Here is a 57,671-nt window from a genome sequence, read left to right as displayed (position 1 = left end):
CCGTCGACCTCTGCCACGCCACGTCGGGCGCCGCCGCGGCCCTGCCCGGACTGCTCGCCGGGCACTTCTCCGGCATTCCCCTGCTGGTCACCGAGTACGGCGTACGGCTGCGGGCGCACTACCTGGGAGCGACGGACGAGACGCGCCCGGTGCGTGCGCTGCTCGCCTCCTTCCAACGCCGGCTGGCCGCAGAGGTGTACCGGCGGGCCGCCTGCGTGACACCCGGCAACGCCCACGCCCGGCGCTGGCAGGAGCGGTGCGGCGCAGACCGCGCCAAGGTCCGCACGGTCTACCCCGGCATGGAGGCGTCCCGCTTCACGGACGTGGGCGAGGCCGCCGACCGCGCGGACCCCTACACCCTGGTCTGGGTCGGCCGCGTGGAACCCGCCAAGGACCTGGTCTGCCTGCTGCACGCCTTCGCGGAGATCCGCAAGGCGGAGCCGAAGGCCAGGCTGCGCGTGGTCGGGACCCCGGCGGGCGCCGAAGGCGCGGAGTACCTCGGACAGTGCAGGGCTCTGGCCGCGCAACTGTTCCCGGACGAGGCGGAGGGCGTGCACGTCGTCGGCGACAACCCGGTGTCCTTCGAGGAGATCGGCGGTCCGGAAGTGCCCGACCTGGCGGAGGCCTACGCGGCCGGGGCGGTCGTGGTCCTGTCGAGCGTCGTGGAGGGATTTCCGATCAGCCTGGTGGAGGCCATGTTCTGCGGTCGCGCGACGGTGTCCACGGATGTGGGCGCGGTGGTGGAGGTCATCGGCGGCACGGGCCTCGTGGTTCCGCCGCGCAACCCGCGCGCGCTCGCAGAGGCGTGCCTGGCACTGCTGCGCGACCCCGCGCGCCGTGAGCGCCTCGGCGCGGCCGCCCGCGCGCGAGCCCTCGAACTGTTCACCGTCGAGCAGAACGTGGCGGCATTTCACGGCATTTACCTGGAGATCGTCTCCCACGCGCCGGTACGGCGGGTCGTGCTGGACGATGCGGGCGACCCGCTGCCCTTCGGAGCGCCCGCGGAGGCCCATCTGCCCGGCCGCTGGACCGAGCCCCGGCTCCCCGGCGCCCGACCCCGCTGGGCGTGCGTGCAGGACGCCGCGCCGACCCCCGTACGCGCCGACGTCCCGCCCCACGCGCCCGTACCGACAGCGGAGGGCGCGCGATGAGAGACGTGAGCGGCGCGGGCGCACCGCATGGCTCCGACGCCTGGGACACGAGACCGGAGGGATGGGACTTCGGGGTGGAGGACGCGCACATGAGCGCGGACGGGACAACGGAGGCACGTGCAAGGGTTGTCGCGCGGGAGCGAGCGCCCCATGAGGGCGCGACGCGGCGAGCACCCCACGCCGCCGGTGCCGCGCGCGCCGCGGACGCCGGGAGCGCGGATCCCGCACACAGGCCCCCCGCCCGCCGAGGTGCCGCCGACCCCGTCAAGGCCCTCATGCACCGGCACCGCGAGCTGTGCCAACAGGCCGTCGACCCGCTGGAGATCGCGGCCGGTCTGGAGGCCCACGGACTGACCGACCGGGCCGCCGCCCGCTACCGGCACCGCGACGTCTTCTCGCTCGCCGAGGAGATGTACGCGCGCGTACCCCGCGACGACGACCGGCCTGCACCCCACCGCGCCCCCACGGGCACCACCCGCGAACACCGGGCGTGGGCCGTCCTCGCCCTGCTCCCGGGCGCCCTGTGCACCGCCGTCGTCGTCGGCCTGCGGGCCACCACCGAGGACCGCGCCCACCTCGCCGTCGCCGCACTCGGTGCCCTCGCCGTCACGCTGGGCCTGCGCGTGGCACTCGCCCGTGGCCCGCTGCGCGCCCCCGCCACCTCCGCCGCCACACGCGTGTGGACGTGCTGGCTGCTCGCCTACGCCCTCCTCGGCGACGGCCTGCTGCGCGCTGCCCTGGACGGCGGCCCCGACGGCCGCTGGCCCCCGGCCACCGCGTCCGTCCTGGCCCTCGCTCTGGCCTGCGGCCCGGCCGCCTGGTGCGCCCGCCTCTTCGCCGTCCGCGCCCGCCGCCGACTCGCCGCGAGCCGCGGCCTCGAGGAGTTCGCGGCCTCGGTCACCCCGCTGTTCCTCGGTGTGTTCGCCCTCTTCCTCGGCGCCCTCGCCGCACTGCTCGCGTTCACCGGAGCCCTCCTCGACGAACCCGCCCTTCCGCCAGGAGCCGGCGCCCTGGGAGCACTCCTGCTGCTCGCCCGGCTGCTCGCCGTCCACGGCGCCGGGCGGGCCCCGACCGTCGTCCTCGGTACCGCGGCCGCCATCGAGGCGACCGCCCTGGCCACGGTGTTCGCCGCCCGGCTCCCCGGCTGCTCCGCTCTCGCCACGCCGGTCGAGACGCTGACCGACGCCTGGGGCGCGGACGCCTTACCGGCCCTCGTCTGCACCCTCGCGGCCCTGACCCTGCTGATCCACGCGATCCGCACGCTGACCCGCGCCTCGGCCCACGCCCGGCCGCCCGGATCCCCCTGAGCCGTTGGCCCATGACCACTGGGACGTCATGGACCGCGACCGCCGCCCGGGACCCGGTCCCCGGCACCCCTCCCGCGGGCCCGACACCGCGGGGCCCCTCTCATCCCACGGCACCACCCTCGTAAGGAGAAACGCCAGATGATCACCTCCCGAACCGGAGAGTCCGCCCCGGGAGCCGCCCGATGAGGGTCCTGCTGATCGGAGCCAACGGATACATCGGCCGCTTCGTCGCCGACCGCCTGCTCGCCGACCCGGCCGTACAGCTCACCGCGCTGGGACGCGGCGACGACGCCGACGTACGGTTCGACCTCGCCTCCGGCAGCCCCGGCGCGCTCACCCGCTTCCTGGACGCCGTGCACCCCGGAGTCGTCATCAACTGCGCCGGTGCCATCCGCGGCGGCGCCCGCGAACTCACCCGGCACAACACCGTCGCCGTCGCCACCGTCTGCGAGGCCCTGCGCCGCAGCGGCTGCGGGGCCCGCCTGGTGCAGATCGGCTGCAGCGCGGAGTACGGACCCAGCCAGCCAGGCTCCTCCACGGCCGAAGACGCGGTCCCGCGCCCCGGCGGCCCGTACGGCGTCAGCAAACTCGCCGCCACCGAACTCGTCCTCGGCTCCGGGCTCGACGCCGTCGTGCTCCGCGTGTTCTCGCCCGCCGGGCCCGGCACCCCCGCCGGGTCCCCGCTCGGCCGCCTCGCCGAAGCCCTGCGCCGCGCCATGCAGTCCGGCGACGGCGAACTCAAGCTCGGCGGCCTCGGCGTCCAGCGCGACTTCGTCGACGTCCGCGACGTCGCCCGCGCCGTCCACGCCGCCTCCCTCTCCGCCGCCCAGGGCGTGATCAACATCGGCTCGGGCCGCGCCGTGCGCCTGCGTGACGCCGCCGCCGTCCTCGCCCGCGTGGCCGGCTACGGGGGCGCCCTGCACGAACTGGACGGCCCTCCCGGCCCGGTGCGGCCGGCACTCGCCCACCACCGGGGCGACCCCGAACACGCCGTCCCGGTCGCCTACCCCTACCCGGACGGCTGCGGCAGCTGGCAGCAGGCCGACGTCCGCACCGCCCGCGACCGGCTCGGCTGGCGGCCCCGGATCAACCTCGAGGAGTCCCTCGCGGACATCTGGATGGAGGCGGCATGCCGCATCTGACCAGCACCACAGCGGGCACCGCGAGCACCGGCCTGAGCGTGGGCCTCGGCATCCCCGGCTACGCCCACCCCCTCGTCGCCCCGCTGGAGTGGAGACAGATCACGCGCCCGGGCACCCCGGTGCACTGGGCCGTCCTGAACGTCAGCGGAGGCCCCGGCAGCCGGCCCGACCCGCACTGCCTGGAGGCGGCGGGACAGCTGAACAACGCGGGCGTCCGTGTTCTCGGTCACCTCGACCTCACCCATGGCGCACGCCCCTTCGGCGAACTGATCTCGGAGGCACGCCGGTATCTCGACTGGTATCGAGTCGACGGCTTCCTCCTGCACCGCTGCCCGACCGAGCGCGCGATGCTCCCCGAGGTCCGCCGCACGGTCACCAGCCTGCGTGCCCTGCTCGCCCCGGGCCACATCGTGCTCGGGCACGGCACTCACCCCCATCCCGGATATGCCGAACACGCCGACCAACTGGTCACCTTCTCCGGCTCCTGGAGCGACTACCGCTGGTCGCAGGTCGCCGAATGGACCGCCGAGCACCCGCCCGAACGCTTCTGCCACTTCGTGCACGGCGTGCCCCGCGGCCACCTCGAGGAGGCGCTGCGCATCGCCCGCTGGCAGGGCGCCGCCACGGTGTGGTTCACCGACCGCACGGATCGTGGCGGCCGCACCGACCCCTGGGAGCCCATGCCCGGCTACTGGGACGACATCGTCTCGCGCCTCGGAACGGGTGTCTCGGAATGAAGAAGGGCGTGGCAGTGTTACGAGGAGAACAACCGTAGTGATTGACCGACCAACGGAGTCCCCGTGTCGCTGCCACCCCTGGTCGAGCCGGCTTCCGAGCTCACCGTAGACGAGGTCCGCAGGTACTCCCGCCACCTGATCATCCCCGATGTCGGGATGGACGGGCAGAAGCGGCTGAAGAACGCCAAGGTGCTCTGTGTGGGCGCCGGCGGCCTGGGCTCGCCGGCGCTGATGTACCTGGCCGCGGCGGGCGTGGGAACGCTCGGCATCGTGGAGTTCGACGAGGTCGACGAGTCGAACCTGCAGCGGCAGATCATCCACAGTCAGTCCGACATCGGCCGCTCCAAGGCCGAGTCCGCGCGAGACACCGTCAAGGGCATCAACCCGTACGTCAACGTGGTCCTGCACGAAGAGCGGCTCGAAGCCGACAACGTGATGGACCTGTTCAGCCAGTACGACCTGATCATCGACGGCACCGACAACTTCGCGACCCGCTACCTGGTCAATGACGCCTGCGTGCTGCTGAACAAGCCGTACGTGTGGGGTTCGATCTACCGCTTCGACGGCCAGGCCTCCGTCTTCTGGTCCGAGCACGGCCCCTGCTACCGCTGCCTGTACCCGGAGCCCCCGCCGCCGGGCATGGTCCCGTCCTGCGCCGAGGGCGGCGTCCTGGGCGTGCTGTGCGCGTCCATCGGCTCCATCCAGGTCAACGAGGCCATCAAGCTCCTCACGGGCATCGGCGAGCCGCTGGTCGGCCGACTGATGATCTACGACGCCCTGGAGATGCAGTACCGCCAGGTCAAGGTCCGCAAGGACCCGAACTGCGCGGTCTGCGGTGAGAACCCGACCGTCACCGAGCTCATCGACTACGAGGCCTTCTGCGGCGTCGTCTCCGAGGAGGCCCAGGCGGCGGCCGCCGACTCGACGATCACTCCCAAGCAGCTCAAGGAGTGGATCGACGACGGCGAGAACATCGAGATCATCGACGTCCGCGAGCCGAACGAATACGAGATCGTCTCCATCCCGGGTGCCAAGCTGATCCCGAAGAACGAGTTCCTGATGGGCACCGCCCTGGAGACCCTCCCGCAGGACAGGAAGATCGTCCTGCACTGCAAGACGGGTGTCCGCAGTGCGGAAGTCCTCGCGGTCCTGAAGTCGGCGGGCTTCTCCGACGCCGTCCACGTGGGTGGCGGCGTGATCGGCTGGGTCAACCAGATCGAACCGCACAAGCCGGTGTACTGAGCCTCGGCTCACCTCCTGACTGCGAAGGTGGGGGCTTCGGGCGCCACGGGCGCCCGAAGCCCCCACCGCCGTCATGAACAGACCGTTCCGTCCTTTGGTACGGTCCCGTGCAGCAGATACGCGTTGACCGCGGAGTCCACGCAGGTGCTTCCGTTTCCGTACGCCCCGTGGCCCTCGCCCTTCCAGGTGAGCTCCACACCGACACCCTTGCCCAGCGCGTCGGCCATCTTCCGGGCGCCCTCGTAGGGCGTCGCCGGATCCCCGGTGTTGCCCACCAGCAGCACCGGCGCGGCTCCCGGAGCGCTGACCACCGGGTGGTCGTACTGCCCGGCCACCGGCCAGTCGTGGCACCAGCCGGCCGCGTCCCACCCCAGGAAGTCGCCGAAGACGGGTGAGATCTTCTCGAACTCCGGCAGCAGTTTCCGCACCGACTGGGGCGTCGGCCGCTGCCTGTCGTCGAGGCACGATATGACCCGTTGCGCGTGTGTCGTCGTGCCGTAGTGGCCCGACGCGTCGCGCTCGTTGTAGTCGTCGGCCAGCCTCAGCAGCTGAGAACCGTCGCCCGCCTCGGCCGCCTGCAGGGCGCTGGTGAGCACGGGCCAGCTCTGCTTGCTGTAGAGCGGCAGCACGATGCCGGTGAGGGCCAGTGTCTGGGTGAGCTTCCGGCCCGACGAGGTAGGCAGCGGTTCCGCGTCGATCCGTCGCAGCAACGCGGTGATCTTTTTCGAGCCCTGCCTCGGGTCCTGCCCCGTCGACCTCAGATAGTCGTCCAGGGCGCGCTGGAACCCGAGGGCCTGGTTCTTGGCGTGGCCGACGCTGTCCGCCGTGGGGTCGACGACGGCGTCCAGCACCATGCGTCCCACGTTCTTCGGGAACAGGTGGGCGTACACACCGCCCAGTTCGGTGCCGTACGAGATGCCGAAGTAGTGCGTCGTGCGGTCGCCGAGGACTTGGCGCATCAGGTCCATGTCCCGCGCGGTGTCGGTCGTCGAGACGTGCCCGAGCAGCTTTCCGGCGGCCTTCGCGCAGCCTTTGCCGAAGTCGGCGGCGTCATCGAGGTACGCCTTCTCCTCAGCAGTGTCGTCCGGTGTCACATCGATGCTCTCGGCGGCCTGGATCGCCTTGTCGCTGCGACAGCGGATCCCCTCGCTGGCCCCGACGCCGCGGGGGTCCCAGCTCACCAGGTCGTACCGCTCGTGCAGAGTGGAGAGCGTGCTCGCGAACGACGGCATCATCGAGACCCCCGAGCCGCCCGGACCGCCGAAGTTGAAGAGCAGTGAGCCGATCCGGTCGCCTCGGGCGGCCCGGGACCGGATCAGTGCCAGGCCGATCGTCTCACCGTCCGGCTTCGCCCAGTCCAGCGGTGCCTTCAGCGTGGCGCACTGCCAGTCGCCGTCCGGCGCCGAAGGGCCCTTGCAACGACCCCAGTCGAGCTTCTGCGAGGCGAGGGAGGAGGGCAGCCCCGAGGCCCCGACGGAAGAACCGCCACCGCAGCCGGCCACCAGCAGCGCGGCGGCGATCGCGGCCGTCCACCGTGCGAAACGTGACATGTGTACCCCCCTCGTCCGCTCCCCGCTCGGTTCCGCGGAAAGCAATGAGGCCATGGTAGGCGGGTCGACCGGACCCCATGTCGACCTGTGGATAACCCTCTGACCTGCTGATTCGTAACGCGGGTCGGGCGTGGATGGGCCGGGTGCAGGTGGGCCGGTCAGGTGCAGACGGTGCCGGCCGCGGGGACCTTTCCGTTCAGCAGGTAGCTGTTCACGACGCTCTGCACGCACTTGTTCTTGCTGTCGTAGGCGCCGTGCCCTTGGCCCTTGTACGTCAGCTCCACGCCGACGCCCTTGCCCAGTGCGTCCGCCATCCTCCTGGCGCCCTCGTACGGGGTGGCCGGGTCGCCGGTGTTGCCGATCACGAGGATCGGCGGGGCGCCGGGCGCGCTCACGTTCGGATGGTTGGCGGCTCCTGCCACGGGCCAGCCCGTGCAGCTGAGCATGCCCCAGGCCAGGAAGTCACCGAACACCGGGGAGGCGGCCCGGAACCGCGGCAGCTTGGCCTTCACGTCGGCCGGTGTGTACCGCGGCTTCTCGTCAGCGCAGTTGATGGCCACGTTCGCGGGGATGAGGTTGCTGTACTGGCCGTTCTCGTTGCGCCCGTTCATCGCGTCGGACAGCAGCATCAGCAACTCCCCGTCACCGGCGTACGCCTGCTGCAGTCCTTCGGTCAGGTAGCCCCAGAAGTCCTTGGAGTACAACGCCTGCGCGATGCCGTTGGTCGCGGCGGTCTGGGTCAGCCGGCGGGGGAAGACGCCGGGGATCGGCTTGGCGTCCAGTCTTTTCAGCAGGGCGGTGATCCGGTTCTCGACGTCCTGCGGGGTGCGGCCGACGGGGCAACCGGTGCTCCTGGAGGTGCAGTCCCGGGCGTAGTTGTCGAGCGCGAGCTGGAAGCCCTTGGCCTGTCCGAGCGCGCTCTGCTCCGGGTTCTGCGTGGGGTCGACGACCCCGTCCAGCACAGCTCGCCCGACGTTCTTCGGGAACAAGTGCGCGTAGACACCGCCGAGTTCGGTTCCGTACGAGATGCCGAAGTAGTGCAGCTTCTTGTCGCCGAGCACCTGGCGCAGCAGGTCCATGTCGCGTGCCGCGTCGGTGGTGCGCACATGGGGCAGCACCTTGCCGGAGCGCTTCTCGCAGGCGTTGTTGAACTGCTTGGTGCTGTTCAGGAAGGCGGTCAGCTCGGCCGCGTTGTCGGGCGTCTCGTCCTGCTGGAAGAAGGCGTCGAGCTGCTGGTCGTCCTCGCACTTCACACCGGCGCTGCGGCCGACTCCGCGTGGGTCGAAGCTCACGAGGTCATAGCGGGTGCGCAGGGTCTCGTAGTCCTGTGCGAAGGCGGGCAGCGCGCTGACACCGGAGCCGCCCGGGCCGCCGAAGTTGAAGATGAGGGAACCGATCCGCCGGCTCGGGGGGCCGCTTGCCTTGACCCGGATCAGCGCGATGTCGATGGTGCCGCTCGTGGGGTCGTCCCAGTTCAGTGGCGCCTTCAGGGTCGCGCACTGCCACCGTCCACCGTTCGGCAGCGGCGAGGGGGCGGTACCGCCGCCCTCCGACGTGGACGGCGCCGGACAGTTCGTCCAGATCAGCTTCTGACTCGACAGTTCCCCGTCCACGAAGCCGCCGGCGCAGCCCGTCAGTAGGGAGGACACAAGCACTGCGGAGGCGCTCACGGTAGCGGCGCGCTTCGGGAGACGGTTCGGCATGTTCCCATCGTGCGACCGCACGGCCCGGGGCGCTCGGGACGCGGTCCGTGCGGGTGAGTCCGGCTGCCGTCACCGCGGGTCGCCGGTGGCGGAGGAGTGGTGCCGGGCAGCACGGGTGGGCCTTGCGAGCTCCCACGCGCGCGTGCTGTGCGCGACCGTCCTAGAGCGCGTCCTTGCGCGTCAGATGGTTGAAGAACAGCCACCCGGGCAGCACGGGCAGCCACAGCGTCAGCAGCCGGTACAGCAGCACCGCGGGTGCCGCGACCTCCTTGGGGAGGCCGACGGCGATCAGACCGACCGTCAGCGTCGCCTCGACCGCGCCCACTCCGCCCGGGGTCGGGGCGGCCGAGCCGAGGGCGTTGCCGGCGAGGAAGACGACCGCGACGCTGGCCAGGCTCAGAGTGGTCCTCTCCTCGTGCCCGAACGCCCGGATCGAGGCGTCCAGGCACATCACGAAGGACGCGGTCAGCAGCAGCATGCCGCCGATGCCGGTGATCAGCTTCTGCGGCCGCTGCAGTACGTCGAGCATGCGCGGGACGACACCCGCGAACAGCGAGCGCACGCGCGTGACGACGAACTTCCGCAGGAACGGCACGGACGTGACCACCAGGACGAGCACCGCGACCGTCAGCAGCCCCGCGATGACCGTGCGGGACGGGGACAGGGACGGCGTCTTCTCGGTGCCCGTGAGGTAGCCGAAGGACAGCAGCATCAGGATGTGGCAGCCCAGCCCGAACAGCTGCGAGGCGCCGACGCTCGCCACCGCGAGTCCCGGCCGCACCCCCGCGCGCTGGAGGAAGCGGGTGTTGAGCGCCACGCCCCCGACCGCGGCGGGCGCCACGATCTTCACGAACGACCCGGCGACCTGCGCGGCCACGGCCCGCAGGAACGGCACGCGCTCGGGCACGAAGCCCAGCAGCGCCATCGCCGCCGCGACGTAGCTCAGTGCGGAGAAGAACACGGCCGCCGCCACCCAGCCCCACTCGGCGTTGGCGAAGAGTGTGCCGAACTGGATGTGGGTGAGCTGCGTCAGCAGGAAGTACGCGCCGATGGCGCCCGCCATGAAGCTGATCAGTGTGCGCGGCCGGACCCGCTCCAGGCGGGCCGGCTCCACCGGCGCCTGCGGCCGGATGCGCAGCACCTGGTGGCGGATCTGCGTGAGCAGGTCCTCCTCGCGGGCCTCCTCCAGCGCCTCGTCGATCGCTCGCTTCTCGGCCCGCTGCTCGGCGCGGACCGCCTTCTTGTCCGGCTTGTCGAGGGTGATCGTGGAGCCGTCGTGGGCCTCCTCCCCGCGAGCCACTTTGGCCTGCCGGGAAGCCTCCAGGACGGCCTCCCGCTCCCGCTGCGCCCGCTCCCGCGCCAGTTTCCTGAGCGTCGCGCGCGTGGAGCGGGTCAGCGCGATGGGTTGCAGCATGGGCAGACAGTCGGCGACCGCGTCCGGGCCGAGCACGTCGACCGCGGACGCCACCGCCCGTTCCGCGCCGACCCGGAGCCCGAGCGTGGTCAGCAGCTGCGCGATGTCCATGCGCAGCACCAGGTCACCGGCCGCGATCTCGCCGCCGCGCAGGTCCGTCAGGATGACGGTGCCGGAACGATCCACCACGAGAGCGTCGCCGGCGAGCCGACGGTGCGCGATGCGCCGGGACTGCAGCGCCCGCACCTGCTGCCAGGTGTCGTGCAGCAGATCGTCGGTGATCTCGTCATCGTCCAGCTGGTCGAGGGTGCGGCCGCCGGTGTGCTCGTAGACGAGCATCACGGCGTCGGGGCCCAGCTCGGAGGTCGCGATCAGCTTGGGCGCGTTGGCGCCGGCCGCGATGGCCGCGTACGCCAGGAGCGCCTCCTGCTCCAGGGCCTGCCGCAACGACTGCAGGCTGCGCCGCGTGGTGATCCCGCGCAGCGTCAGCCGCCGCCACACACGGTAGAAGAAGCCCTGCGCCTGCTGCTCGCGGTCGACGACGGTGACGTCGAGGGGCGGGCCGTCCTCCAGCGTGACGAAGTAGCGCCGGCCGCGGTCGCCGTTGTCCGCCGTGTCGGGCGTCTCCTCGCGCGCCGCGCTCACCGGGCGGAAGCCGACGGTGCGCAGCCCCGCCATCAGGGTCCGCCCGGTGGGCCGTACGTTCGGCGAGCCGACGGCGTACAGCGTTCCGGCCGCGACGCTCCAGCCGATCAGCACCGTCAGGATGATCGAGAACGGTGTGGTGTAGCCGGTGACGAGCATCGAGAAGGCGTCGAGCAGCAGCACCACCCACAGCACGGCACGCCAACGCGGCCTGCGTGACATGCCCACGGCGGTCATATAGGCGATGACGGGCGCGAGATAGCCGTGCACCGGGTCGGTCAGGGCATGGATGTCGCCGGGGGAGGGCTGGGTGAGGGCCTCCTGGATGGAGGGCGGGGCGGCCCGGGCGACCCACAGGTCCGTGGCCAGTGTCACTCCGTGCGCCAGGACCGCCGCGAGGACGCCGTCGGCGATGCGCAGCCCGTCCCGCTTGATCAGCCGTTCGATCGCGAAGGCGACCGGTACCAGCAGGATCGCGATGCTCGACGCCAGACCCGCGATCTTGATCAGCAGATCGGGTGCCTGCCCCGTGCCCCTGTTGATGTCCTGTTCGAGCCCCGATGTGGTGCCGTGCGCGAACGCGGCGACCGCGAGCAGCACCACGATCCCGAGCACGCCCACCAGAAGACGCATCAGGTCCGAGGGACGGTGCACGCGCGCGGGGAGCAGCGGTTCGTCGCCCTCCACCTCGTCGTTGTGGGCGTCGGTGCGCTCCTCGTCCGGCTCCGGCCGCCGGTGGGCAGCCGCTGTCTGCGGTGTGTCGACGTCGGGCGCCTCGGCGGCTTGGTTCTCGCTGTCGGGGGCCGTCTCGCCGACACTGTCGTGCGCCTTCTTGCCGACGCTGTCGTGCGCCGTCTCGCGCAGGCCGTCGGTGCGCCTGTCCTTGTTCGCTTCTTCGTTCGCCTCTTCGCCGGCGTGATGGCCCGCTGCGGCGGTGTCAGGGCGCGACGAACCCCCAGGGGTGCCCTCCGCGCCGTCGGGGTGCACGCCCTGTTGCTTCATCGTCTCTTCTTGATCTCGTATCACCAGTCACCGCCCGCACGATGGTGGCATGCTCACCCGACACACGGGGGCATCAGGGTGCAAATGCGGGGGCGCACAGTCTGCCCGAAGCACTGCGCCGGGGCGAGGGTCACGGTCGGCCGCTCTCTCATCACATTGTCGGTGGGGTGCGGCAGGATGGGGCGGATGAGCGAGGAGAACCTTGCGGCGGACGACCTGCCGGAGTACGCGGAACGAGTCCTTGACGTGGCGGAACGCATTCCGCCGGGGCGCGTGATGACGTACGGGGACGTCGCCGAGTGGCTGGAGGAGGGAGGTCCGCGCCAGGTGGGTCGTGTGATGGCGCTCTACGGCGGAGCGGTCCCCTGGTGGCGCGTCATCCGCGCGGACGGCGTACTGCTCCCGGGCCACGAGCTGGACGCGCTCGGCCACTACCGGGCGGAGGGCACCCCGCTGCGGGAGGCCGGCCGCGCCTCGGAGAGGCATCTGCCGCGGGTCGACATGCGGCGGGCCCGCTGGGACGGCGTCGAACGCGCGGAGGGTCACGTCTGACAGCTTCCGGCATCGGACGGGCCGAACGGCCACGCGTCGCCCGTAAGGGTGAAGCAGGGCACAGCCGTGGCATGCCGTACGTTCATGAACAGTGCGACCGCAGTGACGGAAGCGACCTGAGGGGGCGGCGGCAGATGGGGAAAGCCCTGCTTCCGCGGACCGGGCGGGCGTAGCGTCGAGGGCGCGCGTCCCCCTCATCCCGTGACCACCGTCCGTCCCGCGCGGCAGCCCTGTGGGCCGCCGCCCGACCACCGCCCCTCGACGACGGCGTTCCGCGCCGGCAGTGACCAGCACGAGTACGACCACCAGGACCGGCGAACCACGTGAGCTCCTCTTCCTCCACCAGACGCCTGCCGCACCCCCGGGTGCGGGAGGGGAGCCGTGGCGCTTACCGACTGGTGCGTACCCCGCCCGTCCGGGTGGATCCCCCTCGACTGGACGCGAGCCAGCGCGCGGTGGTTGACCACGAGTCCGGCCCACTGCTCGTTCTCGCAGGTCCGGGTACCGGGAAGACGACCACGCTCGTCGAGTCCGTCGCCGCCCGGATCGCCCGCGGCGGCGACCCGGAACGCATCCTGGTGCTCACGTTCAGCCGCAAGGCAGCCGTCGACCTGCGCGACCGCATGGCGCTGCGCACCGGCGCCGCGCACGCCCCGCAGGCCACCACGTTCCACTCGTTCTGCTACGCCCTTGTCCGCGCCCACCAGGACAGCGGCCTGTTCGTGGACCCTCTGCGCCTGCTGTCCGGCCCCGAGCAGGACGTGACCGTGCGCGAGCTGCTCGCCGGCCAGCCGGATCTGGAGCGCCTCGGCCTCGCGCACGTGCGCTGGCCCGACGAGCTGCGCGCCTGCCTGACCACGCGCGGCTTCGCCGACGAGGTCCGCGCCGTGCTGGCCCGCAGCCGGGAACTGGGCCTCGGCCCGGACGCCCTGCGCCGCTTCGCCGAGCGCACGGGCCGCCCCGACTGGCAGGCCGCGTCCGCTTTCCTCGCCGAGTACCTGGACGTCCTTGACCTCCAGGGAGTGATCGACTACGCGGAGCTGGTCCACCGCGCGGTCCTGCTGGCCCGCCGCCCGGGCGTCGCCGAGCGCCTGGCCGGCCAGTACGACGCGGTCTACGTCGACGAGTACCAGGACACCGATCCCGCTCAGGTACGGCTCCTTCAGGCCCTCGCCGGCGGCGGCCGGACCCTGGTGGCCTTCGGCGACCCCGACCAGTCGATCTACGCGTTCCGGGGCGCCGACGTGAACGGCATCCTGGACTTCCCCCACGCTTTCCCCCGCACCGGCGGCGCACCGGCGCCGGTGGAGGTCCTCAGGACGTCCCGCCGTTCCGGAGCCGCCCTCCTCGCCGCGACCCGGCTGCTGACCCAGCGCATGCCCCTGACCCGGCTTCCGGCGGAGAAGGTGCGCGCCCACCGCGAGCTCGCCGCCGTACGGGACGGGGGCCGTGTCGAGGTCTACACGTATCCCACTCCGGGCACGGAACTGGACAACATCGCCGACATCCTGCGCCGCGCGCACCTCGAGGACGGCGTTCCGTGGGGTGAGATGGCCATCCTGGTGCGCGCCGGAGCCCGCACCATCCCCACGGTCCGCCGCGCCCTGACGGCCGCCGGTGTCCCCCTGGACATCGACGGCGACGACCTGCCGCTGCGCCATGAGCCGGCGGTGACCCCGCTGCTGACGGCGCTGCGGGCGGTGGCGCAGGCGGAGGTGTCGACGTCCGGATCCGCGGAAGTCGAACAAGAGACCGAGTCGGAATCCTGGCTGGACACCGAGACCGCGCTCACCCTCCTCGCCTCCCCGCTCGCCGGCATGGACACCGCGGATCTGCGACGCCTCGGTCGTGCCCTGCGCGAGGAGGAGCGGGCGGCCGGCAACCCGGTGCCCCCGCCCTCGGACGACCTGCTCGCGCGGGCGCTGGCCGAACCCGAGCGCCTGGTCACGCACGACCCGGCGTACGCGCGCGGGGCCCAGCGCCTCGGCGCGCTGCTCCGGAAGGCCCGCGAGCGGCTCGCGAACGGCGGCACGGCGGAGGAGGCCCTGTGGGTGCTGTGGGACGGCACGCCGTGGCCCAGGCGGCTGGAGAACGCCTCCCGGCGCGGCGGCGCGGCAGGGCGCAACGCCGACCGTGACCTGGATGCCGTGTGCGCCCTGTTCGCGACCTCCGCGCGCGCGGAGGAGCGTATCGGCGGCCGGGGCGCCCTGAACTTCCTGGAGGAGATCGACGCCCAGGACATCGCCGCCGACACGCTCACCCGCCGCGCTGTGCGCCCCGACGCCGTCCGCCTGATGACCGCGCACCGCTCCAAGGGGCTGCAGTGGCGACTGGTCGTCGTCGCCGGTGTCCAGGAGGGCCTGTGGCCCGACCTGCGCCGCCGCGGCTCGCTCCTGGAGGCCGACCGCATCGGCCGCGACGGACTTGCCGAACCCCTCACCCCGGGCGCGCTGCTCGCCGAGGAGCGCCGCCTGTTCTACGTGGCCTGCACGCGCGCGCGTGAACGGCTGGTCGTCACCGCCGTGAAGGCCCCCGCCGACGACGGCGACCAGCCCTCCCGCTTCCTCGCCGAGCTCGGCGTCGAACCCAGGGACGTCACCGGCCGCCCACGTCGCCCCCTGTCCGTCGCCGCCCTGGTCGCCGAACTGCGCGCCACGACCGTCGACCCGCGCGCCTCCGACGCCCTTCGTGCGGCCGCCGCCCACCGGCTGGCCCGGCTCGCCGCCCTCGCCGACGAGGACGGACGGCCCCTGGTGCCCTCCGCTCACCCGTACCGCTGGTGGGGCCTGTGGGACCCGACCGAGAGCAAGGTGCCGCTGCGCGACCGCGACCAGCCCGTCGTGCTCTCCGGAAGCGCCCTCGACCAGCTCGCGAACACATGTGCGCTGCAGTGGTTCCTGGGCCGCGAGGTGAAGGCCGACACGCCCGCGACCGCCGCCCAGGGGTTCGGGAACGTGGTGCACGTCCTCGCCGACGAGGTCGCCTCCGGGCGCACCCCCGCCGACCTGGACGTCCTCATGGAACGCCTGGACTCGGTGTGGAACGCCCTCGCCTTCGACGCGCCGTGGAAGTCCGCTCAGGAGAAGGACAACGCGCGCGCGGCGCTCGAACGCTTCCTGAACTGGCACGTCCACTCCAACGGGGTCCGCGCCGGGCGAACGCCCGTGGCCAGCGAGCACGACTTCGACGTCACCCTCGAAGCAGGCGACTACCAGGTGCGCATCCGCGGCTCCATGGACCGCGTGGAATCCGACGGCGAGGGCCGCGCCTATGTGGTCGACTTCAAGACCGGCAAGCAGGCGCCCAGTGCCGCGGAGGTGGACCGTCATCCACAGCTCGCGGTCTACCAGCTCGCCGTGCGCGAGGGCGCCGTCGACGAGGCGTTCGGCGGTCGGCGCCCCGAGCCGGGCGGCGCGGAACTGGTGCACCTGCGGCAGGGCGCGGCGAGGAAGGACGGTGGTGAAACGCTGCCCAAGGTACAGGCGCAACAGCCCCTGGAAGGTGATTGGGCCGGGGAGCTGCTGGCCACCGCCGCCGGCAAGGTCCTCGACGAGCGTTTCTCGCCGACCACCGGGCAGCACTGCACGCACTGCGCGTTCCGGGCGTCGTGCAGCGCGCGGCCGGAGGGCCGACAGGTCGTGGAGTGACGGCACAGGGGTGACAGCCCGGTGTGTGACCGGTCGCACCACCCGTTCCGACCAGCACACCATCGAGCGCGGCAGGCAGCTGGGCACCACTGTCAGTGCCCACCGATAGCCTCTCCGTCGTGCCCGCTCGTATCACCGACCCCGACCAGCTCAAGGAGCTCCTCGGCATCCCGTTCACTTCGGAGCAGACGGCCTGCATCACCGCGCCGCCCGCCCCGCAGGTGATCGTGGCCGGAGCCGGGTCGGGCAAGACCACGGTGATGGCGGCCCGCGTGGTGTGGCTCGTCGGCACCGGACAAGTCGCCCCGGAGCAGGTCCTCGGCCTGACCTTCACCAACAAGGCGGCCGGTGAACTCGCCGAGCGGGTCCGCAAGGCGCTGATCAAGGCGGGCGTCACCGACCCGGACGTGATCGACCCGGACAACCCGCCGGGCGAGCCGGTGATCTCGACGTACCACGCCTTCGCGGGCCGGCTCCTCACCGACCACGGTCTGCGCATCGGGCTCGAGCCCACCTCACGCCTGCTCGCCGACGCCACCCGCTACCAGCTCGCCGCACGCGTGCTGCGCGAGGCACCCGGCCCCTATCCGGCGCTGACCCGGTCCTTCCCGGACCTCGTCGGCGACCTGCTCACCCTCGACGCCGAACTGGCCGAGCACCTCGTGGCACCGGAGGACCTGCGCGCCCACGACGCCGAGCTGCTGCGCACCCTGCAGGGCGTCAGGCTCACCAACGCCGACCTGCGCAAGGTCCCCGAGACAGCCGCCGCCCGCCGCGAGCTCGCCGAGCTGGTGATCCGCTACCGAGCGGCCAAGCGTGAGCGGGACCTGCTCGACTTCGGCGACCAGATCGCCCTCTCCGCGCAGCTGGCCGGCCTCCCCGAGGTGGGCCGCATCCTGCGGGACGAGTTCCGCGTGGTCCTGCTCGACGAGTACCAGGACACCTCAGTGGCCCAGCGCGTCCTGCTCGCCGGACTCTTCGGCGGCGGCACCGGCCACCCCGTGACCGCCGTCGGCGACCCCTGCCAGGCGATCTACGGCTGGCGCGGAGCCTCCGTCGCCAACCTCGACGACTTCCCCGAGCACTTCCCGCACGCCGAAGGCCGCCCCGCCACCCGCCAGGCCCTCAGCGAGAACCGCCGAAGCGGCGGCCGCCTCCTCGACCTGGCCAACGGCCTCGCGGCGCCCCTGCGCGCGATGCACGCGGGTGTGGAGGCCCTGCGCCCCGCCCCCGGCGCCGAGCGCGACGGCCTGGTGCGCTGCGCCCTGCTGCGCACCCACGCCGAGGAGATCGACTGGATCGCCGACTCCATCGCCCACCTGGTGCGCACCGGCACCGCTCCCGGCGAGATCGCCGTCCTGTGCCGCACCGCGACCGACTTCGCCCAGATCCAGGGAGCCCTCGTCGCGCGCGACATCCCGGTCGAGGTCGTGGGTCTGTCCGGGCTGCTGCACCTGCCCGAGGTCGCCGACCTCGTCGCCGTCTGCGAGGTCCTCCAGGACCCCGGCGCCAACGCCGCCCTGGTGCGCCTCCTCACCGGGCCGCGTTGGCGCATCGGGCCCCGCGACCTCGCGCTCCTGGGCCGGCGCGCCCGGTTCCTCGTGTCGCACGCGCGCGTGGACGACGACGAGGACCCGGACCGCCGGCTCGCCGCCGCCGTCGAGGGCGTCGACCCGTCCGAGGTGATCTCGCTCGCGGACGCCCTCGACACCTTCCTCGAGATGCCCATGGAGGCCGAGCGGGAGGACGACGGGCTGCCGTTCTCACCCGACGCGCGCGTACGGTTCGCACGGCTGGCCGCCGAACTGCGTGACCTGCGCCGCTCCCTCGCCGACCCGCTGATGGACGTCCTGCACCGCGTGCTCGCCGTCACCGGCCTGGAAGTGGAGCTGTCCGCGTCCCCGCACGCGCTGGCCGCCCGCCGCCGCGAAACCCTCTCGAACTTCCTCGACATCGCCGCGTCGTTCGCCGGCAACGAACCGGACGCCAGTCTTCTCGCCTTCCTCGGTTTCCTGCGCACCGCCGCCCAGTACGAGAAGGGCCTGGACAACGCCCTCCCTGGTGGCGAGAACACCGTCAAGGTGCTCACCGCGCACAAGTCCAAGGGTCTGGAGTGGGACGTCGTCGCCGTACCCGGGCTGGTCAAAGGCACCTTCCCGAGCGCCCAGGGCCGCGAGAAGTGGACCGCCCAGGGCAAGGTGCTGCCGCACGCGCTGCGCGGCGACGCCGACACCCTGCCCGACGTCGAGACCTGGGACTCCCGCGGCCTGAAGGCCTTCCACGAGGCCATGAAGGAGCACCAGCACACCGAGGAGCTGCGCCTCGGCTACGTCACCTTCACCCGTCCCCGCTCCCTGCTGCTCGGTTCCGGCCACTGGTGGGGCCCTGCCCAGAAGCGCCCCCGAGGCCCCTCGGACTTTCTCCAGGCCCTCTACGAGCACTGCGAGGCCGGCCACGGCGAGATCGAGGTGTGGGCCGACCCGCCCGCCGACGACGAGGAGAACCCGGCACTCCACGAGGCCGCCGCCGACCACGCCTGGCCGCTCCCGCTGGACGAGGCCGCCCTGGCCCGCCGCCGCGCCGCCGCCGCGACCGTACTCGCCCACCTGCAGCAACTTGCCTCCCAGGACGGCGCTCATCCGGCCGTCGGCCAGGACGCGTACGACGACCCGGAATGGCCGCCACCGCCGGACGACGAAGACCTCTACGACGACCTGGGGGTGGAGGAAGCCGCCCACGGCACGCCCGCGCCCGCCGAGGAGGAAGCCGTCGGGTACGACCACCCCGAAGAGGACGCCTCCGACTGGGACTCCTGGCCGATCCACCGTCCCGCGCCCTCCTCCGCGGCCCCCCACGTGCGCGTACCCGCGGGCGACGCCACCCCCACCGTCCCGCACGCCAGGCGTCACCCGCCCGAGGACTCCCCGGCGCTCACTCCGGAGGAGGCCCGTACCGTCGCGTCCTGGGACCGCGATCTGGACGCCCTCACCGGAGAGCTGCTGCGCGCCCGCGCAGCCGTCACCGACGTGCCGCTGCCGCCGTCCCTGACCGCGTCCCAGGTGCTGCGCCTGGCCGCCGACCCGGACGGGCTCGCCCAGGAACTCGCGCGCCCCATGCCCCGCCCTCCGCAGCCGGCGGCGCGCCGGGGCACCCGATTCCACGCCTGGGTGGAGGCACGCTTCGAGGAGCTGCGGCTGCCCATGCTGGAGCCGGAGGAACTGCCCGGCAGCGACGCCGAGATCGCCGACGAGCGCGACCTGGAGACCCTCAAGGACGCCTTCGAACGCACCCCCTACGCCCACCGCACCCCCTACCGCGTCGAGGCGCCCTTCCAGCTCAGCATCGCCGGCCGCGTGGTGCGCGGCCGCATAGACGCCGTCTACCGTGTGGACGGCGACGACGGCACGCGGTACGAGATCGTCGACTGGAAGACCAGCCGCGCCCGCACCGCCGACCCGCTCCAGCTCGCCCTGTACCGCCTCGCCTGGGCCGAGCAGCAGGGTGTGCCGCTGGACGCCGTCAGCGCCGCGTTCCTGTACGTCCGCAGCGGCGAGGTCGTTCGCCCCGAAGGACTCCCGGACCGAGCCGCCCTCGAGCGGCTGTTCCTGGCCGACTCCTCCGCTGGGGAACCGGCGGACCAGGATGTCGGCGCGGGCCGATAGGCTCGTGGCCATGAGCGAGACCCCGGACAGTGCCGTCCGTACGTACATCGACAGCCACTGTGCCGCCTTCCTCGACGACCTCGCGGAGTGGCTGCGCATCCCGTCGGTGTCCGCCCAGCCCGAGCGCGCGGCGGACGTACGGCGCAGTGCCGACTGGCTCGCCGCCAAGCTCAAGGAGACCGGCTTCCCCACCGCCGAGGTGTGGCAGACGGCCGGAGCTCCCGCGGTCTTCGCCGAGTGGCCCTCCGACGACCCGCAGGCACCCACCGTCCTCGTCTACGGCCACCACGATGTCCAGCCCGCCGCCCGCGAGGACGGCTGGGACAGCGACCCCTTCGAACCGGTGATCCGTGACGGCCGCCTGTACGCGCGCGGGGCTGCCGACGACAAGGGCCAGGTGTTCTTCCACACCCTCGGTGTCCGCGCCCACCTCGCCGCCACCGGGCGCACCACTCCGGCCGTCCACCTGAAGCTGCTGATCGAGGGCGAGGAGGAATCCGGCTCCCCGAACTTCCGCACCCTCGTCGAACAGCACGCCGACCGGCTCGCCGCCGACACGGTGATCGTCTCGGACACCGGCATGTGGTCGGCGGACATTCCGACCGTCTGCACCGGTATGCGCGGCCTCGCCGAATGCGAGATCACCCTGTACGGGCCCGAGCAGGACATCCACTCCGGGTCCTTCGGCGGCGCCGTGCCCAACCCGGCCACCGCGGCCGCCCGCCTGGTCGCCGCCCTGCACGACGAGCACGCGCGCGTGGCGATACCGGGCTTCTACGACGGCGTCATCGACCTCACCGATCGCGAGCGCGAACTCTTCGCCGAACTGCCCTTCGACGAGGAGCAGTGGCTGCGGACCGCCCGGTCGACCGCCACGTACGGGGAGGCGGGACACACCACCCTGGAGCGCATCTGGGCCCGCCCCACCGCCGAGGTCAACGGCATCGGCGGCGGCTACCAGGGCCCCGGCAGCAAGACGATCATCCCGTCCTCCGCCATGGTCAAGCTCTCCTTCCGGTTGGTCGCGGGCCAGGACCCCGACCACATCGAGAAGGTGGTGCGCGCCTGGGCGGCGGATGCGCTGCCCACCGGGATCCGGCACGAGGTGACGTTCGGCGCGGCCACCCGCCCCTGCCTGACACCCCTCGACCACCCAGCCCTGCAGTCCGTCGTACGCGCCATGGGCCGCGCCTTCCAGCAGCCCGTCCGCTTTACCCGCGAGGGCGGATCCGGACCCGCTGCCGACCTCCAGGAGGTCCTCGGCGCACCGGTTCTGTTCCTCGGCGTCTCCATCCCCTCCGACGGCTGGCACGCCCCGAACGAGAAGGTCGAACTCGACCTGCTCCTCAAAGGCGTCGAAACCGCCGCATACCTGTGGGACGACCTGGGGGAGCGCCGGCGCGATGCAGACTGACGAAGGCGCGGCGCGCAGGGTCGCCCGGGCGCACCGCCCGGCACGGCACACTGGAGGAGCCGCCCTGCCCGCCTCACGCCCGCCCGGCCCGGTCCCTGCCCGACCTACGCCTTGCTGAACCGCCCGCCGAAACCACCGTTGCACCGGGGGAGTTGGAAGCACCCGTGACCACCTGGACCGACCACACCGCCGACCGGCCCATCTCGCTCACCGCGCCGAGCGGCATCGACCGGGCCGCCCACCACCGGCTCGACGAGGCATGGCTCGCCGCGGCCTGGAGCCACCCCTCGACGCGTTGCTTCGTGGTCTCCGGCGGCCAGGTCCTCATCGACGAGACGCCCGACGGCCGGACCGAACTGGTCATGACCCCCTCCTTCGAAGCCCCCCTCACGGAGGCCCACCGCTACTTCCTGGGCACCGACGAGGACGGCGTCAGCTACTTCGCCCTCCAGAAGGACGCGCTTCCCGGCCGCATGGACCAGTCGGCGCGCCCGGCCGGTCTGCGCGAGGCAGGACTGCTGCTGTCGCCACGCGACGCGGGGCTGATGGTCCACGCGGTCGCCCTGGAGAACTGGCAGCGTCTGCACCGCTTCTGCTCACGCTGCGGCGAGCGCACGGTCATCGCGGCCGCCGGTCACATTCGCCGCTGCCCCGCCTGCGGCGCCGAGCACTACCCGCGCACCGACCCGGCTGTGATCATGGCCGTCACGGACGACGACGACCGCATCCTGCTCGGCCGCCAGGTGCACTGGCCCGAGGGCCGCTTCTCGACCCTCGCCGGCTTCGTCGAGCCGGGGGAGTCCATCGAGCAGTCGGTGCGCCGCGAGGTCTTCGAAGAGGTCGGCATCACGATCGGCGAGGTCCAGTACATCGCCAGTCAGCCCTGGCCCTTCCCGTCCAGCCTGATGCTCGGCTTCCTCGCCCACGCCACCACCACCGACATCGACGTCGACGGGGACGAGATCCACGAGGCGCGCTGGTTCTCCCGTGAGGAACTGCGCACCGCGTTCGAGACCGGAGAGGTCCTGCCGCCGTACGGCATCTCCATCGCGGCCCGTCTGATCGAGCTGTGGTACGGCAAGCCCTTGCCGACCCGGAGCGTCTGACCCGGTGCGGGCGCGCACGAACGACCCGTACTGGAACCACAATGTCCACTACCACCCCGCGGTCCTCGCCGCCGTACCGGCCGGCTGTGGCACGGCTCTGGACGTCGGCTGCGGCGACGGTCTGCTCGCCCGGAAGCTTTCGACCAGGGCCGGATCCGTCACCGGGGTGGACCGCTCGCCGGAGATGATCCGGCTGGCGCGCCGAGACACGCCCCCGAACGTCACTTTCCTCCGAGTGGACTACCTCGATGACGCCTCCTTGCCGGAAGGCGGGTACGACTTCGTCAGTGCGGTCGCCGTCGTCCACCACACGACCTTCGAGGAGGCGGTGGGGCGTCTGGTGCGGCTCACGGCGCCCGGCGGGCGACTCATGATCGTCGGACTGGCGTACAACCGGACGTCCCTGGACTGGGTGATCAGCGGCTGCGGCGTGCCGGCGAGCCGGCTGCATGCGCTGCTGCGCGGAGGCAAGCGGGGCCCGGCCGGCATGCCGATCGAGGACTCGACCATGCACTGGGGCGAGGTCCGGAAGGCTGCCCGGCAGCTGCTGCCCGGTTGCCGGTTCCGCCGCCGGCTCCTGTGGCGGTACACGCTGATTTGGGACAAGCCGGACAAATCATAAGAAGGCGGTCCCTCAGGTATGCCAGGAACCGCCTTCCGTGCAGGGCTTGCCCTACGGCTGTTGTTACGCGCCGATCTTCTGCTTGACCTGTGCCAGCGACGGGTTCGTCAGCGTGGTGCCGTCCGGGAACAGCACGGTCGGCACCGTCTGGTTTCCGCCGTTCGCCTTCTCCACGAACGCGGCCGACTCCGGGTCCTGCTCGATGTTGATCTCGTCGTACGTGATGCCCTCACGGTCCAGCTGGCTCTTCAGCCGACGGCAGTAGCCGCACCATGAGGTGCTGTACATCGTCACAGTGCCCGACATGTCGGTTGCGCTCCTTTACGGCTAGGGTGCGTGGTCGCTGAGAAGGCAACGTTCGCGAAGGTTCCCCCATTCCCCGGGCCGTGTCGGCGTGACGCCTGTCGTATGAGACCTATTAGTACGACCGCAACCGTCCCCCTGTGGACAACCGCCGCACCCGCCTCCGCCGACCTGGCAGCATGGCGGGGTGACAGCAGCAAGGCATTCCACTCTCTTCTCCCGGGTTCCCGGCGGCTCCCCGGACTCGGCTGCGCCGAGCGGGGCCGACGCCGTGCTCGAGGGGCTCGACCCCGAGCAGCGTGAGGTGGCGACCGCCCTGCACGGCCCGGTGTGCGTGCTGGCCGGAGCCGGCACCGGCAAGACGCGGGCCATCACCCACCGCATCGCCTACGGAGTCCGGGCCGGCATCCTCCAGCCCTCCAGCGTGCTGGCCGTCACGTTCACCAACCGTGCCGCGGGCGAGATGCGCGGGCGCCTCCGCCAGCTCGGCGCCACCGGTGTCCAGGCCCGTACCTTCCACTCCGCGGCCCTGCGCCAGCTCCAGTACTTCTGGCCGAAAGCGATCGGCGGCAGCCTCCCCAGGATCGTCGACCGCAAGGTCCAGATCGTCGCGGACGCGGCCGCCGCCTGCCGCATCCGCCTCGACCGCAACGAGCTGCGGGACGTCACGGCCGAAATCGAATGGTCCAAGGTCACCCAGACCGTCCCCGCCGACTACGCCGCCGCGGCCGCCAAGACCGGACGCGAAGCGCCCCGCGACCGCGCCGAGATCGCCCAGCTCTACGCCGCCTACGAAGACCTCAAGCGGGACCGCGGCGTCATCGACTTCGAGGACGTCCTCCTCCTCACCGTCGGCATCCTCCAGGACCGGCACGACATCGCAGAGGAGGTCCGTGCCCAGTACCAGCACTTCGTCGTCGACGAGTACCAGGACGTCAGCCCGCTGCAGCAGCGCCTGCTGGAGCTGTGGCTCGGTGACCGCGACAACCTGTGCGTGGTCGGCGACGCCAGCCAGACGATCTACTCCTTCACCGGCGCCACGCCCGACCACCTGCTCGACTTCCGTGTCCGCCACCCGGGAGCCACGGTCGTCAAGCTGGTCCGGGACTACCGCTCCACCCCGCAGGTCGTCCACCTCGCCAACGGCCTGCTCGCCCAGGCCCGGGGCCGCGCCGCCGAACACCGCCTCGAACTGGTCTCGCAGCGTGACCCCGGCCCCGAACCCGTCTACACCGAGTACGCCGACGAGCCCGCCGAGGCAGAGGGTGCCGCCCGCCGCATCCGCGGCCTGCTCGCCGACGGTGTGCCCGCGTCCGAGATCGCCATCCTGTTCCGCACCAACTCCCAGTCCGAGATCTACGAACAAGCCCTCGCGGACGCCGGGGTGCCCTATCAGCTGCGTGGTGCCGAACGCTTCTTCGACCGCCCCGAGGTGCGCAAGGCGGGCATCGCCCTGCGCGGCGCCGCCCGCTTCGGCGCGAACGACTCCCTCCTCGACGACACCGTCGACCTGCCCTCCCAGGTGCGTGCCGTCCTTGCGGGCGAAGGGTGGACATCCGTGCCGCCCGCCGGCTCCGGAGCCGTCAGAGAGCGGTGGGAGTCGCTGGCCGCGCTCGTCAATCTCGCCCAGGACTTCGCCGCGGCCAAGCCCGACGCCACCCTCGCCGACCTCGTGGCGGAACTCGACGAGCGGGCGAACGCCCAGCACGCCCCGACCGTGCAGGGCGTCACTCTCGCCTCCCTGCACTCCGCGAAGGGTCTGGAGTGGGACGCCGTCTTCCTCGTCGGGGTCGCCGAGGGCATGATGCCCATCACCTACGCGAGGACCGACGAGCAGATCGAGGAGGAGCGCCGTCTCCTCTACGTCGGCGTCACCCGCGCGAGGGAACGTCTCCACGTCTCCTGGTCCCTGTCCCGCTCACCGGGTGGCCGCCCGAGCCGGCGGCCGAGCCGGTTCCTCGACGGGCTGCGTCCCGGCTCCTCCGCCACCACCGGCCGTACCTCCAACGGAGGCACGGGTGGGATCGAACGGGGCGTCAGCGCTTTCAGTACGCCCGCCACGGCCCTCACCCCACGCCGTACCAGCAGAACTCCGGCCCGATGCCGGGTCTGTGGGCGCACGCTGTCCGACGCGGGCGAGATGAAGCTGATGCGCTGTGACGACTGCCCCTCCGACATGGACGAGGGCCTGTACGAACGGCTGCGCGAGTGGCGGGCCGTGCAGGCACAGCGCAGTGGGCAGCCGGCGTTCTGCGTCTTCACCGACAGGACGCTGGTCGCGATTGCCGAGGCCGTGCCCGCCGATGAGCGTGAACTGGCCCGCATCCCAGGGGTTGGAGCCCGCAAACTGGCCCGCTACGGCGCCGACGTTTTGGCCATCTGCGCAGGTCGCGAAGTTGGGGAGCAGAACAACGGTGACTGAAACCAACTCGTCGAAAAAATAGTTTGCGCATGCCCCAGCAATCCCCATAGGTTCTTAGCCACGGGGACAGCGGCCTTCTCGGAGGCCCTGATTCCGTGTTGTACTTGCATATCCGTCGGACTGGCTCACCCCAGTCCCCCGAGACGCCGAGAGGAGGCGATTGAAGTGATCAGCATCAACACCAGCTCCGCCAGCACCGCGAAACTGACCGATCGCTCGGTCGTCTCCATGTGCCTGCTCGGCGCCTCCGACCTGGGCACCGGTCTGCCCGGCATTCGTGCCGCGCGTCCGGCGTCCTCCCTGTCCCTCGCGGGTCTTCCCATCCGCGAGCGCAATGAGCGACCGACCAAGGCACTGGAAGCGGTAGTGGCACAGGCGCAGGCCTATGCCTTTGCGGCGGCCGGTGCCGGATTCCGGAAGCAGACGACGCAGCACCACCTGATGTGGGCCTTCCGTGGGCCAGAACCCTGGAGTGATCCAGCCTGATCGACGATCAGGCCGGCGCCTTCAGGGCCGCGGAACCCCATCCGGGATCCGCGGCCCTTCTGTTTTCCCCGAACGGGGGCGGCAGAGAAGGGGCCTCGGGACAAGAAAAGAACCCGGTACCAGCCGAAACCCGGTCCGACCGGACCGGAACGACCAGACGAGGAAGACGAACCGTGCAACTCGAAGCGCACGCCCCGTCCGTACCGCCTTCGGAAACGATCCCCCCGCCCGGCCCCACGGAGGACTCCACCTTGACCCCGCTCACCGCGCTGACCGCGCTCGACGACGCCATCGAGAACCTCGGCGTGCCCGTCCCGTGCCGCTCATACGACCCGGAGGTCTTCTTCGCCGAGTCGCCGGCCGACGTCGAGTACGCCAAGTCCCTCTGCCGCACCTGCCCGCTCATCGAGGCGTGCCTCGCCGGCGCCAAGGAGCGGCGTGAGCCCTGGGGCGTCTGGGGTGGCGAGCTCTTCGTCCAGGGTGTCGTCGTCGCCCGGAAGCGGCCGCGTGGCCGCCCGCGCAAGAACCCGGTCACGGCATGAACACCGCAGGAACGATCGACCGCCCCCACACGCACGACCCCCAGAAGCAGGCCCCGATGAAGCCGTCCACGAGTGAGCCCATGGGCTCCGCGATCCGAGACGTCACCACCGCCGGCGCGAATGACTCGCGTCAGAACAGGACCCGAGAGATGCAACTCATCCCAGAAGCCCTGGCTCGTGCGCATATGCACGAGCGCCTGCACGAGGCGGAACGGGACCGCCAGGCTGTGCGCCTGGCGGTGGCCCGCCGGATGCAGCGCCGTGCCGAGCGTGCTTCGCTGCGCGCCCGCCGTGCGCTCGCCATGGCCGTGATGCAGTAGCCGACCGCCGTCGGCACGAGGAGACCCTGCGGGGGCCGGTCCGAACGGGCCGGCCCCCGCGGCGCGTTGCGAGATCGAGGGCGGACCGGCCACCTGCGGGGAGCCCGGTCCGTCCGACTCCGGTCCGGTCAGGCCTCCGCCGCGGTCTCCTCCTCCGGAGCCTCCTCCGGCAGGAAGCCCGGCAGCCACTCCTCCAGCTCGTCACGCAGGCGGACCGTCGCGCCCAGTTGGCACAGCACGCCGATCGTGCTCAGGGTCACCCGGTGGATGAGGAGGTAGGCAGGGGGCAGGTTGAGCTGCTTGCCCAGCTGGTGGGCGGGGGAGCGCGGGTCGGCGATACGGGCCGCCTGGCTGCGCATCCAGCCGCGGGTGAAGGTGAAATCGTCCGCCTGGGCCGGTTCGATGATGGGGAGGAGGTAGTCGAGGACCGCGTCGGGGTCGAGCGCGATGGACTCCTTGACGAAGCCTTCCTCGCGCAGCAGTTCGTAGACCGACTGGGCGTCGCCCTCCAAGGTCATGCGCAGGGAGTGTCCGATCGGGGTGGGAAGGCCGCCCGGCAGGCGGTCGACCGTGCCGAAGTCCAAGACGCCGAGGCGCCAGCCGTCCTTCCCGTCGCCGCGACGGGGGCCGGGAAGGAGACGGAAGTTGCCCGGGTGCGGGTCCGCGTGGAGCAGGCCCGTACGGGCCGGGCCGGAGAAGAGGAAGCGGGCCAGCAGCTGCCCGGCGCGGTCCCGCTGCTCCTGGGTGCCGTCGGCGATCACCTCCGACAGCGGTATGCCGTCGATCCACTCGGTCACCAGGACCTGCTCGCACTGGTGCACCACCGCCGGCACCATGACGTCGGGGTCGCCCGCGAACTCCTCCGCGTGGGCCCGCTGCGCCTGCGCCTCCAGCCCGTAGTCCAGCTCTTCCGAAACCCGGTCGCGCAGCTCCGTGATCAGCGGCTTGATGTCCATGCCCGGGATCAGGGGGCCCAGCAGACGGGCGAAACGGCTGAGTTGGTTCAGATCGGAGAGCAGTGCGTCGCCCGCGCCCGGGTACTGGACCTTGACGGCGACCTCGCGGCCGTCGTGCCACACCCCGCGGTGTACCTGCCCGATCGACGCCGCCGCCGACGGCTTGTCCTCGAACTCCAGGAACAGCTCGTGCCAGTCCTCGCCGAGCCGCTCCTCGAGGACCCCGTGCACCGTGCGGGTCGGCATCGGCGGGGCCGCCTCCTGAAGCTTGGTCAGGGCGGCGCGGTAGGGGCCGGCGACCTCTTCGGGGAGCGCCGACTCGAAGACGGACAGCGCCTGCCCGAATTTCATCGCGCCACCCTTGAGCTCACCGAGCACCTTGAACAGTTGCTCGGCCGTTCGCTGTTGGAGTTCGCGGCCGACCATCTCCGCGGACTCGCCGACGATCCGTTTGCCGAGTCCCCATGTCGCTCGCCCGGCGAAGCCGAGTGGGAGCGCGGCGAGCTTGGCGGTCCGTGTGACCGCCTTCCGGGGAAGATCAGACATGCGCCCTCCAAGTCCCAGACAGCCGTGCCGCGTGTGCCTTGCGGGAGAGGTTCCTCGACGGCCGTTGCTCCGCCATTGTCTCGCGCGGCTCCCCGTCCTCGGAGGTGTGTCCCTCCTTACCTTTCTCCGCCGCGCCGCACCCGCATGCGGGATGCGCCCACAACGGCCGTGCGTGCCAGTCGAGCCGGGGCACGGACGCCTCCCAGCGCGCGCCCGCGCTGGCGGGCTCGAAGCCGTCCAGGAAGGCGAGCGCGTGCCCGGCGGCGACTCCGGCGACAGCGGTCGCCAGCGCCAGGTCGCACGCCTGGACCTGGCGTCGGCGCCCCGAGCGCCACTGCGCGACCAGACGTGGCCAGGTCTCGTCCCGGTCGGCGCGCCCGCGGTCGAGGCAGCCGGCGCAGCTCGTCTCGCCCGGCAGGACGAACGGGCCGACGATTCCGGTTCCTTCCGCGACACCCGCGTACAGATGGGCTGTACCCGAGGCGATCAGTGGCTCCGCGGTGAGCGGGTCGGGAGCGTGCACGTCGACACCGTCGCGCGGGGCGAGGATCACCAGGGAGAAGCCGGGGCCCGGGTCGTCGTGGAGAGAGCGGCGCGCGGTGCGTTCCCGGCGCGGGGGTCGGTCGGGTGCGGCCGCGCGGACCGCGCGGCGGGCCGCCTCTTCTCTTCGCTCGCCGATCGCGTCCGCCGGCAGGCCGCCCGGGGCCACGTCCCACGGCTCGACGCAGCCCGTGTCGCGGACGTCGACCTCGCCGACACCGGCGCCCGCGAGGAGCGAGGCGAGGACGACTCCCACGCGGCCCGCGCCGCGTACCTGGATCCGGAGGGAGCGGCGTGCAGCCAGACGCCGGGCGGCCTCACCGGGTGAACGGGCGACCAGGGACAGCGATGCCAGATCGGCACGTAGGCGGTCGAGGACGGTCGCCTTGGCGCGCAGGGCGTCGGCCTGCGGGCCACCGCCGGTGGGGTCATCGAGCAGGCCCGCGCCCGACAGGTTGCCCACCAGCGCGTCGACGTGTCCGTCCGGCAGGCCCATGCGGCGGGCCTCCTCGCGGAGCAGTGGCAGCCCGCGGGTGCCGTCGAGCAGGGTCAGGAAACTGCCCGTCGCGGTGTCCACCGGGCCCAGCACCATCGCGTGCGCGGGTGCCATCCCGAACTGGACGGTGTTCAGATCGCGCCAGCCGCGCCGCAGCGCGGGCTTCACCATCGGATGCATGACCGGCCCCCGTAGTCCGTAATGCGTCAGTACGTCAGCGTGTGGCGGCGGATGCGTTGGTCCGCCGACGCATGCCAGCATGCCTGGACCCGGCGAGGACGTGTCGAAGGTTTTCCACAGGTGGAGGCGTTCGTCGTACGAATCAGGGATGCGGGGTGGGGATCAGTGCGGAACCGCGCCGGAGGCGGGACTTCCCCGGTGTGCACCGGGTAACGTCAGGGCGTGCCCGCCGACCCACCGCACCGCGCCGGAGAGCCACAGCGCAGCACGACGAGCCAGCCGCCGAGCGGCTCGGGGACGAGCGCGATCGAGGTTCGCAGAAGCGCGCGACGCCGCAGAACGGTGTCCGCCTACCGCGAGGGTGATCGCACTGTCGTGCTCATCCCCGCCCGGATGTCCGAGGCGGAGGAGCAGCGCTGGGTGACCGTCATGCTCGACAAGCTGGCCGCCCAGGAGAGCCGCCGGGTGATCGGCGACGCCGATCTGGCCGAGCGTGCCGAGCGGCTGTCGCTGCAGTACCTGGACGGCCGGGCGCGGCCCGCCTCGGTCCGCTGGGTCACCAACCAGAACACGCGCTGGGGCTCGTGCACCCCCTCCGAGGGCAGCATCCGTCTGTCGCACCGGCTGCAGGGCATGCCCGAGTACGTCATCGACTACGTCCTGCTGCACGAGCTCGCACACCTTCTCGTACCCGGGCACGGGCCGCGATTCTGGCGGTTGCTGGAGGCGTATCCGCGCACCGAGCGTGCGCGCGGATATCTGGAAGGAGTGGTCGCGGCCGACCGGCTGCCGTACCAGCCGGAGCAGGACGAGGAGTAGGCGCGACCGCGCCCACTACCGCCTTCGGCGGCCGTAGGGGCCTCCCCGCCTCCTCACCGCCTGCACTCTGCACAGCGCCGGAATACCACCGGGTCGTCGCGAAGATGCGGTTGTGTACCGGGTCTGTACCGGCTCACTCCGCTCCCTGAGTTTGCCGTTAGCCTGGCGCGACGCACTCACATTCGGGATGGGGGACGGTCGTTACGCATGGCCAGGGAATTCCAACGCGGCCACAAGGCCAGGATCAGTGACCTCACGGCGGGCACGGACCTGTACGTAGGCGTGCAGATCTCGGCACCCGGACTGACCTTCGACATCAGCTGCTTCGGCCTGGACGCCGACGAACGGCTCTCGGACGACCGGTACTTCGTCTTCTTCAACCAGCCGAAGACGCCTGAGGAGGCCGTTCAGCTCCTCGGTCCGCAGGCGGGGGACACGGAGTCCTTCCGGGTCACGCTTGACAGGATCCCGCCGCACATCCACAAGCTGTCCTTCACGGCGACGATCGACGGCGCGGGACAGATGTCGCAGATCGGCCCCGGATACCTGCGTATCGTCGCGGGCGGCGAGGAAGTCGCCCGCTACCCCTTCAGCGGATCCGAGTTCACCACCGAACGCGCGGTCATGCTGGGCGACTTTTACCTCAAGGACGTCTGGCGGTTCGCGGCGGTCGGGCAGGGTTTCGACGGCGGTCTCGAGGCGCTGCTGAAGAACTTCGGCGGGGAGGTACTCGAGGAGGAGCAGACACCGGCGCCGCAGCAGCCGCAGACCGGTGCCGTCCCGGGGTTCGCCCCGCCCGCGTTCGCCGCCCCTGCCGCACCCGCCCCGGCGCCCGCACCGATCCCCGCACCCCCGGCACCCGCCCCCGCGCCGATGCAGCAGCAGCCGCAGCCCGCCCCCCAGGGCTTCGCGCCGCCCCAGAGTGCCGCCCCGCACGCCCCGGCGCCCGCGCCCTCCGTGCACGCCGCGCCCACCATCGTCGCGCCCCTGAACACGCCTCCCGCAGCAACCGTGCCGCCGCCGGGCCCCGCGCCGCACGCCCAGCCGCCCGCTCCGCCCGGCCCCCCGCCCGGATACGGACAGCAGCCGGCCGCGCCGATGCCGCCCGGAAACGGTCAGCAGCCGCCGTACGGCCAGGCTCCCGGCCAGTACCCGGGCCCGCCCGGAGCCCCCTCCCCATACGGCGTTCCCCAGGGCGCTCCGCAGGCCGTCGGCGTGGTGGCCGCGTTGCAGGCCTTCAAGGAGACGCCCACCGGGCAGCGGTGGACGCAGCAGAACAAGAAGCTCGTCCGGGTGGACCTCGGCATCGGCGGTCAGCCCGTACTGGCCCGCCAGGGCAGCATGGTGCTCTACCAGGGCAAGGTCGACTTCGGTTACAAGGGCGCCGGCTTCGCCGGGCGGATCGTGGGCAACGCCACCGGCCAGGAGATGCAGCTGATGCGCTGCACGGGCCAGGGCCAGGTGTTCCTCGCGGAGAGCGCGACCGATCTGCACCCGATCGAGCTCCAGGGCGACGCCATCTGTGTCTCCGCGGAGAACGTCCTCGCCTTCGACGAGTCCCTCCAGTACGAGGTGCGGCGCATCGAGGGGCACGGCATCCCCGGGGGCGCGCTGTTCACCATGCAGTTCCAGGGGACCGGCACCATCGTCGTCAAGACGCACGGCGCACCCGTGGTGCTGCCCGTCACCCCCACCACGTTCGTGGACTCCAACGCCGTCGTCGCCTGGTCCGCCGCCGCCCAGGTGATCGTCTCCAGCCAGGTCCGTATGCGCCGCAACGCCTACCCCGGCCACACCGGAGAGGGCGTGAACCTGCAGTTCCGGGCCGCGCCCGGCAATTTCGTCGTCGTCCAGCCGTACGAGGTCTGAGGGAGCCCGTCATGAACCAGCCGCTCGCGGGCTTCGCCGCCGCACCCGTCACCGCCCGCATGGAGAACCACGGCAGTCACATGCTGAAGGTCGCCATGCAGACCGGAAACGACCTCCTCGCGCGCGTGGGCTCGATGGTCGCCTACGAAGGGTTCATCCAGTACGAGCCCAACCCGCCCGCCGTGCGCCAGATCGCACGGGACTGGATCACCGGTGAGGGCGCGCCCCTGATGAAGTGCTCCGGCGACGGTCTGCTCTATCTCGCCGACTACGGGGCGAACGTCGTCGTCATCAACCTGGCCGGGGACGCGATCTCCGTGAACGCCACCAACCTGCTCGCCTTCGACGCACACCTCCAGTGGGGTGTCGAACGCGTCAAGGGCCTCGCCAAGTTCGCCGGGCAGGGCCTGTGGAACACGAAGGTCTCCGGTCAGGGCTGGGTCGCCCTGACCTCTCGCGGCACTCCCATCGTGGTCGACTGCGGCGGGGGCGAGGATGAGACGTACGTCGACCCGGACGCCCTCGTCGCCTGGTCCCCGAACCTGAAGGTGAAGGGCAAGCGCAGCTTCAAGGCGCAGTCGCTCATCGGGCGCGGCAGCGGCGAGGCGTACCAGATGGCGTTCTCCGGGCAGGGCATCGTCGTCGTCCAGCCCAGCGAGGACAGCACCGACCGCCTCCGGATCCGGGGCTGAGGGGGGAACCGCACACCATGCAGAGCTCGCTTTTCGCCTACAACGAGCAGCAGACCCAGGACCGCTACAGCCTGCAGAACCCGCAGATGCTGCGCGTCCTGCTGGAGGGCCACGACGACATCCTGGCGCGCAAGGGCACCATGGTCGCCTACCAGGGACTCATCGAGTTCGACGCCGAGTACCAGACCGGCGGTCAGCGTCGCGCGCGTGCGCACACCGGTGAGGGACTGGACCTGATGCGCTGTCACGGACAGGGCACCGTCTACCTCGCCAACCTCGCACAGCACGTGCACCTCATGGACGTCGAGCAGGACGGCCTGACCGTCGACAGCAGTTACGTCCTCGCGGTGGACTCCTCGCTGCACCACGAGGTCATCGCCGTCGACAGCCTGTACGGGATCTCCGGCTCCGGCAAGTACCAGCTCAACATCACGGGCCGCGGCAAGGTCGCGCTGATGACGTCGGGTGCCCCGCTGCTGATGCAGGTCACGCCGGACAGGTACGTCAACTGCGACGCCGACGCGATCGTCGCCTGGTCCACCGGTCTGAGGGTGCAGATGCAGGCCCAGACGCACTCCTCGGGGGTGTGGCGGCGCCGCGGCAGCACTGGAGAGGGCTGGGAGCTCAGCTTCATGGGCAGCGGCTTCGCCCTGGTGCAGCCCAGCGAACTGCTGCCACCGCAGAACGCCCAGATCGGGCAGGGCCTCGCCGCGCAGTTCGGCATGGGGCAGCACGGGGCACGGAGCCAGAACCAGGGCAACGTCTGGAGCTGAGCGTGTGTAAGGGGTGCCCGCAATGGCGGACCCCCCTTACCCCCTTACCTCTTTACCCCTTTAGTCCTTCCACCCCTTTATCACCTTCACGTCTTCACACTTTCAAAGCCTGGCGCGCGTCGCCTCCAGCAGCCGTACGACCGACTCGTCCGCCACGTCCGCCACCTCGGCGTACGGGAACCAGCGCAGGTCCAGGGACTCGTCGCTGATCGACTCCACGGCACCGGCCGGGGCGAGCGCCGCGTACTGGACGTCGAGGTGCCAGGCGCACGGCGTGAGATGCCGGTCCAGTCGCACCGGCCCGCCGGGCAGCAGGATCAGCCCCTCGATGCCCGACTCCTCGGTCGCCTCGCGGCGTGCGGCGTCCGCCAGCGTCGCGTCCTCCGGCTCGCAGTGGCCGCCCATCTGCAGCCACATCCGGATTTTCCTGTGGAGCGTCAGGAGCACCCGCCCGTGCTCCGGGTCGATCACCAGTGCGCTCGCGGTGATGTGCCCGTCCGCGCAGGACTTCCACATGCCGTCCGGGTGCGCCTGGAGGTGGTCCAGATAGTCCTGGCGCAGCTCTTCCTGGTCCTCGTACGACTTGAGCACGAGGACCGCGTCGTCGTGGAGGCTCACTCGGTGTCGTCGCCCTCGGCTTCGCCGTCGTCCTTCTTCTTCAGGTCCGGCTTCTGACCGGAGCCGCCCGCCGCCTCCCCGAGCATCTTGTCCAGCTCGGAGAAGTCCAGCTGCTCGCGGTGCACGAAGCCGTCCGGGTCGTCCAGGTCGGAGGCGGTCGGCAGCATGTCCGGGTGGGCCCACAGGCCGTCCCTCCCGTCCACACCGCGCGCATCCGTGAGCGACGCCCACAGGCGGGAGGCGTCCCGCAGCCGGCGCGGGCGCAGCTCCAGACCGATCAGCGTGGCGAACGTCTGCTCGGCCGGGCCGCCCGAGGCACGACGGCGGCGCAGGGTCTCCCGCAGCGCGTCCGCGGAGGCCAGGCGCGGCTTCGCGGCCGCGTGCACCACCGCGTCCACCCAGCCCTCGACGAGCGCCAGCGCCGTCTCCAGACGGGCCAGGGCCGCCTTCTGCTCCGGCGTGTCCTCCGGCTGGAACATGCCCTGCTGGAGCGCCTGCTGCAACTCCTCCGGGTTCTGCGGGTCGAACTGGCCGACCACGTCCTCCAGCTTTGCCGTGTCGACCTTGATGCCGCGGGCGTAGCCCTCGACGGCGCCGAACAGGTGCGAGCGCAGCCACGGCACGTGGGCGAACAGGCGCTGGTGGGCGGCCTCACGCAGCGCGAGATACAGCCGCACCTCCTCCTTGGGCACACCCAGGTCCTTGCCGAACACCTCGATGTTCAGCGGCAGCAGCGCGGCCTTCCCGGACAGGCCGAGCGGCAGACCGATGTCGGTGGAGCCGACGACCTCGCCGGCGAGCACGCCGAGGGCCTGGCCGATCTGCGTACCGAACATGGCGCCGCCCATGGAGCGCATCATGCCGATCAGCGGGCCCGCCATGGCCTGCATCTCCTCCGGCAGAACGTCGCCCATGGCCGAGCCGACGCGCTCGGCGACCGGGTCGACGAGCTCCTTCCACACCGGCAGGGTCGCCTCCACCCACTCCGCGCGGCTCCAGGCCACCGCGGAGCCCGCGCCGGACGGCAGCGACGTCACGTCGTCCAGCCACAGGTCGGCCAGGCGGACGGCCTCCTCGACCGCGGAGCGCTCGCCGGGGCTGACGCTCTGGTCCTTGGTGCCGTCCGGGGTGCCCTGGGAGACCGTCTGGCGGGCGATCTGCTTGGCCATGTCCCAGTTCACCGGGCCGCCCTCGTACGAGAGCATCTGGCCCAGCTGCTGGAAGGCGGCGCCCAGGTCGGTGGGGTTCAGGGAACCGAACATCGCTGCGAGCGGGTTGTCGGCGCCGGCGCCGCCGGCTCCGGGCAACCCGAAGCCGAACGGGTTGGCCGGTCCCTGACCACCGCCGCTCTCCTGGTCCTTCTTCTTGCCCTCGTCGCCGTTCTCCGGCTCCTCCGGCGGAAGGCCGAATCCGAATGGGGTGTCACTCACGGGATTCCTCGGCTGGTAAGGCCACCGGTTCCTTCCGGCGGCTGGCTGCCCGACAACACCACCCAGCGTAGACACCTTGACCCGATCGGGCCTGGGTGCTTCGCCGACTCCCGGCCTGCGGCAGGATGGATGCCACCTGGTACGCACGCGTGCTTTGCGTCCGTACGGAAGACAACCGCTGGAGACGCCCGGTGAGTTCCCCAGATCCGCAGGTTCGCGCAGCGCGAAACCATTCAGCCCACCCGTCGCCCGACCACGGTGCCACCCGCGGGCCCGTGGTCGCGGTCACCGGCGCCGCGTCCGGCGTCGGCGCGCTCCTCACCGAGCGGCTCGCCACGTCCGCCGAGATCAGGGAAGTCGTCGCCATCGACGAGCGGCGCGGAGAGTGCGCGGCGGCGCGGTGGCACGTCCTGGACGTGCGGGACCCGGCGATCGCGGACAAGCTGCGGGGCGCCGACGTGGTGGTGCACCTGGCGCTCGACCTGGACCTGGAGACGGACCCGGCGGCGCGGACGGCGTACAACGTGCGGGGGACGCAGACCGTGCTGACCGCGGCGGCGGCGGCCGGGGTGCACCGGGTGGTGCTGTGCACCTCCGCGATGGTCTACGGGGCGCTGCCGGACAACGAGCTGCCCCTCTCGGAGGACGCCGAGCTGCGGGCGACGGCGGAGGCGACCGGGGTCGGAGACCTGCTGGAGATCGAGCGGCTCGCACGGCGGGCGCCGAGGGCGCATCCGGGGCTGAACGTCACCGTGGTGCGGCCCGCTGTGCTGGTCGGGGGCACGGACACGGCGTTGACCAGGTATTTCGAGTCGCCTCGGCTGCTGGTCGTGGCGGGGTCGCGGCCGGCGTGGCAGTTCTGTCATGTCGAGGATCTGTGCAGCGCCCTGGAGTACGCGGTTCTGGAGAAGGTGGACGGGGAACTGGCCGTCGGGTGCGAGGGGTGGCTGGAGCAGGAGGAGGTCGAGGAGCTGAGCGGGATCCGGCGGATGGAGCTGCCGTCCGCGGTCGCGCTCGGCGCGGCGGCCCGGCTGCACCGGATCGGGCTGACGCCGTCGCCGGCCGGGGACCTCGCGTACACGATGTACCCGTGGGTCGTGAGCGGGAGCCGACTGCACGACGCCGGGTGGCGGCCGAAGTGGACGAACGAGGAGGTGCTGGCCGAGCTGCTGGAGGAGGTGGCCGGGCGGCACACCGTGGTGGGCCGGCGTCTGGGACGCAAGGACGCGACGGCGGCGGGGGCCGCCGGGGCGACGGTCGCTCTGCTGGGTGCGGCGGCGGTGGTGCGGAGGGCGCGGAAGGCTCGGCGACGGGTCTGAGGGGGCTGAGGTCGGTGGGCGGCTGGGGCCAGGGATCGCCCCCGCCGCCCTTACCCGCCCCGTCCCCGGGGGCTCCGCCCCCGGACCCCCGCCCGGGACTGGGTGCACCGGCTCGTGCCCGGGGATTGTGTCCCGTGCACCCCTTGCCCGGGACTGGGTGCACCGGCTCGTGCCCGGGGATTGTGTCCCGTGCACCCCTTGCCCGGGACTGGGTGCACCGGTTCGTGCCCGGGGATTGTGTCCCGTGCACCCCTTGCCCGGGACTGGGTGCACCGGTTCGTGCCCGGGGACTGCGTCCCCTGCACCGAGCTGCCCGGGGACTGCGTCCACCGGTCCCTGCCCGAAGACTGCGTCCCCGGCCTCCCCTCCTGGGACTGCGCCCCAGACCCCCCTCATCTGCCTTTCCGCTTCCTCACCCCACTCATCACTCATCTTCCTCACCCCACTCATCACTCATCCGCTTTCGGGGTCGTCCTCTCAAGCGCCGGACGGGCTGGATGTGGCCGGCCCGTGCTGAGCTGAGTACAGCGGTCTGTTCCTCCTCCTCCGAGGTGTACGGCACGATGGGGGCATGGCACCCAACAGTGATCACCCCGGTGAGCAGGCGGCGGACGAGCCCATCAAGCTGCTGGCCATCCGGGACACCCCGCTCTCCGTCGACGAGGTCTTCCGGGCTGTCGGGGACGACGCCGCCGGAGGGATCGCCCTGTTCGTCGGGACCGTGCGAAACCATGACGGCGGCGCCGACGTCGACGCGCTCGGGTACTCGTGCCATCCGACCGCCGAGGCCGAGATGCGGCGCATCGCCGAGAAGGTCGTCGCCGAGTACCCGGTGCGGGCGCTCGCGGCGGTGCACCGTGTGGGGGACCTGCGCGTCGGTGATCTCGCCGTCGTCGTCGCCGTGGCGTGTCCCCACCGGGGCGAGGCCTTCGAGGCCTGCCGCAAGCTCATCGACGACCTCAAGCACGAGGTGCCCATCTGGAAGCACCAGAGGTTCTCGGACGGCACCGAGGATTGGGTGGGCGCCTGCTGATCGGGGGCGGGGATACCCCTTCTGGGGTTAACCAACCTCTCACCCGGGCTCCGGTTGCGTAACCGTACCCCTCGCGTGAGCGTTGACATTGCGGATGATTAATCTGCTGATCAGTCAGTTGCGGTCGCTCATCGGGGTTGGGAGGTCGGCATGGCGGCGCTCGCCTGGTTGCTGATTCCGCTTATGGCTGCGATCGGTGCAGGAGTCTGGGGCAGTTGGGCCAGTCGCAACCGCAAGGCTGCGGGCGACGGCTCCGAGCTCGCCGGGTACGCGCGTTTCCGCGAGGCCATGGAGAGGTCCCACTCGGGCGGCTGAGCGCGCCGAGGGCCCAGGGGCCGCCCGTGTGCTCGTACGGACGGCCCTGACGGTCCGCTGACAGCACCGTCCCGTACTGTCGTTCCATGCCACGCCGCACCGCGACGATGCTCGCCTCCACCCTGATGCTGATCGCGCTCCTGTGCGCGGGAGTGTTCATCAAAGTGCCGTACTCGGAGATGTCCCCGGGGCCGACCGTGAACACCCTGGACGAGCACGACGGCCAGCCGGTGCTGCAGATCTCCGGGCGCAGGACCTACCCGACGACCGGACACCTGAACATGACCACCGTCCGGGTGACCAGCGCCGACTACAACATGAACCTGGTGGAGGCCCTCTACGGCTGGCTGGCGCACGACACGAAGGTGGTCCCGCACGACACGCTGTACCCGGATGGCAAGACCGAACAGCAGTCCACGCAGGAGAACGCCGAGGAGTTCAGCCAGTCACAGGAGAGCGCCAAGGTCGCCGCCCTGAAGGAGCTGGGCATCCCCGTGAAGTCCTGGGTGATCGTCTCCACCGTGCTCAAGGGCTCGCCCGCCGAGGGCAAGCTGCACGCCGGAGATGTCATCAAGGCCGTGGACGGCAGTGCCGTGAAGGCGCCCGAGGACGTCGCCAAGCTGGTCACCAAGCACAAGCCCGGCGACAATGTCGTGTTCACGATCGTGCCCGCCAAGGAGCAGGCCGCCGCCGAGAAGGCGCACAAGACGGCCGCCGCGACCCAGGATGTGCCGATCACCACGACGAAGTCCCACGACACCGGCAAGCAGCGGGCCATCGTCGGGATCTCCGCCGGGACCGATCACACGTTCCCGTTCACCATCGACATCAAGCTCGCCGACGTCGGCGGACCGAGTGCCGGGCTGATGTTCGCGCTCGGCATCTACGACAAGCTCACCCCGGGCAGCCTCACCGGTGGCAAGTTCGTCGCCGGCACCGGGACCATCGACGACGACGGCCACGTCGGGCCGATCGGCGGCGTCGAGATGAAGACCGTCGGCGCGCGCAGCCAGGGCGCGCAGTACTTCCTCACCCCCAAGGACAACTGCGCGTCGGCCGCCAACGACACGCCCAAGGGGCTCACGCTCGTCAAGGTCAACACCATCCAGGACGCCCTGAACGCCCTCCAGGACATCCGCACCGGCAGGACCGCCGATCTGCCGAAGTGCACCACCAAGGGCTGACGGACAGCGCCTTCACATGGTTGGGGGGCGCGCGGAAACCTCCGGGCGCCCCCCAACCGCGTGGGCGACCCCACCCACGCGTGCGCGGAGCGCTCAGTCCTCGAACGTCGCCACCAGCGCCTCCGCCAGGCCCGGCACCAGGTCCGGACCCGTCAGCACCTCCGTCGGCGAGTCCTTCTCGCGCAGCCGCAGCGCCGACTCCCGCGCGCCGTCCCGCAGCACCGCCACCGTCATCCGCACCTCCTGGCGGTCCGGGTGCTCGGCGACCCATGCGGCCAGCTTCTTCTCGCTCAGTCCCTGGGGGACCTGGGACTCCGCGGACGGCGGCAGCATCAGCCGCTCCACCGTCAGCGCACAGCCTGCCACCGCGTCGGGCCAGGCGATCGTGGCGAGGAACTCGTCCAGCGGCCGGTCGGCAGGGATCTCGTCCTGCTCGATCGGGGTGAGACCTGCGGCCCCGGGCTCGTCCTCCAGGCCGAGCTGGGTCGCGAGCGCGGGCTCCTGGGTCCGCAGGCGCGCGGTGTCGACGAGGGCGAAGAGGCGAGCGGGCTGGTCCCAGCCGAGGCCTGAGGCGTACTCGTCGATCTCGAGTACGGCCCGGGTGAGCGGGTTCGCTGCCATGGGAGTGTTGGACATGGTCACAATCCTGCCTCGTTCCCACCCGGAAGCGGGAACCGAGTAAAGCGCCAGTAAGTTGCATAGGTGAGGCTCCGTGATCGTGGAGCCTCATCCATGGTCCGCGTTCACGGGGGCCTGACGGATCAACTCGGATCAACAGCGAACTTCGAGGTGCGCACCTTGGCTTTCCAGATGCCGGACCGCGGCGGAGGCCCGACGGGGCCGCGGATCAGAGTGGGCCGCCCGTCCGGGCGGGCCCGGACCCTGCTCATGACGCTCGGGGTCCTCGCCGTCCTCGGTATGGCGTTCGTCATGTTCGCCGGCTTCTGGACGGACTGGCTCTGGTACCGGTCGGTGAAGTACTCGTCCGTCTTCACCACCACCCTGTGGACCAAGATCGGCCTCTTCTTCGTCTTCGGTCTGCTGATGGCGGCAGCGGTCGGCGTCAACATCTGGCTCGCGCACCGGCTGCGTCCGCCGCTGAGCGCCATGTCCATGGAACAGCAGAGCCTCGACCGCTACCGGATGGGGATCGCGCCGTACAAGACGTGGCTGCTGCTCGGGATCACCGCCCTGGTGGGCCTGGTCGCGGGCGCGTCGGCGTCCAGCCAGTGGCGGACCTGGCTGATGTGGGTGAACGGCGTGCCGTTCCACCAGAAGGACCCCCAGTTCCACCTGGACGTGTCCTTCTACGCCTTCGACCTGCCGTGGTACCGCTTCCTGCTCGGCTTCGGCTTCGCCGCGACGGTCCTGTCGCTGATCGCCGCGGCGCTCACCCACTATCTGTACGGCGGCCTGCGGATCACTTCCCCGGGAGCGCGCGCCACGGCCGCCGCCACCGGGCACCTGTCCGTGCTGCTCGGTGTCTTCGTCGCCCTGAAGGCGGTCGCCTACTGGCTCGACCGGTACGGACTCGCGGTCAAGTCCAGCGACTTCAAGGCGACCGGCAACTGGACGGGCCTGAGGTACGTCGACGCCAACGCCTACCTGCCGGCCAAGACGATCCTGTTCTGCATCGCGGTCATCTGCGCGCTGCTGTTCTTCGCCACCCTGTGGCGGCGCACCTGGCAGCTGCCCGTGATCGGCTTCGGCCTGATGGTGCTCTCGGCGATCCTCATCGGCGGGCTGTACCCGGCGATCGTCCAGAAGTTCCAGGTCCAGCCGAACGAGCAGGCCAAGGAGGCGCCGTACGTCGACAAGAACCTCAAGGCGACCCGCGAGGCCTACGGCATCGACGACGCCCAGGTCACCGAGTACGCCGGGACGAGCAGCACCAAGGACAAGAGCACGCTGCGCGACGACGCGGACGCCGCGGCGAGCATCCGCCTGCTGGACCCGAACATCGTCTCCCCGACGTTCCAGCAGCTCCAGCAGATGAAGAACTACTACGCCTTCCCGACCAACCTGGACGTCGACCGGTACACCAAGGACGGCAAGGACCAGGACACGGTCATCGGACTGCGTGAGCTGAACCTGAACGGCATTCCGAAGAACAACTGGATCAACGACCACTTCCGCTACACCCACGGCTACGGTGTGGTCGCCGCCAAGGGCACCACCGCCGACGCCAACGGCCAGCCCGTCTTCACCGAGTCCGACCTGCCCTCGACCGGTGACCTGGGGACGTACGAACAGCGCATCTACTACGGCGAGAAGACCACCACGTACTCGATCGTCGGCGGCCCCCAGAAGGAGATCGACTACTCCGACGACAACGGTGAGAAGACCACCAGCTACCGGGGCGGGAGCGGGGTCAGCCTCTCCAACCCGGTCAACCGGGCGGCATACGCTGTGGCGTTCAGTGAACCTCAGATCCTCTACTCCGGCGCCATAGGCGACGGCTCGCGGATCCTGTACAACCGCACGCCCAAGGAGCGCGTCGAGGCGGTCGCGCCGTGGCTGACCATCGACGGTGACGCCTACCCCGCGGTCGTCGACGGCCACATCCAGTGGATCGTCGACGCCTACACGACGTCGAACGGCTATCCGTACTCCTCCCGTACGACGCTGGGCGACACAACGGCCGACTCGCTGACCGCGGGCAACACCCAGCGCGCGGTGATGGCCCAGCAGAACCAGGTCAACTACATCCGCAACTCGGTGAAGGCGACCGTCGACGCGTACACCGGCGAGGTCAAGCTCTACCAGTGGGACACCGAGGACCCGGTCCTGAAGACCTGGATGAAGGCGTTCCCGGGCACCGTGAAGCAGCGCAGCGACATCTCGTCCTCGCTCATGTCCCATCTGCGCTACCCCCAGGACCTGTTCAAGGTGCAGCGCGAGCTGCTGACGCGCTACCACGTCAAGGACGCACAGACGTTCCTGAGCGGCAGCGAGGTGTGGCAGGTGCCCGACGACCCGACGAACAAGACGGGCAACGCCGTGCCGCCGTACTACCTGAGCATGAAGATGCCCGACCAGCAGGCACAGGCGTTCTCCCTCACGACGATGTTCACACCGAACGGCCGTGACAACCTGAGCGCCTTCATGGCGGTCGACTCAGAGGCGGGCACCCCCGACTACGGCAAGATCAGGATCCTGAAGCTGCCGACGAGCAGAACGGTCGACGGGCCCAAGCAGGTCCAGAGCAAGTTCAACTCCCAGCAGGACATCGCCGAGTCGATCAGGCTGTTGAAGGGCGGCGACTCCGACATCGAGTACGGCAACCTGCTGACCGTGCCGCTCGACGGGGGACTGCTGTACGTCGAACCCGTCTACGTACGGGGCGGCGGGCTCAAGTACCCGCTGCTGCGCAAGGTGTTGGTGACCTACGGCGGCAAGACCGAGTTCGAGGACACGCTCGACCAGGCGCTGAACAAGGTCTTCGGCGCGGAGGACTCCACCTCGCCGCCGGGCACAGGGACGGGTAACCCGCCGGCGACCGGCAACCCGACGGTCCAACAGGCGCTCCAGGACGCGCAGAAGGCCTTCGACGCCGGCCAGGAAGCCCTCAAGAAGGGCGACTGGGAAGCGTACGGGCGGGCGCAGAAAGACCTCCAGGACGCGCTGAAGCGGGCGGAGGAGGCCCAGTCGAAGGCTGGGAAGACCAGCGGCGGGGGCAGTGGCGGCGCGAGCGGCAGCAGTCCCTCCGCCACTCCCCGGAACTCGGCCGGCGGTTCGCCGAGCGGCAGCCCGAGCGGTTCGCCCAGCAGTTCGCCGAGCAGTTCGCCCAGCGGCTCCGGCGGGGGCTGAACCGAGGCCTCTCCCGCGCCGTGGTACGGTTGACCAACAACGGCGCGGGGTGGAGCAGCTCGGTAGCTCGCTGGGCTCATAACCCAGAGGTCGCAGGTTCAAATCCTGTCCCCGCTACTGAAGTCGAGGGCCCGGATCCTGATGGTGGATCCGGGCCCTCGACGTGTGTGCGACACGAGGGGCGTACGGCGTGACCAGGCAACTCGCCTGAAATGTGGCTGCTTGCGGGGGCAGTTGGCCACTTCTGTGTTTGACTTGTCTCTCTGTGGGCATGTCGACAAAACGCTGAAGTGACCTCACTGGCTGGGGTATACCAGGTGTACCCAGGTTGCAGGTGGTGCGACGATGGACGTTATGGGGGAGAAGGCAGCTCTGTTCGGGACGGGTCGATTTGTGCGGCCCGCCGACCGGCTCGTGGGTCGGTCGGCCGAGCAGTCCGCCGACATGTCCGCCCACCGGCTCGCCCACCAGTCCGTCGATCACTCGGCCGATTCTCCTGCCCATGCTCCTGCCGACTCATCTGCCGGCTCTTCTACCGATTCCACCGTCGACCCGTCCGTCGACCCGTCCGTCGACCAGGCCGTCGAGCGGGATGAGGCCGGTGAGGCGGCCGAGGAGGCGCGGCAGCGGCTCGCCGCCGAAGCCGGCGACGTGCAGGCGATGAGCGTCCTCGGGGCGATGCTGCTGCGCCGCGGCGATCTCGACGGAGCCGAGCCCCAGCTTCGCGCCGCCACCGCCGCGGGTGACCGCGCCGCCGCCAACAACCTGGGTGTCCTTCTGCACCAGCGCGGATACGCCGAGGAGGCGGCCGGCTGGTGGCGCATCGCCGCCGTCGCCGGGTCCGCCGCGGCCGCGCACGCGCTCGGGCGGCACCACCGTGAGCGCGGCGACGAGCCGGCCGCCGAGTACTGGCTGCGCCAGGCGGCCGAGCAGGGACATGTTCTGGGCGCGTACGCGCTCGCCGACCTGTTGGAGCACCGCGGTGACGACAGTGCCGAGCAGTGGATGCGGGCCGCCGCGGAGCGCGGGCATCGTGAGGCCGCGTACCGGCTGGCGAGGGCGCTCGACCGCAGGGCGCTGCGTGAGCAGGAGGCCGGCGGTGACAACGGTGTCGCGCCGTCCCCGCTCGAGGAGGCCGAGCAGTGGTACCGCCAGGCCGCAGCGCGCGGGCACCGACGGGCGGCACTGCACCTCGGGGCGATCCTGGAGCGGCGGGGCGACCTGAAGGAGGCCGGGCGCTGGTACCTGACGAGCGCCAAGGACGGCGAGGCACGGGCCGCCTGCGCGCTGGGCTTCCTGCTGCGGGACGCGGGGGACACCGAGAGCGCCGCCGTGTGGTGGCTCAGAGCCGCGCAGGAGGGGGACGGCAACGCGGCGAACGCGTTGGGCGCGCTGCACGCGGAGCGTGGCGAGACCCAGACCGCCGAGCGGTGGTACCGGGCGGCGATGGACGCGGGCGACGTCAACGGCGCGTACAACCTGGGCCTGCTCTGCGCCGAGCAGGGACGGACCGCGCAGGCCGAGCAGTGGTACCGGCGCGCGGCGTACGCCGGGCACCGGGAGGCGGCGAACGCGCTTGCGATCTTGCTGCTGCAGGGCGGGGACGCGGCAGGGGCGGAACCGTGGTTCTCCAAGGCGGCGGAGGCGGGGAGCGTGGACGCCGCGTTCAACCTGGGGATCCTCCACGCCGGGCGGGGGGAGGACGGAACGGCCCTCGGATGGTACGAGCGGGCGGCGGCCGCCGGTCACACCGAGGCGGCGCTCCAGGTCGGGATCGCCCGACTGCGTCAGGGAGACGAGCAGACGGCCGAACGGCACCTGCGCTGCGCGGCCGGGGGCGGCAGCGCGGAGGCGGCGTACCGGCTCGCCACGCTCCTGGACGCGCGGCGGCCGCCGGCGCCCGCGCACGAGCTGGGGGAGCCGTCGCACGAGAAGAGCGAGTGCGAGGAGTGGTACGAGCGGGCGGCGTCGCAGGGGCACCGCCGGGCGCAGGTACGGGTCGGGATGCTGGCCGCCGCGCGGGGGGACGTGGTGGAGGCGGCGCGGTGGTACCGGGAGGCGGCGGAGGGCGGGTCGCGGAACGGCGCGTTCAATCTGGGGCTTCTGCTTGCGCGGGAGGGGAGCGAGCCGGAGGCCGCGGTGTGGTGGACCCGGGCGGCTGACGCCGGTCATGGCCGGGCGGCGTTGCGGCTGGCCCTGGTCTACGCGCGTCGGGGGGAGCTGGCGGAGGGGCAGCGGTGGGCCGACCGGGCGGTGTCGCTGGGGCCGACGGAGGTGGCCGAGCGGGCGGCGCGGTTGCGGGACGCTTTGCGGGAGGAGCTGTCGGCGTGAGGCGGCGTCGGGCCTGAGCCGCGAGGGCGCCCGGTGTGGGGTGCGCCTGGTGGGGGGTGCGCAAGCGGCGTGGGAGTGCCGCGTGGGGGCCGCGCGGCAGGCGCTTGGTGAGGCCCGACTGAAGCGATTTGCCTCTGTCCGTGTCGTTGACGTAATGTTGCGTTCACCGACGCGGGGTGGAGCAGCTCGGTAGCTCGCTGGGCTCATAACCCAGAGGTCGCAGGTTCAAATCCTGTCCCCGCTACTGAAAGACCGAGGCCGGGACCCGTATGGGTTCCGGCCTCGGTCATTTGATGCGTTGATGTGTGCCTCGGGCAGGGGGACCGCCTGGGACAGGCGGACGCCGAGCCCCGGCGACGCGACCGCTACGCCGCCGCGCAGTTCGGGCACAGGCCGCGGTACGTCACCTCGACGTCCGAGACCGTGAAACCGAAGCGCTCGGAGTCGGGGAGGTCCGCCAGCGGGTTGCCCATCGGGTGGACGTCGCGGATCGTGCCGCAGTTGGCGCACACCAGGTGGTGGTGCGGCCGGTGCGCGTTCGGGTCGTACCGCTTGGCGCGGTTGTCCGTGGTGACCTCGAGCACCTCGCCGAGGGACACCAGCTCACCCAGCGTGTTGTAGACGGTGGCCCGGGAGATCTCCGGCAGCTTCGCGACGGCACGGGCGTGCACCTCGTCGGCCGTCAGATGGACGTGCTCGCCGTCGAGGACCTCGGCCACGACGCGCCGCTGCGCGGTCATCCGCCATCCACGTCCGCGCAGCCGTTCCAACAGGTCACTCATGCCCACCAGCCTAACAGCAAGGGGACCAGTTTCCGAACAGGTGTGAGTTTGGATGCTTGCTTGACTTGGACTATGTCCAATGTAGGATCGAGATCGGTCCTGGTCGAGATGACGGGGCTGGAAGAAGGCAGTGGCAGTGACCGAGGAGGCTCAGGTGACGCAGGGACCGCTCACGACGGAGGCCGGTGCTCCGGTCGCCGACAACCAGAACAGCGAGACGGCAGGCGTCGGCGGCCCGGTTCTCGTTCAGGACCAGCTCCTGCTGGAGAAGCTCGCCCGCTTCAACCGGGAGCGCATCCCGGAGCGCGTGGTGCACGCCCGTGGCGCGGGTGCCTACGGCACCTTCACGGTCACCGCCGATGTCACCCCGTACACGCGTGCCGCCTTCCTCTCCGAGATCGGCAAGCAGACCGAGGTGTTCCTGCGCTTCTCGACGGTGGCCGGCAACCTCGGCGCCGCGGACGCCGTCCGTGACCCGCGCGGTTTCGCGCTGAAGTTCTACACCGAAGAGGGCAACTACGACCTCGTCGGCAACAACACCCCGGTGTTCTTCATCAAGGACGCCATCAAGTTCCCCGACTTCATCCACACCCAGAAGCGCGACCCGTACACGGGCAGCCAGGAGGCGGACAACGTCTGGGACTTCTGGAGCCTCAGCCCGGAGAGCACCCACCAGGTGACCTGGCTCTTCGGTGACCGCGGCATTCCGGCGTCCTACCGCCACATGGACGGCTTCGGCTCGCACACCTTCCAGTGGAACAACGCGGCCGGCGAGGTCTTCTGGGTCAAGTACCACTTCAAGACCGACCAGGGGATCAGGAACCTCACCGCCGAGGAGGCCGAGATCCTCGCGGGCAGGGACCCCGACTCCCACCAGCGCGACCTGCGCGAGGCCATCGAGCGGGGCGAGTACCCGACCTGGACCGTCTCCGTCCAGATCATGCCCGCAGCCGAGGCGGCGACCTACCGCTTCAACCCCTTCGACCTGACCAAGGTCTGGCCGCACGGCGACTACCCGCTGATCGAGATCGGCAAGCTGGAGCTCAACCGCAACCCGGAGAACATCTTCGCCGAGGTCGAGCAGTCGATCTTCAGCCCCGCCCACTTCGTGCCCGGTATCGGTCCCTCCCCGGACAAGATGCTCCAGGGACGCCTGTTCGCCTACGGCGACGCGCACCGCTACCGCGTCGGCATCAACGCCGACCAGCTGCCGGTCAACCGCCCGCACGCCACCGAGGCGCGCACCCACGGCCGGGACGGCTTCCTGTACGACGGTCGCCACAAGGGCGCCAAGAACTACGAGCCGAACAGCTTCGGCGGCCCGTTCCAGACCGACCGGCCGCTGTGGCGGCCGGCCCCGGTGCAGGGTGACACGGGCAACCACGAGGCTCCCGTGCACGCCGAGGACAACGACTTCGTGCAGGCGGGCAACCTCTACCGCCTGATGTCCGAGGACGAGAAGGGCCGGCTGATCGGCAACCTCGCGGGTTCCCTCTCGCAGGTCTCGCGCGACGACATCGTCGAGCGTGCGATCGACAACTTCCGTCGGGCCGACGGCGACCTCGGCAAGCGCCTGGAGGCAGCCGTCCAGGCCCTGCGCGGCTGACTCCGGGGTTGGACCGCTTGCCGTGGGAGACGGGCCGGATCCCTGTGGGGTCCGGCCCGTTACGTGCGTGGACCAGGGCCTCTCGTTTGGATCATGGCGGGCTCGCGGGGCCCGGCACGCGGCACGCACATCTGCGGCGTTGTCGTCACTCGCCGACTCCCCCACGCTCGAACACGCTCGCGCGGGGGGATCCCCATCGCGTCGACTCCCTCCTCCGCCTTGCAGCTGCACGCTCCCCCACGCTCGAACGAGCTCGCGCGGGGGCACCTCCATGGACCCGCTCCCTGATCCGGCCTGATCCAAACGAAAGACCCTAGCCGGTCGTCACGGCCGGGACGCGCTCCCCGGCCGGGGCCCAGCAGCGGATGATGTCGCGGACCGAGACGACGCCGACCGGTTCGTCGTCGTCGAGGACGATCAGATGGCGGAAGCCGCCGTGGGCCATGGCGCGCGCGGCCTCTTCGAGGGTCCAGGACGGCGCGGCGAACACGACGTCCGTGGTGGTGTGGGCGTGGGCCCGCTCGAGGTCCGGGCTCTGGCCCAGACCGACGGAGTTGAGGATGTCTCGCTCGGTGAGAATGCCGGGGCCGCCGGCGTCCGGGTCGAGGACCACGGCCGCGCCGACCCGGCGGGCGGACATCAGGGCTGCTGCCTGGCGGAGGGTGTGTGCGGGGCCGATGGTGAGGACCATCGTGCTCATGGCGTCGCGGACGAGCATGGGGCGGAGCCACCTCCTACGAATGCGCTGGAGCTACGAGTGCGCTGGACCGAACCCACTCGACGGCGCCGGCTCGGAGCTCCGGATCCGCAGGATGCCGCCCGCCGGAAGCGCCCGTTCCAGACTTCACAAATTCACAAGTGGGTGATCCCCAGGTTCCCAGGCAAAGGGCAAGTCAACAAGAGGGCGCGCGACGTGAGTTCAGGGGCGCTCGCGGTGCACAGCAGCACCCCTGGTGTCTCGTACCGGCCGGTAGTGGCTGGTACCGGTCGCTGCTACCGGTCGCTGGTACCGGTCCTTAGTACCGGTCGTTCAGATAGTCGAGCAGGGTGTCGTGGAGCAGGCCGTTGGACGCGGCCGCGTTGCCGCTGTGCGGGCCCGGGCGGCCGTCGAGGCCCGTGAAGGAGCCGCCTGCCTCGGTCACGATGATCGCGTTCGCCGCCATGTCCCACAGCGAGAGCTCCGGCTCGGCGCAGATGTCCACCGAGCCCTCCGCGACCATCATGTACGGCCAGAAGTCTCCGTAGCCGCGGGTGCGCCACACCGCGCGCGTCAGGTCCAGGAAGCCGTTCAGCCGGCCCTGCTCCTCCCAGCCGGACAGCGAGGAGTACGCGAAGGACGCGTCCGACAGCCTCGAGACCCGCGAGACGTGCAGCCGCGACGCCGAGGACAGACTGCGCCCGGTGAACGCGCCGTGCCCCTTCGCCGCCCACCAACGGCGGCCCAGCGCGGGCGCCGAGACGACGCCGACGACGGGTTGGTAGCCCCCTTCACCCGCCTCCATCAGGGAGATCAGCGTGGCCCACACCGGCACGCCGCGCACGTAGTTCTTGGTGCCGTCGATCGGGTCGATCACCCAGCGGCGCGGGCCCGTGCCCTCGACGCCGTACTCCTCGCCGAGGATCGCGTCGCGCGGCCGGGCACGTTGGAGCTGGCCGCGGATCAGCTCCTCGGCGGCCTTGTCGGCCTCGCTCACCGGTGTCATGTCCGGTTTGGTCTCGACCTTGAGGTCCAGGGCCTTGAACCGGTCCGTGGTCGCGGCATCGGCCGCGTCCGCGAGCACATGGGCGAGCCGCAGGTCATCGAGATAGTCGGGCATGACCGAACCGTATCTGCCCGGTCGCCGGACCGGCCACACGGGACGGGGGGATCTTCCTGGGGCACTTCCGCGGGCGACCCCGCACTGTCGTGTGATGGCGGCGTGTCACGGCCGTACGCGCCCTTCAATGCGGCCGAGAGCCCTTGACACTGTTGGTGCACGCGTCAACCCTGTGCGTCAGAGCCGCTGGTCCCCGAGGGAGGCGATGATGCCTGCAGCGCGGGAATCCCTGCTGGACGCCACCTACACGGCGCTCCTGCGCCGTCCGTGGTCCGCCGTGCGCATGGTGGACGTGGCCGCGGCGGCCGGTGTCTCCCGCCAGACGCTGTACAACGAGTTCGGCAGCAAGGACGGACTCGCCCGCGCCCTGGTGCGCCGGGAGGCGGACGGGTACCTCGCCGGTGTCGAGCGGGCCCTCGCCACGCACGGGGATGCCGGCGAGCGGCTGGCCTCGGCCGCGGAGTGGACCGTCTCGGCGGCGCGCCAGAACGTCCTCGTCCGCGCCATGCTCACCGGATGCTGGGGCGAGTCGCTGCCGGTGCCGTCGCTCGCGTCCGTGTCGTCCGGCTCCGCGGTGCCGGCGCAGCGGCGGGCCGACGGGCCACTGCCCTCGCCGTCGGACTTCGTGGCCCTGGTGCGTGACCGCGCTGTCGCGGCGGTGACCGCGCCCGGCGTGGGCAAGGGCGACACCGCGGAGTGGGCCCGTGCCTGTGAGGTGGTTGTTCGGCTGGCGCTGTCGTGCGTGGCCGCTCCGCCGGGCGAGGGCGGGGTGGCGGAACTGGTACGGGGCGCTGTGCCGCGGCAGGTTCGGTGACGGTGCGCCGCGAGCCCCGCTCCCGCGACGGTACGGCCCCTTACAGGGCGTGCGCTTCCAGCCCCCGCGCCCCTTACGGCACTCGTCCCCTCGGTCTCAGTGAGCCGAGCCCGACAGCTGCAGGCCGATCACGCCCACGATCACGAACGTGATCGAGACGATCTTCAGCGTGGACACGAGGTCACCCAGGAAAACCATCCCGTAGATCGCCGTCCCCGCCGCTCCGATCCCCGTCCACACCGCGTACGCCGGGCCCACGTCCAGCTTCTTCAAGGACAGCGTGAGGAGGCCGAAGCTGCCCAGCGCGAAGCAGCAGAAGGCGATGGTCGGCCAGAGCCTGGTGAAACCGTGGGAGAGCTTCAGGCAGACGGCGAAACCGGTCTCGAGAAGTCCGGCCACGATGACCAGCAGCCACGCCATGTGTCGCCCTCCAACGTCCCCAGGCCGACTGCTTCGTCCGCTCGGATCAAGGCTCGGTGCGAGTAAGCCTTTACCTGCGCGTACGGGGCGCAAACACCGGAGAGGTCAGTCCCCTTCGCGGCGTTCCCGCGTGGCGAGCAGTCTGCGCAGGGAGTACAGCCGGGCCGGATCCGCGTGCCCCTCGGCGACCCAGGCGTCGAGCGCGCAGTCCGGTTCGTCGTGGCTGCACGCCCGCGGGCACCCCTCGGTGCCGGGCTCGAGGTCCGGGAAGGCGTGGATGACGCGGGACGGGTCGATGTGGGCGAGGCCGAAGGACCGTACGCCCGGGGTGTCTATCACCCAGCCGTCCGCCTCCCCCAGCGGCAGCGCCAGCGCCGACGTCGTGGTGTGCCGGCCGCGGCCCGTGACCGCGTTCACCTGGCCCGTCAGACGCTGCCGGTCCTCCGGGACCAGTGCGTTGACCAGGGTCGTCTTGCCGACGCCGGAATGCCCGACGAACGCGGTGACCTTGCCGACGAGGTGCTCGCGCACCCGGTCCGCGGCCCCGCCGGTCTGCAGTTCCTCACGGCTGGTGACGACGTGGGGGATGTCCAGGTCGCCGTACAGCTCCAGGAGTTTGTCGGGCGGGGCGAGGTCCGACTTGGTCATCACCAGCAGCGGCTCCAGGCCGCCGTCGTAGGCAGCGACCAGACAGCGGTCGATCAGGCGCGGGCGGGGCTCGGGGTCCGCGAGGGCGGTGACGATGGCCAACTGGTCGGCGTTGGCGACGACCACGCGCTCGTAGGGATCGTCGTCGTCGGCCGTGCGGCGCAGCACCGAGGTGCGCTCCTCGATGCGGACGATCCGCGCGAGGGTGTCCTTGGCGCCGGACAGGTCGCCGACCAGGGCGACGCGGTCGCCGACCACCGCGGCCTTGCGGCCCAGCTCACGGGCCTTCATCGCCATGACCGTACGGCCGTCGACGAGGCAGGTCAGCCGGCCGCGGTCGACGGTGAGGACCATGCCCTCCGCCGCATCCTCGTGCTTCGGCCGGATGTTCGTACGCGGCCGGTTGCCCCTGCGGTTGGGACGGGTCCGGATGTCGTCCTCGTCGGTGTGCTTGCCGTAGCGGCGCATGGTCGTCAGTCCGCCCGTCAGTTCCCCAGCATCCCGGTCCACAGGTCGGGGAAGTCCGGAAGCGTCTTGGCCGTGGTCGCCACGTTCTCGATCCGCACGCCCTCGACCGCGAGGCCGATGACGGCGCCCGCGGTGGCCATGCGGTGGTCGTCGTAGGTGTGGAAGACCCCGCCGTGCAGGGGGCGCGGGCGGATGTGGAGACCGTCGGCGGTCTCGGTGACGTCGCCGCCCAGCTCGTTGATCTCCTTGGTCAGGGCGGCCAGGCGGTCCGTCTCGTGCAGCCGCAGATGGGCCACGCCGCGCAGGGTGGACGGGGAGTCCGCGAGAGCCGCGACCGCCGCGATGCCCGGGGTCAGCTCGCCGACCTCGCCCAGGTCCACGTCGATGCCGTGGATGGCACCGGAACCCGTGAACACCAGGCCTCGTTCGGTCAGTTCGCAGGAGCCGCCCATCTCGGTGAAGATCTCGCGCAGCCGGTCGCCGGGCTGGGTCGTACGGGCCGGCCAGTCCGGGATGACGACCTTGCCGCCGGTGACCAGGGCGGCGGCGAGGAACGGCTGGGCGTTGGACAGGTCGGGCTCGACCGTCAGGTCGCGGCCGAGGAGGGCGCCCGGCGTGACCCGCCAGACGTTGGGCTCGCCGCCCGACTCCGGGGTGTCCACCTGGGCACCGACCGCACGCAGCATGTCGACGGTCATCCGGATGTGCGGCAGCGAGGGCAGCGTGGCGCCGGTGTGGCGTACCTCGACGCCCTGGTTGAAGCGGGGGGCGGACAGCAGCAGGGCGCTGACGAACTGGGACGACGAGGACGCGTCGACCGACACCGGGCCGCCGTCCAGCGCGCCGCCACCGTGGACGGTCAGCGGCAGCGCGCCGCGGCCGTCGTCGTCGATACGGGCGCCGAGGACGCGCAGGGCGTCGATCACGCCGTTCAGGGGGCGTTCGTACGAGCGCGGGTCGCCGTCGAAGCGGATCGGGCCGTCGGCGAGCGCGGCCACGGGGGGCAGGAAGCGCATCACGGTGCCCGCGTTGCCGACGTCGACCGTGGCCGGGCCGTACAGCGCGGCGGGGATGACGCGCCAGGTCTCGCCGGAGCCGTCCGGTCCGACCCCTTCCTCGATGCCGACCCCCATCGCGCGCAGGCCCGCGGCCATCAGCAAGGTGTCGCGGGAGCGCAGCGGGCGACGCAGCCAGCCCGGCTCGGAGGCGAGGGCGGCGAGCACGAGGGCGCGGTTCGTGACCGACTTGGACCCGGGCACGTGAACCGTCGCGTCGACGGCTCCGCTCGCGTGCGGGGCGGGCCAGAGGGCGGTGTGCGGGGGGTTCGGGGCCATGGCCCCACTCTATAAGGGCGCCGTTGCAGGGCGCCTCGTTCGGGCGCGCCGCCGTTGCCGCTGGTCGCTCCCCGGATTCTCGGCTTCGCTCGAACACGGGGCCCCGTCGCGGCGCAGCCGCACGTCGACACCGTCGCGCCCCGCCGCCCGTCACATCTCCAGCAGCCAGCGCCCGCCGCCCATCAGGGAACACAGTGACACCGCGTGGAACAGGAACAGCCACAGACCGGCGGGGACGTTCGTCAGCCGGGCGAGCTGGTCGGCGTCCGAGTCCCGGGCGCCCCCGCGGGACCGCTTGGCCTGCAGCTCGAAGGCCGGGCGTACACCGCCGAGCAGCAGGAACCACACCGCCGCGTACGCGAACGCCGCCTGCACCTGCGGACCGGTCAGCCAGGACACCGCCAGGAACGTGCCGCCGGTCAGCACCACGGTCAGCGCCCCGTACGCGTTGCGGATCATCACCAACATCGCCACCAGCAGCGCGGTCGCCAGCCACAGCAGCGCGGTGATGTGCCCGGCGGCGAGCAGGGCCGCACCGCCGAGGCCGAGCAGCGGGGGAGCGGTGTAGCCCGCGGCGGCGGTGAGGATCATGCCGAGCCCGTAGGGCTTGCCACGGCTGACCGTGAGGCCGCTGGTGTCGGAGTGGAGCCGGATGCCGGTGAGCGTCCGGCCGGTGACCAGTGCCACCAGGCCGTGGCCGCCCTCGTGCGCGATGGTGATCGCGTTGCGGGATATCCGCCACACGCTGTGCGGGACGACCACGGCGAGCGCCGCGACCATGGTCGCGATCACCACCCACAGAGCGGGGTCCGGCTGGCTGCCGAAGACCTCGTCCCAGATCGAGGCGATCGAGGTCGCTGCGGTGTTGCCCATGTTTCCCGGTGGCTCCTTCTCGTTGCGCTCGTTGCGCGCGGTCCGCAAGGTGGCACGCATGGACGGACGGTATCTGAGACGCCGACGTACCAGCGATCGTTCCTGACGGCAAAGGTGCCGATCAGAGCGTTAGAGCCCCGGACTGATCCGGGGCCCTTGCTCTACCCGTGCCGGCTGTGTGTCGGCCTGGAGGCACCTGTGACCACCCCAGGCGTGCTGGTGAGCCACTGGATGTCGCGTTCGCGACCGCGCTGGGTGGGGACTGCCTGGCCGATGTGAGCACGCCCGAACACCGGAAGCAGTGCCGCCTTGAACGAGTGCCCGCCCGTTGGTCCTTCGTCAGCGGAACAGCCGGAAAGCCGTTCGGAGCTCATCGACCAACGTAGTCGGCTGTTCGAGGGCGGCGAAGTGCCCGCCCCGGTCGAGTTCGTTCCAGTACCGCAGGTCGGGGAATTGGGGCTGCGCCAAACGGCGAGTCGGTCGGTAGATGTCCACCGGGAAGACGGAACATCCGGTCGGCACCGGGACGGGCCCCTGGTAGCGGCCGGCGGTGGCGTAGCTTTCCCAGTAGATGCGGGCCGCTGAGGCCCCGGTGGCCGGTACCCAGTACATCATGATGTTGTCGAGGAGCTCATCGTTCGTGAAGACGGTACCGGGGGCGCCGACACAGTCGCTCCACGCCTGAAACTTCTCAATGATCCAAGCGGCGAGCGTGGCGGGCGAGTCGGTCAGGCCATAGCCGACGGTCTGCGGGCTGCTCGCCTGCACGGTGGCGTACGCCGACCCCTGGGCGCGGTGTCCGGCGAGCGCGTCCAGAGCCGAACGGTCCGTCTCGGTGAGGTCGTCGGTGCTCTCCGGCTCGGGGAACGGCACCATGTTCAGGTGGATGCCGATGACGTTCCGCGGGTGCCGCCTGCCGAGGGTCATCGTTATCCGGGCACCCCAGTCGCCGCCTTGGGCACCGTAGCGCGAGTAGCCGAGCCTGCTCATCAGCTCGTCCCATGCATCGGCGATCCGTTCGGCGCCCCATCCGGTCTTGGACGGCTTGCCGCTGAACCCGAATCCCGGCAGGGACGGGCACACGACGTGGAACGCATCGGCCGCGCTGCCACCGAACGCGACGGGATCAGTGAGCGGATCGATGACCTTGTGGAATTCGGCGACCGAGCTGGGCCAGCCGTGCGTCATCAGTAGCGGGACCGCGTCCGGGTGCGGCGAGCGGGCATGGATGAAATGGATACGCAGCCCGTCGATCTCGGTGGTGAACTGCGGGAACCGGTTGAGCCGTGCCTCCGCTGCGTGCCAGTCGTACTCTTCCAGCCAGTACCGGCACAACTCGCGGAGGTAAGTCAGCGGCGTGCCCTGCGACCAGTCGCCGACGGTCTCAGGCTCGGGCCATCGGGTCCGGCGCAGCCGCTCCTGCACGTCAGCCACAGCGGTTTCCGGGATGCTGATGTGGAACGGGACGATGGCCCCGGACGGTCCGGTCATGGGCACGCTGCTCCTTCAGGTGACCTGGATGATGGTGCGAACGCTCACGTGTTGTCGGTCCGCGCTCAGGTTGTCGCTTGCGTATGGCCGGATGTGACTGGCTGGCAGCACACCCTCACCTGCGGGAACGCGCTGCGCTCACGGACGCGGTTCTGACCGCGATCCGCCGCCGCGACCCGCCGCAGGCCGTCGCCCTGGCCGAGGGGTATGACAGGCCTCCGGCGCCCCTGGGCCCGCCTCATTCCGCCGAACGGGCATTCGCCCGCACCCCGGGATTGTCACGGAACCAGGCGCTGGTGACCGCTGACGCCAGTGCGGCCGCGCACATGGCCAACCAGGCGACGCGGAAGCCGTGCAGTGCCTGGTGCCCGAGGATCGCGGTGAGGACCGCGACACCGAGGGCCGATGAGATCTGCCGGGACATCATGAGCGCCGCGCTGCCGAGCGAGATCCGGTTGGGCGGCAATGTGGCCGCCGAGCCGAACAGCGGCGGCTGCAACAGCGCGGTGCTGATACCGGCGAGTATCGCGCCGGGCAGGAACACGACGAGGTACTCCGGCCGGTCCGTCGCGGTCAGTGCCCACCAGCCGCAGCCTGCCGCGAGGGCCAGCCCGCCCAGCACCGCCGAGATCCGCGCGCCGACGCGGGCCACGATACGGCCGGACAGCAGTGCCGTCGCCATGGTGCTGGCAGGCATCGGGGCGATGCCCAGCGCCGCGGCCACGACCGAGTAGTGCCAGCGACCGGTGAAGAAGAGTGTGGCCGCCAGGATCATCGCGGCGAACGCCAGGTAGTACAGGAACACGCCGCTGACCGCGACAGTGAACAGCCGGTGCCGGAAAAGATCGAAGCTGATCACCGGATCGGGGGTCCGGCGAAGGTGGCGCACGGTCAGCGCCCCCAGCAGGACGGTCGCCGTGGCGCACCCGAGGATGGCCTCGGAACCGTATCCCCAGACGGGGGCCTGCGTGAACACGGTCGTCAGGCCGGCCGCGGTGGCCAGGACCAGTGCCGCCCCCGGCAGGTCCAGGCGCTCGCGGACGCCCCGCGGGGATGCCGGGAGCACACGGCGTCCGGCCAGCACCGCGACCGCCACGACGGGAATGTTGATCAGGAAGATCCACTGCCACCCGGCGGCCAGCAGAAGCCCCCCGATCACCGGGCCGCTTCCGGCGCCGGCCGCGGCGACCGCGGTCCAGATGCCCATCACCGTGGCATGTTCACGCTGGGGGAAGGCGGGAAGCGCGAGGCCGAGAGAGGTCGGTATGAGAATCGCACCCGCCACGGCCTGCACGACCCGAGCCGCCACCAGCGCGGCAAGCACCGGGGAAGCGGCGCAGCTCAGCGAAGCCACCCCGAACAAGGTCATCCCCAGCAGGAACGCGGGCTTGCGGCCGATGTCGTCCGCCAGCCTCCCCGCCGGCACCAGCATGGCCGCGAGCACGATGGTGTAGGCGTTGAGCACCCAGGACACCTCGGACAGGCTGGTGCCATGGAACGTTCGCTCCAGCGCGGGGAAGGCGACGTTGACCGCGAAC

General features: G+C 71.3%; 46 protein-coding genes and 2 tRNA genes (2 of these 48 cut by a window edge). 30 read left to right on the top strand and 18 right to left on the bottom strand.

Annotation, left to right across the window (positions count from 1 at the left end; all coding sequences use genetic code 11):
• From ACFYZJ_RS16230 to moeZ, 5 genes are all read left to right on the top strand, one after another.
• Window positions 1-1,151 carry the 3' portion of a DUF3492 domain-containing protein gene (locus tag ACFYZJ_RS16230; protein WP_388567978.1) on the top strand. 580 nt of this gene lie to the left of the window's left edge, so the window shows 1,151 of its 1,731 coding nt (coding positions 581-1,731); the start codon falls outside the window, past its left edge; it ends in the stop codon at window positions 1,149-1,151.
• Window positions 1,148-2,458, top strand: coding sequence for a hypothetical protein (locus tag ACFYZJ_RS16225; protein ID WP_388567975.1), 1,311 nt, complete (start codon window positions 1,148-1,150; stop codon window positions 2,456-2,458). The genes ACFYZJ_RS16230 and ACFYZJ_RS16225 overlap by 4 nt, the downstream gene beginning before the upstream one ends.
• Window positions 2,459-2,640: 182 nt before the next feature.
• Entirely contained in the window at window positions 2,641-3,600 is a 960-nt protein-coding gene (locus ACFYZJ_RS16220; protein ID WP_388567972.1) for an NAD-dependent epimerase/dehydratase family protein, read from the top strand.
• A complete protein-coding gene (locus tag ACFYZJ_RS16215) occupies window positions 3,588-4,337 on the top strand; it encodes a spherulation-specific family 4 protein (RefSeq protein WP_388567969.1) in 750 nt (249 codons plus the stop codon). The genes ACFYZJ_RS16220 and ACFYZJ_RS16215 overlap by 13 nt, the downstream gene beginning before the upstream one ends.
• A gap of 63 nt (window positions 4,338-4,400) precedes the next feature.
• Entirely contained in the window at window positions 4,401-5,579 is a 1,179-nt protein-coding gene (gene moeZ / locus ACFYZJ_RS16210) for an adenylyltransferase/sulfurtransferase MoeZ (protein WP_388567966.1), read from the top strand.
• Window positions 5,580-5,650: 71 nt separating this feature from the next.
• On the opposite strand, the gene ACFYZJ_RS16205 is transcribed toward moeZ, so the two are convergent.
• The 3 genes from ACFYZJ_RS16205 to ACFYZJ_RS16195 form a co-directional block, all read right to left on the bottom strand.
• Entirely contained in the window at window positions 5,651-7,129 is a 1,479-nt protein-coding gene (locus tag ACFYZJ_RS16205; RefSeq protein ID WP_388567963.1) for an alpha/beta hydrolase, read from the bottom strand.
• Between the two features lie 158 nt (window positions 7,130-7,287).
• Window positions 7,288-8,832: an alpha/beta hydrolase gene (locus ACFYZJ_RS16200; RefSeq protein WP_388567961.1), complete on the bottom strand. Its 1,545-nt coding sequence runs from the start codon at window positions 8,830-8,832 to the stop codon at window positions 7,288-7,290.
• A 160-nt stretch (window positions 8,833-8,992) separates the two neighbouring features.
• Window positions 8,993-11,893 (bottom strand): lysylphosphatidylglycerol synthase domain-containing protein, encoded by a 2,901-nt coding sequence (locus tag ACFYZJ_RS16195; protein ID WP_388567958.1) that lies wholly within the window; start codon window positions 11,891-11,893, stop codon window positions 8,993-8,995.
• A gap of 186 nt (window positions 11,894-12,079) precedes the next feature.
• Between ACFYZJ_RS16195 and ACFYZJ_RS16190 the strand changes: the two genes are divergently transcribed.
• The 7 genes from ACFYZJ_RS16190 to ACFYZJ_RS16160 all read left to right on the top strand — a co-directional run bounded on the left by ACFYZJ_RS16190 (window position 12,080) and on the right by ACFYZJ_RS16160 (window position 22,896).
• On the top strand, window positions 12,080-12,445 hold the full coding sequence (locus tag ACFYZJ_RS16190) for an MGMT family protein (RefSeq protein ID WP_388567956.1): 366 nt from the start codon (window positions 12,080-12,082) through the stop codon (window positions 12,443-12,445).
• Window positions 12,446-12,646: 201 nt separating this feature from the next.
• Window positions 12,647-12,772 (top strand): hypothetical protein, encoded by a 126-nt coding sequence (locus ACFYZJ_RS16185; protein ID WP_388567953.1) that lies wholly within the window; start codon window positions 12,647-12,649, stop codon window positions 12,770-12,772.
• Window positions 12,769-16,092, top strand: a complete 3,324-nt coding sequence (locus tag ACFYZJ_RS16180) for an ATP-dependent helicase (RefSeq protein ID WP_388567951.1) — start codon at window positions 12,769-12,771, stop codon at window positions 16,090-16,092. The genes ACFYZJ_RS16185 and ACFYZJ_RS16180 overlap by 4 nt, the downstream gene beginning before the upstream one ends.
• 119 nt (window positions 16,093-16,211) lie before the next feature.
• A complete protein-coding gene (locus tag ACFYZJ_RS16175) occupies window positions 16,212-19,754 on the top strand; it encodes a UvrD-helicase domain-containing protein (protein WP_388567948.1) in 3,543 nt (1,180 codons plus the stop codon).
• Window positions 19,755-19,764: 10 nt separating this feature from the next.
• The gene (locus ACFYZJ_RS16170; protein ID WP_388567945.1) at window positions 19,765-21,168 is read left to right on the top strand and encodes a dipeptidase; all 1,404 of its coding nucleotides are present in this window, start codon (window positions 19,765-19,767) and stop codon (window positions 21,166-21,168) included.
• A gap of 164 nt (window positions 21,169-21,332) precedes the next feature.
• Window positions 21,333-22,274, top strand: a complete 942-nt coding sequence (gene nudC, locus ACFYZJ_RS16165; RefSeq protein ID WP_388567943.1) for an NAD(+) diphosphatase — start codon at window positions 21,333-21,335, stop codon at window positions 22,272-22,274.
• A 4-nt stretch (window positions 22,275-22,278) separates the two neighbouring features.
• Window positions 22,279-22,896 (top strand): class I SAM-dependent methyltransferase, encoded by a 618-nt coding sequence (locus ACFYZJ_RS16160; protein ID WP_388567940.1) that lies wholly within the window; start codon window positions 22,279-22,281, stop codon window positions 22,894-22,896.
• 63 nt (window positions 22,897-22,959) lie between these two features.
• On the opposite strand, the gene ACFYZJ_RS16155 is transcribed toward ACFYZJ_RS16160, so the two are convergent.
• Window positions 22,960-23,202: a mycoredoxin gene (locus ACFYZJ_RS16155; protein WP_388567937.1), complete on the bottom strand. Its 243-nt coding sequence runs from the start codon at window positions 23,200-23,202 to the stop codon at window positions 22,960-22,962.
• Window positions 23,203-23,386: 184 nt separating this feature from the next.
• Between ACFYZJ_RS16155 and ACFYZJ_RS16150 the strand changes: the two genes are divergently transcribed.
• From ACFYZJ_RS16150 to ACFYZJ_RS16135, 4 genes are all read left to right on the top strand, one after another.
• Window positions 23,387-25,621, top strand: a complete 2,235-nt coding sequence (locus tag ACFYZJ_RS16150; RefSeq protein WP_388567934.1) for an ATP-dependent DNA helicase UvrD2 — start codon at window positions 23,387-23,389, stop codon at window positions 25,619-25,621.
• Window positions 25,622-25,786: 165 nt separating this feature from the next.
• Window positions 25,787-26,107: a hypothetical protein gene (locus tag ACFYZJ_RS16145; RefSeq protein ID WP_388567931.1), complete on the top strand. Its 321-nt coding sequence runs from the start codon at window positions 25,787-25,789 to the stop codon at window positions 26,105-26,107.
• Window positions 26,108-26,280: 173 nt separating this feature from the next.
• Window positions 26,281-26,649 (top strand): WhiB family transcriptional regulator, encoded by a 369-nt coding sequence (locus ACFYZJ_RS16140; protein ID WP_388567928.1) that lies wholly within the window; start codon window positions 26,281-26,283, stop codon window positions 26,647-26,649.
• Window positions 26,646-26,969 (top strand): hypothetical protein, encoded by a 324-nt coding sequence (locus tag ACFYZJ_RS16135; RefSeq protein ID WP_388567925.1) that lies wholly within the window; start codon window positions 26,646-26,648, stop codon window positions 26,967-26,969. Before ACFYZJ_RS16140 ends, ACFYZJ_RS16135 begins: the two co-directional genes overlap by 4 nt.
• Window positions 26,970-27,097: 128 nt before the next feature.
• On the opposite strand, the gene ACFYZJ_RS16130 is transcribed toward ACFYZJ_RS16135, so the two are convergent.
• Both ACFYZJ_RS16130 and ACFYZJ_RS16125 read right to left on the bottom strand, forming a co-directional pair.
• Window positions 27,098-28,471, bottom strand: coding sequence for an ABC1 kinase family protein (locus tag ACFYZJ_RS16130; protein WP_388567922.1), 1,374 nt, complete (start codon window positions 28,469-28,471; stop codon window positions 27,098-27,100).
• On the bottom strand, window positions 28,464-29,687 hold the full coding sequence (locus tag ACFYZJ_RS16125; protein WP_388567919.1) for a ThiF family adenylyltransferase: 1,224 nt from the start codon (window positions 29,685-29,687) through the stop codon (window positions 28,464-28,466). Before ACFYZJ_RS16125 ends, ACFYZJ_RS16130 begins: the two co-directional genes overlap by 8 nt.
• Before the next feature lie 222 nt (window positions 29,688-29,909).
• Here ACFYZJ_RS16125 and ACFYZJ_RS16120 point away from each other — a divergent pair, with 222 nt between their 5' ends.
• The 4 genes from ACFYZJ_RS16120 to ACFYZJ_RS16105 all read left to right on the top strand — a co-directional run bounded on the left by ACFYZJ_RS16120 (window position 29,910) and on the right by ACFYZJ_RS16105 (window position 33,840).
• A complete protein-coding gene (locus ACFYZJ_RS16120; RefSeq protein ID WP_388567916.1) occupies window positions 29,910-30,506 on the top strand; it encodes a M48 family metallopeptidase in 597 nt (198 codons plus the stop codon).
• A 207-nt stretch (window positions 30,507-30,713) separates the two neighbouring features.
• Window positions 30,714-32,375, top strand: a complete 1,662-nt coding sequence (locus ACFYZJ_RS16115; protein WP_388567914.1) for a TerD family protein — start codon at window positions 30,714-30,716, stop codon at window positions 32,373-32,375.
• An 11-nt stretch (window positions 32,376-32,386) separates the two neighbouring features.
• Window positions 32,387-33,067, top strand: coding sequence for an AIM24 family protein (locus ACFYZJ_RS16110; protein ID WP_388567912.1), 681 nt, complete (start codon window positions 32,387-32,389; stop codon window positions 33,065-33,067).
• 17 nt (window positions 33,068-33,084) lie between these two features.
• Window positions 33,085-33,840 carry an AIM24 family protein gene (locus ACFYZJ_RS16105; RefSeq protein ID WP_388567909.1) on the top strand — a complete coding sequence of 252 codons (756 nt, stop codon included), beginning with the start codon at window positions 33,085-33,087 and terminating at the stop codon, window positions 33,838-33,840.
• A gap of 102 nt (window positions 33,841-33,942) precedes the next feature.
• Here ACFYZJ_RS16105 and ACFYZJ_RS16100 read toward each other — a convergent pair whose 3' ends face one another.
• A complete protein-coding gene (locus tag ACFYZJ_RS16100; RefSeq protein WP_388567907.1) occupies window positions 33,943-34,458 on the bottom strand; it encodes an NUDIX hydrolase in 516 nt (171 codons plus the stop codon).
• Window positions 34,455-35,888, bottom strand: a complete 1,434-nt coding sequence (locus ACFYZJ_RS16095) for a zinc-dependent metalloprotease (protein ID WP_388567904.1) — start codon at window positions 35,886-35,888, stop codon at window positions 34,455-34,457. The genes ACFYZJ_RS16100 and ACFYZJ_RS16095 overlap by 4 nt, the downstream gene beginning before the upstream one ends.
• Window positions 35,889-36,079: 191 nt before the next feature.
• On the opposite strand from ACFYZJ_RS16095, the gene ACFYZJ_RS16090 reads away from it, so the two are divergent.
• From ACFYZJ_RS16090 to ACFYZJ_RS16075, 4 genes are all read left to right on the top strand, one after another.
• Window positions 36,080-37,207 (top strand): SDR family oxidoreductase, encoded by a 1,128-nt coding sequence (locus ACFYZJ_RS16090; protein WP_388567901.1) that lies wholly within the window; start codon window positions 36,080-36,082, stop codon window positions 37,205-37,207.
• A gap of 571 nt (window positions 37,208-37,778) precedes the next feature.
• Complete coding sequence (locus ACFYZJ_RS16085; protein WP_388567899.1) at window positions 37,779-38,240, top strand: molybdenum cofactor biosynthesis protein MoaE; 462 nt, start codon at window positions 37,779-37,781, stop codon at window positions 38,238-38,240.
• A gap of 183 nt (window positions 38,241-38,423) precedes the next feature.
• The gene (locus ACFYZJ_RS16080) at window positions 38,424-38,555 is read left to right on the top strand and encodes a hypothetical protein (protein ID WP_388568619.1); all 132 of its coding nucleotides are present in this window, start codon (window positions 38,424-38,426) and stop codon (window positions 38,553-38,555) included.
• Between the two features lie 86 nt (window positions 38,556-38,641).
• Window positions 38,642-39,739, top strand: coding sequence for a PDZ domain-containing protein (locus ACFYZJ_RS16075; RefSeq protein ID WP_388567896.1), 1,098 nt, complete (start codon window positions 38,642-38,644; stop codon window positions 39,737-39,739).
• 93 nt (window positions 39,740-39,832) lie between these two features.
• On the opposite strand, the gene ACFYZJ_RS16070 is transcribed toward ACFYZJ_RS16075, so the two are convergent.
• Window positions 39,833-40,375 carry a PPA1309 family protein gene (locus ACFYZJ_RS16070; RefSeq protein WP_388567894.1) on the bottom strand — a complete coding sequence of 181 codons (543 nt, stop codon included), beginning with the start codon at window positions 40,373-40,375 and terminating at the stop codon, window positions 39,833-39,835.
• 174 nt (window positions 40,376-40,549) lie between these two features.
• On the opposite strand from ACFYZJ_RS16070, the gene ACFYZJ_RS16065 reads away from it, so the two are divergent.
• The 4 genes from ACFYZJ_RS16065 to ACFYZJ_RS16050 all read left to right on the top strand — a co-directional run bounded on the left by ACFYZJ_RS16065 (window position 40,550) and on the right by ACFYZJ_RS16050 (window position 46,124).
• Window positions 40,550-43,549, top strand: a complete 3,000-nt coding sequence (locus tag ACFYZJ_RS16065; RefSeq protein ID WP_388568594.1) for a UPF0182 family protein — start codon at window positions 40,550-40,552, stop codon at window positions 43,547-43,549.
• Window positions 43,550-43,592: 43 nt separating this feature from the next.
• A tRNA-Met gene (locus tag ACFYZJ_RS16060) sits at window positions 43,593-43,666 on the top strand.
• A gap of 228 nt (window positions 43,667-43,894) precedes the next feature.
• Entirely contained in the window at window positions 43,895-45,880 is a 1,986-nt protein-coding gene (locus ACFYZJ_RS16055; protein ID WP_388567891.1) for a sel1 repeat family protein, read from the top strand.
• Between the two features lie 170 nt (window positions 45,881-46,050).
• A tRNA-Met gene (locus ACFYZJ_RS16050) sits at window positions 46,051-46,124 on the top strand.
• Between the two features lie 121 nt (window positions 46,125-46,245).
• On the opposite strand, the gene ACFYZJ_RS16045 is transcribed toward ACFYZJ_RS16050, so the two are convergent.
• Window positions 46,246-46,662 carry a Fur family transcriptional regulator gene (locus tag ACFYZJ_RS16045; RefSeq protein WP_388567888.1) on the bottom strand — a complete coding sequence of 139 codons (417 nt, stop codon included), beginning with the start codon at window positions 46,660-46,662 and terminating at the stop codon, window positions 46,246-46,248.
• 154 nt (window positions 46,663-46,816) lie between these two features.
• Between ACFYZJ_RS16045 and ACFYZJ_RS16040 the strand changes: the two genes are divergently transcribed.
• Entirely contained in the window at window positions 46,817-48,268 is a 1,452-nt protein-coding gene (locus tag ACFYZJ_RS16040; protein ID WP_388567886.1) for a catalase, read from the top strand.
• Between the two features lie 313 nt (window positions 48,269-48,581).
• On the opposite strand, the gene ACFYZJ_RS16035 is transcribed toward ACFYZJ_RS16040, so the two are convergent.
• Together ACFYZJ_RS16035 and hisN are read right to left on the bottom strand one after the other, a co-directional pair.
• On the bottom strand, window positions 48,582-48,986 hold the full coding sequence (locus ACFYZJ_RS16035) for a cyclic nucleotide-binding/CBS domain-containing protein (RefSeq protein WP_388567883.1): 405 nt from the start codon (window positions 48,984-48,986) through the stop codon (window positions 48,582-48,584).
• 298 nt (window positions 48,987-49,284) lie between these two features.
• A complete protein-coding gene (hisN, locus tag ACFYZJ_RS16030) occupies window positions 49,285-50,085 on the bottom strand; it encodes a histidinol-phosphatase (protein ID WP_388567881.1) in 801 nt (266 codons plus the stop codon).
• 205 nt (window positions 50,086-50,290) lie between these two features.
• Between hisN and ACFYZJ_RS16025 the strand changes: the two genes are divergently transcribed.
• Window positions 50,291-50,899 (top strand): TetR/AcrR family transcriptional regulator, encoded by a 609-nt coding sequence (locus ACFYZJ_RS16025; RefSeq protein ID WP_388567877.1) that lies wholly within the window; start codon window positions 50,291-50,293, stop codon window positions 50,897-50,899.
• A gap of 96 nt (window positions 50,900-50,995) precedes the next feature.
• On the opposite strand, the gene ACFYZJ_RS16020 is transcribed toward ACFYZJ_RS16025, so the two are convergent.
• The 6 genes from ACFYZJ_RS16020 to ACFYZJ_RS15995 all read right to left on the bottom strand — a co-directional run.
• Window positions 50,996-51,319 (bottom strand): multidrug efflux SMR transporter, encoded by a 324-nt coding sequence (locus ACFYZJ_RS16020; RefSeq protein ID WP_263231975.1) that lies wholly within the window; start codon window positions 51,317-51,319, stop codon window positions 50,996-50,998.
• A 105-nt stretch (window positions 51,320-51,424) separates the two neighbouring features.
• The gene (gene rsgA, locus ACFYZJ_RS16015) at window positions 51,425-52,435 is read right to left on the bottom strand and encodes a ribosome small subunit-dependent GTPase A (RefSeq protein WP_388568592.1); all 1,011 of its coding nucleotides are present in this window, start codon (window positions 52,433-52,435) and stop codon (window positions 51,425-51,427) included.
• Between the two features lie 17 nt (window positions 52,436-52,452).
• A complete protein-coding gene (aroA, locus tag ACFYZJ_RS16010) occupies window positions 52,453-53,769 on the bottom strand; it encodes a 3-phosphoshikimate 1-carboxyvinyltransferase (protein ID WP_388567874.1) in 1,317 nt (438 codons plus the stop codon).
• Window positions 53,770-53,919: 150 nt separating this feature from the next.
• Window positions 53,920-54,642 (bottom strand): M50 family metallopeptidase, encoded by a 723-nt coding sequence (locus tag ACFYZJ_RS16005; RefSeq protein ID WP_388568590.1) that lies wholly within the window; start codon window positions 54,640-54,642, stop codon window positions 53,920-53,922.
• Between the two features lie 339 nt (window positions 54,643-54,981).
• Window positions 54,982-56,133, bottom strand: a complete 1,152-nt coding sequence (locus ACFYZJ_RS16000) for an epoxide hydrolase family protein (protein WP_388567871.1) — start codon at window positions 56,131-56,133, stop codon at window positions 54,982-54,984.
• Window positions 56,134-56,371: 238 nt separating this feature from the next.
• Window positions 56,372-57,671: the 3' portion of an MFS transporter gene (locus ACFYZJ_RS15995; protein ID WP_388567867.1), read on the bottom strand. It continues 107 nt past the right edge of the window; only the last 1,300 of its 1,407 coding nucleotides appear in the window; its start codon lies beyond the right edge, outside the window; its stop codon occupies window positions 56,372-56,374.

It is taken from the genome of Streptomyces sp. NPDC001848, from assembly GCF_042891915.1.
In the GTDB taxonomy this organism is placed as follows: domain Bacteria; phylum Actinomycetota; class Actinomycetes; order Streptomycetales; family Streptomycetaceae; genus Streptomyces.
The sequence above is the reverse complement of the archived record's forward strand: the minus strand, read 5'-3'. Positions and strand labels throughout refer to the sequence as shown.

What these genes read in the sequence shown, in the direction of transcription:
- ACFYZJ_RS16225 (WP_388567975.1), top strand. Translation starts at nt 1,148, where the DNA reads ATGAGAGACGTGAGCGGCGCGGGCGCACCGCATGGCTCCGACGCCTGG.
- ACFYZJ_RS16220 (WP_388567972.1), top strand. Translation starts at nt 2,641, where the DNA reads ATGAGGGTCCTGCTGATCGGAGCCAACGGATACATCGGCCGCTTCGTC.
- ACFYZJ_RS16215 (WP_388567969.1), top strand. Translation starts at nt 3,588, where the DNA reads ATGCCGCATCTGACCAGCACCACAGCGGGCACCGCGAGCACCGGCCTG.
- ACFYZJ_RS16205 (WP_388567963.1), bottom strand. Translation starts at nt 7,129, where the DNA reads ATGTCACGTTTCGCACGGTGGACGGCCGCGATCGCCGCCGCGCTGCTG.
- ACFYZJ_RS16200 (WP_388567961.1), bottom strand. Translation starts at nt 8,832, where the DNA reads ATGCCGAACCGTCTCCCGAAGCGCGCCGCTACCGTGAGCGCCTCCGCA.
- ACFYZJ_RS16195 (WP_388567958.1), bottom strand. Translation starts at nt 11,893, where the DNA reads ATGAAGCAACAGGGCGTGCACCCCGACGGCGCGGAGGGCACCCCTGGG.
- ACFYZJ_RS16190 (WP_388567956.1), top strand. Translation starts at nt 12,080, where the DNA reads ATGAGCGAGGAGAACCTTGCGGCGGACGACCTGCCGGAGTACGCGGAA.
- ACFYZJ_RS16170 (WP_388567945.1), top strand. Translation starts at nt 19,765, where the DNA reads ATGAGCGAGACCCCGGACAGTGCCGTCCGTACGTACATCGACAGCCAC.
- ACFYZJ_RS16155 (WP_388567937.1), bottom strand. Translation starts at nt 23,202, where the DNA reads ATGTCGGGCACTGTGACGATGTACAGCACCTCATGGTGCGGCTACTGC.
- ACFYZJ_RS16135 (WP_388567925.1), top strand. Translation starts at nt 26,646, where the DNA reads ATGAACACCGCAGGAACGATCGACCGCCCCCACACGCACGACCCCCAG.
- ACFYZJ_RS16130 (WP_388567922.1), bottom strand. Translation starts at nt 28,471, where the DNA reads ATGTCTGATCTTCCCCGGAAGGCGGTCACACGGACCGCCAAGCTCGCC.
- ACFYZJ_RS16125 (WP_388567919.1), bottom strand. Translation starts at nt 29,687, where the DNA reads ATGCATCCGATGGTGAAGCCCGCGCTGCGGCGCGGCTGGCGCGATCTG.
- ACFYZJ_RS16115 (WP_388567914.1), top strand. Translation starts at nt 30,714, where the DNA reads ATGGCCAGGGAATTCCAACGCGGCCACAAGGCCAGGATCAGTGACCTC.
- ACFYZJ_RS16110 (WP_388567912.1), top strand. Translation starts at nt 32,387, where the DNA reads ATGAACCAGCCGCTCGCGGGCTTCGCCGCCGCACCCGTCACCGCCCGC.
- ACFYZJ_RS16105 (WP_388567909.1), top strand. Translation starts at nt 33,085, where the DNA reads ATGCAGAGCTCGCTTTTCGCCTACAACGAGCAGCAGACCCAGGACCGC.
- ACFYZJ_RS16085 (WP_388567899.1), top strand. Translation starts at nt 37,779, where the DNA reads ATGGCACCCAACAGTGATCACCCCGGTGAGCAGGCGGCGGACGAGCCC.
- ACFYZJ_RS16080 (WP_388568619.1), top strand. Translation starts at nt 38,424, where the DNA reads ATGGCTGCGATCGGTGCAGGAGTCTGGGGCAGTTGGGCCAGTCGCAAC.
- ACFYZJ_RS16075 (WP_388567896.1), top strand. Translation starts at nt 38,642, where the DNA reads ATGCCACGCCGCACCGCGACGATGCTCGCCTCCACCCTGATGCTGATC.
- ACFYZJ_RS16070 (WP_388567894.1), bottom strand. Translation starts at nt 40,375, where the DNA reads ATGTCCAACACTCCCATGGCAGCGAACCCGCTCACCCGGGCCGTACTC.
- ACFYZJ_RS16065 (WP_388568594.1), top strand. Translation starts at nt 40,550, where the DNA reads ATGCCGGACCGCGGCGGAGGCCCGACGGGGCCGCGGATCAGAGTGGGC.
- ACFYZJ_RS16055 (WP_388567891.1), top strand. Translation starts at nt 43,895, where the DNA reads ATGGACGTTATGGGGGAGAAGGCAGCTCTGTTCGGGACGGGTCGATTT.
- ACFYZJ_RS16045 (WP_388567888.1), bottom strand. Translation starts at nt 46,662, where the DNA reads ATGAGTGACCTGTTGGAACGGCTGCGCGGACGTGGATGGCGGATGACC.
- ACFYZJ_RS16035 (WP_388567883.1), bottom strand. Translation starts at nt 48,986, where the DNA reads ATGCTCGTCCGCGACGCCATGAGCACGATGGTCCTCACCATCGGCCCC.
- hisN (WP_388567881.1), bottom strand. Translation starts at nt 50,085, where the DNA reads ATGCCCGACTATCTCGATGACCTGCGGCTCGCCCATGTGCTCGCGGAC.
- ACFYZJ_RS16025 (WP_388567877.1), top strand. Translation starts at nt 50,291, where the DNA reads ATGATGCCTGCAGCGCGGGAATCCCTGCTGGACGCCACCTACACGGCG.
- ACFYZJ_RS16020 (WP_263231975.1), bottom strand. Translation starts at nt 51,319, where the DNA reads ATGGCGTGGCTGCTGGTCATCGTGGCCGGACTTCTCGAGACCGGTTTC.
- rsgA (WP_388568592.1), bottom strand. Translation starts at nt 52,435, where the DNA reads ATGCGCCGCTACGGCAAGCACACCGACGAGGACGACATCCGGACCCGT.
- aroA (WP_388567874.1), bottom strand. Translation starts at nt 53,769, where the DNA reads ATGGCCCCGAACCCCCCGCACACCGCCCTCTGGCCCGCCCCGCACGCG.
- ACFYZJ_RS16005 (WP_388568590.1), bottom strand. Translation starts at nt 54,642, where the DNA reads ATGGGCAACACCGCAGCGACCTCGATCGCCTCGATCTGGGACGAGGTC.
- ACFYZJ_RS16000 (WP_388567871.1), bottom strand. Translation starts at nt 56,133, where the DNA reads ATGACCGGACCGTCCGGGGCCATCGTCCCGTTCCACATCAGCATCCCG.